30 protein-coding genes and 3 tRNA genes (2 of these 33 cut by a window edge) are annotated in these 57,671 nt (G+C 64.2%); 4 read left to right on the top strand and 29 right to left on the bottom strand.

The features are described 5' to 3' along the window. The 6 genes from AAEU42_RS03160 to AAEU42_RS03135 all read right to left on the bottom strand — a co-directional run. Nucleotides 1-28,535: the 5' end (the start) of an RCC1 domain-containing protein gene (locus tag AAEU42_RS03160; protein WP_342232078.1), read on the bottom strand. It extends 74,125 nt beyond the left edge of the window; only the first 28,535 of its 102,660 coding nucleotides appear in the window; its start codon is at nt 28,533-28,535; the stop codon falls past the left edge of the window. 196 nt (nt 28,536-28,731) lie between these two features. Beyond that, on the bottom strand, nt 28,732-28,869 hold the full coding sequence (locus AAEU42_RS03155; RefSeq protein WP_342232077.1) for a hypothetical protein: 138 nt from the start codon (nt 28,867-28,869) through the stop codon (nt 28,732-28,734). A 151-nt stretch (nt 28,870-29,020) separates the two neighbouring features. Then, on the bottom strand, nt 29,021-29,503 hold the full coding sequence (locus AAEU42_RS03150; protein ID WP_342232076.1) for a SprT-like domain-containing protein: 483 nt from the start codon (nt 29,501-29,503) through the stop codon (nt 29,021-29,023). Then, complete coding sequence (locus AAEU42_RS03145) at nt 29,490-29,738, bottom strand: putative Se/S carrier protein (protein WP_342232075.1); 249 nt, start codon at nt 29,736-29,738, stop codon at nt 29,490-29,492. The genes AAEU42_RS03150 and AAEU42_RS03145 overlap by 14 nt, the downstream gene beginning before the upstream one ends. Then, entirely contained in the window at nt 29,738-30,340 is a 603-nt protein-coding gene (gene yedF, locus AAEU42_RS03140; protein ID WP_342232074.1) for a sulfurtransferase-like selenium metabolism protein YedF, read from the bottom strand. Before yedF ends, AAEU42_RS03145 begins: the two co-directional genes overlap by 1 nt. Before the next feature lie 3 nt (nt 30,341-30,343). Further along, a complete protein-coding gene (locus tag AAEU42_RS03135; RefSeq protein ID WP_342232073.1) occupies nt 30,344-32,119 on the bottom strand; it encodes an ABC-F family ATP-binding cassette domain-containing protein in 1,776 nt (591 codons plus the stop codon). A gap of 256 nt (nt 32,120-32,375) precedes the next feature. On the opposite strand from AAEU42_RS03135, the gene AAEU42_RS03130 reads away from it, so the two are divergent. Both AAEU42_RS03130 and AAEU42_RS03125 read left to right on the top strand, forming a co-directional pair. Further along, nucleotides 32,376-32,588, top strand: a complete 213-nt coding sequence (locus AAEU42_RS03130; protein WP_342232072.1) for a cold-shock protein — start codon at nt 32,376-32,378, stop codon at nt 32,586-32,588. A gap of 182 nt (nt 32,589-32,770) precedes the next feature. After that, entirely contained in the window at nt 32,771-33,409 is a 639-nt protein-coding gene (locus AAEU42_RS03125; protein ID WP_342232071.1) for a CatB-related O-acetyltransferase, read from the top strand. Nucleotides 33,410-33,450: 41 nt separating this feature from the next. Here the strand turns inward: AAEU42_RS03125 and AAEU42_RS03120 are convergent, their stop codons facing one another. The 6 genes from AAEU42_RS03120 to AAEU42_RS03095 form a co-directional block, all read right to left on the bottom strand. Next, a complete protein-coding gene (locus AAEU42_RS03120) occupies nt 33,451-34,614 on the bottom strand; it encodes a M20 family metallopeptidase (RefSeq protein WP_342232070.1) in 1,164 nt (387 codons plus the stop codon). A gap of 82 nt (nt 34,615-34,696) precedes the next feature. Then, nucleotides 34,697-35,221, bottom strand: coding sequence for a nucleoside recognition domain-containing protein (locus tag AAEU42_RS03115; protein ID WP_342232069.1), 525 nt, complete (start codon nt 35,219-35,221; stop codon nt 34,697-34,699). A 1-nt stretch (nt 35,222) separates the two neighbouring features. Continuing rightward, the gene (locus AAEU42_RS03110) at nt 35,223-35,873 is read right to left on the bottom strand and encodes a nucleoside recognition domain-containing protein (protein ID WP_342232068.1); all 651 of its coding nucleotides are present in this window, start codon (nt 35,871-35,873) and stop codon (nt 35,223-35,225) included. 40 nt (nt 35,874-35,913) lie between these two features. Then, the gene (locus AAEU42_RS03105; protein ID WP_342232067.1) at nt 35,914-37,074 is read right to left on the bottom strand and encodes a M20 family metallopeptidase; all 1,161 of its coding nucleotides are present in this window, start codon (nt 37,072-37,074) and stop codon (nt 35,914-35,916) included. A 49-nt stretch (nt 37,075-37,123) separates the two neighbouring features. Beyond that, nucleotides 37,124-38,290, bottom strand: coding sequence for a hypothetical protein (locus AAEU42_RS03100; RefSeq protein ID WP_342232066.1), 1,167 nt, complete (start codon nt 38,288-38,290; stop codon nt 37,124-37,126). Between the two features lie 283 nt (nt 38,291-38,573). Further along, nucleotides 38,574-39,488 carry a LysR family transcriptional regulator gene (locus AAEU42_RS03095; protein WP_342232065.1) on the bottom strand — a complete coding sequence of 305 codons (915 nt, stop codon included), beginning with the start codon at nt 39,486-39,488 and terminating at the stop codon, nt 38,574-38,576. A gap of 523 nt (nt 39,489-40,011) precedes the next feature. On the opposite strand from AAEU42_RS03095, the gene AAEU42_RS03090 reads away from it, so the two are divergent. Next, nucleotides 40,012-40,227, top strand: a complete 216-nt coding sequence (locus tag AAEU42_RS03090) for a cold-shock protein (RefSeq protein WP_342232064.1) — start codon at nt 40,012-40,014, stop codon at nt 40,225-40,227. 273 nt (nt 40,228-40,500) lie between these two features. Here the strand turns inward: AAEU42_RS03090 and AAEU42_RS03085 are convergent, their stop codons facing one another. The 5 genes from AAEU42_RS03085 to AAEU42_RS03065 form a co-directional block, all read right to left on the bottom strand. Next, complete coding sequence (locus tag AAEU42_RS03085) at nt 40,501-40,977, bottom strand: hypothetical protein (RefSeq protein WP_342232063.1); 477 nt, start codon at nt 40,975-40,977, stop codon at nt 40,501-40,503. Then, the gene (locus AAEU42_RS03080) at nt 40,967-41,434 is read right to left on the bottom strand and encodes a pyridoxamine 5'-phosphate oxidase family protein (RefSeq protein WP_342232062.1); all 468 of its coding nucleotides are present in this window, start codon (nt 41,432-41,434) and stop codon (nt 40,967-40,969) included. The genes AAEU42_RS03085 and AAEU42_RS03080 overlap by 11 nt, the downstream gene beginning before the upstream one ends. Before the next feature lie 13 nt (nt 41,435-41,447). After that, nucleotides 41,448-41,720 (bottom strand): DUF3781 domain-containing protein, encoded by a 273-nt coding sequence (locus tag AAEU42_RS03075; RefSeq protein ID WP_342232061.1) that lies wholly within the window; start codon nt 41,718-41,720, stop codon nt 41,448-41,450. Nucleotides 41,721-41,793: 73 nt separating this feature from the next. Beyond that, nucleotides 41,794-44,037 (bottom strand): ATP-binding cassette domain-containing protein, encoded by a 2,244-nt coding sequence (locus tag AAEU42_RS03070; RefSeq protein ID WP_342232060.1) that lies wholly within the window; start codon nt 44,035-44,037, stop codon nt 41,794-41,796. 103 nt (nt 44,038-44,140) lie between these two features. After that, nucleotides 44,141-45,523: an MATE family efflux transporter gene (locus AAEU42_RS03065; RefSeq protein WP_342232059.1), complete on the bottom strand. Its 1,383-nt coding sequence runs from the start codon at nt 45,521-45,523 to the stop codon at nt 44,141-44,143. Nucleotides 45,524-45,678: 155 nt separating this feature from the next. Here AAEU42_RS03065 and AAEU42_RS03060 point away from each other — a divergent pair, with 155 nt between their 5' ends. After that, the gene (locus AAEU42_RS03060; protein WP_342232058.1) at nt 45,679-46,557 is read left to right on the top strand and encodes an AraC family transcriptional regulator; all 879 of its coding nucleotides are present in this window, start codon (nt 45,679-45,681) and stop codon (nt 46,555-46,557) included. Between the two features lie 69 nt (nt 46,558-46,626). Here the strand turns inward: AAEU42_RS03060 and AAEU42_RS03055 are convergent, their stop codons facing one another. From AAEU42_RS03055 to secA, 12 genes are all read right to left on the bottom strand, one after another. Beyond that, complete coding sequence (locus tag AAEU42_RS03055; RefSeq protein WP_342232057.1) at nt 46,627-47,298, bottom strand: ABC transporter ATP-binding protein; 672 nt, start codon at nt 47,296-47,298, stop codon at nt 46,627-46,629. A 12-nt stretch (nt 47,299-47,310) separates the two neighbouring features. Next, entirely contained in the window at nt 47,311-48,795 is a 1,485-nt protein-coding gene (locus tag AAEU42_RS03050) for a hypothetical protein (protein WP_342232056.1), read from the bottom strand. A 4-nt stretch (nt 48,796-48,799) separates the two neighbouring features. After that, on the bottom strand, nt 48,800-49,561 hold the full coding sequence (locus tag AAEU42_RS03045) for a hypothetical protein (protein ID WP_342232055.1): 762 nt from the start codon (nt 49,559-49,561) through the stop codon (nt 48,800-48,802). Nucleotides 49,562-49,711: 150 nt separating this feature from the next. Further along, nucleotides 49,712-51,004: a sensor histidine kinase gene (locus AAEU42_RS03040; RefSeq protein ID WP_342232054.1), complete on the bottom strand. Its 1,293-nt coding sequence runs from the start codon at nt 51,002-51,004 to the stop codon at nt 49,712-49,714. After that, a complete protein-coding gene (locus AAEU42_RS03035; protein ID WP_342232053.1) occupies nt 51,001-51,726 on the bottom strand; it encodes a LytR/AlgR family response regulator transcription factor in 726 nt (241 codons plus the stop codon). Before AAEU42_RS03035 ends, AAEU42_RS03040 begins: the two co-directional genes overlap by 4 nt. 268 nt (nt 51,727-51,994) lie before the next feature. Further along, nucleotides 51,995-52,071 (bottom strand) — tRNA-Val (locus AAEU42_RS03030). A 19-nt stretch (nt 52,072-52,090) separates the two neighbouring features. After that, nucleotides 52,091-52,165, bottom strand: a tRNA-Glu gene (locus tag AAEU42_RS03025). Between the two features lie 70 nt (nt 52,166-52,235). After that, nucleotides 52,236-52,312: transfer RNA gene (locus AAEU42_RS03020), tRNA-Met, on the bottom strand. Nucleotides 52,313-52,400: 88 nt separating this feature from the next. Then, nucleotides 52,401-53,090, bottom strand: a complete 690-nt coding sequence (gene vanR / locus AAEU42_RS03015; protein ID WP_342232052.1) for a VanR-ABDEGLN family response regulator transcription factor — start codon at nt 53,088-53,090, stop codon at nt 52,401-52,403. A 92-nt stretch (nt 53,091-53,182) separates the two neighbouring features. Continuing rightward, nucleotides 53,183-54,718: an ABC transporter substrate-binding protein gene (locus AAEU42_RS03010; RefSeq protein WP_342232051.1), complete on the bottom strand. Its 1,536-nt coding sequence runs from the start codon at nt 54,716-54,718 to the stop codon at nt 53,183-53,185. A gap of 8 nt (nt 54,719-54,726) precedes the next feature. Further along, nucleotides 54,727-55,536, bottom strand: coding sequence for a peptidoglycan editing factor PgeF (gene pgeF, locus AAEU42_RS03005; RefSeq protein WP_342232050.1), 810 nt, complete (start codon nt 55,534-55,536; stop codon nt 54,727-54,729). 105 nt (nt 55,537-55,641) lie between these two features. Further along, on the bottom strand, nt 55,642-57,671 hold the 3' portion of the coding sequence (gene secA, locus AAEU42_RS03000) for a preprotein translocase subunit SecA (protein WP_342232049.1). The gene runs 733 nt beyond the window's last position; only the last 2,030 of its 2,763 coding nucleotides appear in the window; its start codon lies off the right edge, out of view — the gene reads right to left on this strand; the stop codon is at nt 55,642-55,644.

Raw genomic sequence — 57,671 nt, 5'->3', positions numbered from 1 at the left:
GGGACAGCCCGCTTGAGGGTGTCCTCCGCCGTGATCTGCTGGACCGTATGATAGGTGCTGGTGCTGGTGACGTTCACGTCGGCGCCGTGGGTGGTGTCGCCCAGGCCAAGCTGGTTGACGTCGTTGCGGCCCCAGACGTACATGGTGCCGTCGGAGCGCAGGGCCATGGAGAACTGGCTGCCCGCCTCAATGGCCACCACGTGGTCCAGATACTTGTAGCCGCTGGCGATGTCCACGGTGGAATAACTGTCGGCGGCCGCGTCGCCCCGGGTGACATGGGTGGGCAGGTCGTGGTAGCCGTAGCCCGTCACGTCGTCCAGGCCCAGTTGGCCGTAAGTGTCGGAGCCCCAGGCCCAGACCGTGCCGTTGGCGTCCAAAGCCAGGGCGTGATCCGCGCCGGCGGCCACCGCCACGATCTTGGGCATCACATAGCCCGCGCCCCGGTTCTCATCCAGGCTCAGGGAGAAGTCGATCTTGCGGGCGGTGAGGGCGGTGGTGCCGGGCACCACGTGCTCCTTGGTGCCCCAGGCCCAGACGTTTCCGGAGGCGTCCACGGCCAGGGTAAAGCCGTCGCCGGCGGACACGCCCACGATGTTCTCCAGGACGCCGCCCGTCGCCTGGCCCACGGCCACGGCGGCGCCGTTGGCGCCGGTGACGCTGTCCCGGTCAAAGACCTGGCCGCAGTTCGGGCACAGCAGGGCGTGGCCCACGCCGGGGGCCCCGTCGGTGCTCTCATGGCAGAGGGTGCCGCAGGCCGGGCAGACGTAGCCCATCTCATGGACCAGGGCCGGGAAGGTGGTGGAGGTCTGGTAGCCGGTGCCCAGCTGGCCGGAGGTGCCCAGGCCCCAGGCCCAGACGGTACCGTCCGCCTTGAGGGCCACGGCGTGCTGATAGCCGCTGTCCACCATGGGGGCGGTCTTGTCGGCGGGCCGCTGGCCTGCCGTGCCCAGGGCGGCGCTGGAGATCAGGCCCACATAGACCTGGAACATGAGAATGTAGCTCTTGCCGTCCAGCTCGGCCCGGACCATGATCTGGGTCCCCCCCGCCTGGGTGCCGGCGGAGACTGTGAGGCCGTTGGCGTTGATGGCGGCGGAGGCGATGCGCCCATCCCCCACCGTCACGCCGGTGAGGGTCAGCCCCGCGGCGGGCGCGTCGCCCGCGTTGCGGTCCACCAGGTCGAAGCCGCTGAGATAGCGGGCCTTCAGATCACCCATGGGGATGGTGATGGTCTCGTCGCTGGCGATCCGGATGATTTCGGTGCCCAGGGGATACTGGGCGCCGCCCACCAACATCTGGTCAGCCAGGACCAGAGTGGTCTCATCCTCGCCGGCGCGGACGGGATACATATAGGTATAGTTGGTGCCGTCGCCCTGCTGCCAGTTGCTACCGTAGCCGGAGGACCAAACGGTACCGTCGGCCTTGAGCATAACGGTGTGCTGGATCCCGGCGCCCACGCTGCGGATGGCGTTGAGGTAGCCGGTGTCGTCGGACAGGCCGGAGACCACGTACACGGGGGTGGTCCGGGGCTGCTCGGCGGGACGGGCGTCGGCGCTGTCGGCGGTGTAGGCCGTGACGCCCAGCTGGCCATACTCGTTCTCGCCCCAAGCGTAGAGCTTGCCGGAACCGGCCACGTCGCTGTCGTACTCGGTGACGGCGAAGCTCTGGTTCCCGCCGGCGGCGATGCCTACGATCACCTCGCCCCCGTCGGCGTTGCTGCCCAGCCAGCCGTTGGGATAGGCGGCGGTGCCGGAGGCGTCGGAATCGGCGGTGCCCCGCACCCGGAGGGGGGCGTAATTGGCCGGGGTGTTCACATTGGACCAGATGCCCAGCTGACCCTGGCTGTTGTCGCCGAAGGCGTAGACCTCGGTGCGGACGGCCAGGCCGGTCTCCTCCACCCGGACCAGGATCAGGGTATGCTTCGCACCGGCGGCGATGGACACCACGCTGCGGGTGTAATCGTCGTCGGACTGGCTCTCGCCCTTGAGGGTGAGGACGGGCAGGCCCCGGTCGGCGGTGGTGCCGTCGCCCAGCTGGCCGTAAGTGTTGCCGCCCCAGGCCAGCACCCGGCCGTCGGTCCGCAGGGCCACGGAGTGGTCCCCGCCGGCGCTGATGGCGGAAATGCTGCTGAGGTAGTCGGTATCGGAAGCGCTCTGGCCCTTCAGCACGTGCTGGGGCACGAAGGTGGAGGTCATCGGCGCGGCAGAGGCGCTCTCGCCCTGGGCGCTGGTGCCGGTGCCCAGCTGATAGGCGCTGTTGGAGCCCCAGGCGTAGACCTCGCCGCCGGTGTAGCCCGCGTTGCCGGCATCCGCGACCACCTCGGCGCCCTTGGTCAGGGCCAGGGTGTGGCCGGCGCCGGCGGCCACGGACACGAAGAACAGCTCGTCCAGGGCGGTGCCGTCATTGGCGGCGGTATCCACCTTGGCGGCAAAGGTATGATAGGTTGCCCCAGTGGTGCCCACGGTGTCGTAGCCCAGCTGGCCCAGGGCGTTGTCGCCGGTGGTCCAGATGTGGCCGTCCACGTCCAGCATGACCAGATGGCGGTCGCCGGCGGCGATGGAGACGATGTTGCCCAGATAGTGCTTCATGCCGTCGGCATAGCTGGTCATCACCTGGGTGGGGGTGGAGTGGGTGACGAGGGTGCCGTCGCCCAGCTGGCCATAGGTGTTGTCGCCCCAGGTCCAAACGGTGCCGTCGGAGCGCAGGGCGGCGGAGAAGCCCTTGCCCGCCACCACCATGGGGGAGGCGTTGGTCTGCTTCTGGGTCACGGTGATGTTGACGATGCCGGTATGGCCGGAGATGGTGTTGGTCACCCGGACGGGCACCAGGCCGTAGCTGCCGCCCACCGCTTCCACCTTGGCGCCGTTGGCGTCGGGGGTGACGGTGGCCACGGCGGTCTCGCCGGAGACCCAGTTGAGGGACTGCTGTCCGGCGGACAAGCTCTGCACCAGCACGGTGCGGCTGTTCACCAGCAGGTTGAAGCCGGAGAGATAGACCTCCAGCAGGTCGGTCCGCTCCACCCGGGCGTACTGCTCCTCGTTCATGACCACGTTCTTGGGGGCCACGGGCTCACCGGTGGTGGTATCCAGGGTGTACTGGTAGATCTTGACGTCGTTGCCGGAGGCGACGTCGTACACGGTGACCTTGCCGGGCACCAGAGTCTTGGCCTCCAGATCGCCCACCACGGCGGGCTCGGCGGTGATGAGGCCCGTATAGGCCCCGGAGCCGTTGTAGCCGGCGTAGATGCTGTGGGCGCCCAGTTTGTAATTGTTGTTGGAGCCGGAGGCGTAGACCTGGCCGTCAGCCCGGACCATCAGGGTATGGCCCATCCCGGCGTCCAGGGCGGTGATGCCCTGCATATAAGCCTCGGCGGCGGCGTTGAAGCTGTCGCCCTTGCGCATGAGCTGGGCGGTCTTTACGAACTCCACGCCGGTGGCGGTCATGCCGTCGGAGGTCTGGGCGGCGTTGCTGGGATCATACCCGGTGCCCAGCTGGCCGTTGGCCTGATAGCCCCAGGCGTAGACGTTGCCGTTGTCGGTGACGGCGAAGCCGCTGTCCTGGCCCAGGGAGACCTTGGCCCCCGTGGTCAGCTCCACCGTCTCCCCGCTGGCGGGGTCAACGACCTGGAGGCGGGTGGGCACGGTGATGTCGCCGGTGTCGGCGGACACGCCGCTTTGATATTTATCGTTGGCGCCCCAGACGTAGACGCTGCCGTCGCCGCCCACCGCGGCGGACTGGTAGGCCCCGGCGGCGATGTACTTCACCCCCGTCAGGACGGTGGAGCTGTCGCTGCCCAGGGAGAGCACGTCCTGATAGACACAGCTGTCCACCACGGTGACGGTGCCCTGGGTGGGATCGCTGGGATCCACAGGCTCTTCGTGGGTGCTGGCCACCAGCACCCGGACCGTGGCGCCCATCCCGTCGGAGACCTGCACGGGGGTGGGCAGGGCGCTGGAGGCGGCGGAGCCGCCGGAGAGCACGTACAAGGTCTGGCTGGTGTAAGCGCCCGCGTTATAAGTGGCCAGGGCGTTATAGGCGTCGTAGCCGGACGCGGCGGTATCCGCCACGTCGTAGACCTGGGGGTCGGCGGCAAAGGCGGTGCCCAGCTGGCCCCGGCTGTTGCCGCCCCAGGCGTAGACCGTGCCGTTTTTCAAGGCCAGATAGTGCTCCTGGCCGGCGGCCACCTGGCTCACGCCGTCAAAGTAGGCGCCGGGCGCGGTCTCAAGGTGGACCAGGTTGTCCAGGGTATCCCGGCTGCCGGTCCACACCTCGCCGTTGCTGTCCAGAACGATAATGTTCCCGCCCCAGACGGAGATCTGCTGGACAGTAGGCGCCAAAGTCACCTTGGTGGGCTCGTCCACCAGGGCGCCGTTGATCTGGCCCCAGGCCCACAGGCTGCCCGCGGTGTCCAGCGCCAGGGTGAAGCCGTCGCCCGCCTGGGCGTCCTTCACCAGCACGGGGTTACCCACGGCGTCGGTCCAGGTGACGAGGCGGGGGTACTCGAAGTGGGCGGTGCTGTCGCCGGGGACGGCCTGGCCCTTGTCGTTGAGGCCCCAGGCGTAGAGCTTGCCGTCGCCGGAGACCGCCACGGAGTGGTCCCGCCCGGCGGAGACCTGGGGATCCTGGAAGGCGGTCTTGTCGCTGTAAGTCACCGAGATCTGGCCGGTGACCACCTGGCCGTTGGCCAGGGTGACGGTGATGGTGACGATGGTGGTGCCCGCCTTGTTGCCGGGCGCGGTGAGCAGACCGTTGGCGTCAATGACGCCCACGGTGGTGTCGCTGGAGGTATAGCTCACGGTATAGCCGCCGGTGAGGGTGTTGCGGTAGCCGTCGGTGTAGAGGTTGAAGCCGTCGGAGTACACCAGGGCCAGGGCGGCGGTGTGGAGCTGGAGCTTCTGGGCGCTGGCGGGGGCGTTGACGCCCAGGGCCAGGGTCACCCGCTCGGGCACGTTGTTGCCCATGGAGTAGACATACTCCACGGCGGTGGTCCCGTCGGCGTTCAGCACCGTCATCTTGTCGGGCTTGATGGACAGATTGGAGGCCTCTCCCGCCCGAACGGGCAGGTAGCTGTCGGTGTAGGCGCCGTGGCCCAGCTGGCCCTCCGCGCCCCGGCCCATATCCCACACGGATCCGTCCTGCTGATAGAGGACGCTGTGGTCGGCGCCGGCAGAGACGGCGATGACGTTTTCGGCGTAGCTGGTCAGCGGCGCGTCGTAATTGTAGCCGGAGACCACCCGGGCGGCGTTGTACTCGTTGTCCACCACGTGGTTGTTGCTGTTCTGGGTGGCGGCGTAGCCGTTGCCCAGCTGGCCGGCGGTGTTCCGGCCGAAGGACCACACGGCGGTGTCGGCCCCGGCCAGGGTGCCGGCGGCCACCAGACCGTGACGGCTGCCCGCGGCCACGTCCTGGACGCCCTCCACCCGGTTCACGCCGAAGCCGTTTTCATCGGCGGTGACCAGGTAGGCGGGGTGGTACTCCGTCTCGGTGAGATAGCCGTCCCGGCTGGTGAGGGTGCCGAACCGGAGGGCGTGGTGCCCCTCGGTCTCCACCACGGTGAAGTCGTCGCCGGCGTCCAGATCCATCACGCCCCGGAGGGTGAGATGGGGGTCCGCGCCGCCGTTGCCGCTGTCGGTGTTGCCGCCCATGGTCACGGCCCGGGCGGTGGTGGCCAGAGCCAGGCCGTGGCCGTCCTTGGCCATGTCGCTGCCCAGCTGGGCCCCGTCGTTGCGGCCCCAGGCGTAGACGGTGCCGTTGCCCTTCAGGGCCACGGCGTGGTTTCCGCCGGCGGCGATGGCGAACACGTCCTGAAGGCGGCCGTTGATGTCGCCGGTGTTCTCAAAGGCGCCGGTGGCGCTGGCGCCGGAGAGGACGTACTGGGGCAGGCGGTTGCCCGCGTCGTTGGCGGAGCGGACGCCGCCGGTGCCCAGCTGGCCGTACGCGTTGCCGCCCCAGGCCAGCACATGGCCGTCGGCATCCAGGGCCAGGGCGAAGGAGCTGCCGGTGTTGTTGTCATAGGCGGAGCTGGCGCTGATGGCGATGATGCCGTGGAGATAGGCGTCGGCGGGGTCGGCCTCATCCTGGCCGCCCATCAGCACCGGCTGGGCGAAGGTGGAGGCGGCGTTGGTGCCGTTGCCCAGCTGGCCGCTCTGGTTGTCGCCCCAGGCCCACACGTGGCCGTCGGCGTCCAGGGCCAGGGCAAAGTAGGGGCCCGCGGCCACGCTGATGATATTGTTCAGGGGGGTGCCGTTGGCATCCTTGACCACCTGGACGGGCACGTTGCTGCCGCCGGTGGCGCCGTTGCCCAGCTGGCCGGAGCCGTTCTCGCCCCAAGTCCACACGGTGCCGTCGGAGCGCAGGGACACGGTGAAGTTCCGGCCCGCCGCGGTGGCGGGGGCGGCCAGCTTCACGGAGACGTCGGGGGTGGCGGCCTGGACCGCGTCGTTGTCCTGGAGGACGGTGACGTGGATGAGGCCGTACTCCGTCGTATTGGCGGTGTCGTAGCGCACCAGGATATTGGTCTCGCCGTAAGCGCCCGCCACGGGAGTGACCAGAATGCTGCCGCCGGACAGGGCGGCCACGGCGATGTTCTCGTTGCTGGAGTACACCGTCACGTAGGCGGGGTCCAGGCCGCTGAGCAGGGCCGTGCGGCTGCGCTCGTTGGCCGTCAGGGCGTTGGTGTCGTCCACGTCGGCCGCGTTCTCCAGCCGGAAGCCTGTGACCAGCTTCATGGTCACCGCGGTCAGGTCCACCGTGAGGGTCTGAGCCGCGTTCATGGTGACGTAGGAGGCCTGGCGGCCGATGGAGACGCTGGTGCGGGAATTGCCGCCGGCGGGCAGGCTGAGGGCGCCGTTGAGGTAGAGGGTATAGCTGTCCTCGCCGCCCACCCGGGTGGCGTGATAGCGGTTCATGGCGTTGCCGTTGTCGGCGGCGGAGGTGTGATAGCCGTCCAGGCCCCGGTCGTACCCGCTGCCGGCGGTGTCGGGCAGGTCCAGGTTGCCGTAGCCGCCCAGCTGGCCGTAGTTGTTGAGGCCCCAGGCGTAGACGGTGCCGTCGTCCCGGATGGCCACGGCGTGGGTGTCGCCCACGGTGACGGACATGACCTTGTCCAGCAGGCTGCTGTTCAGGTCGGTGTTGTAATAGTAGATGCCGTTATGGACGCCGGTGGTCTCTTTCTTCACGGAAACGGGCACGCCGGTGGAGGCGTCGGCGGCGCCGATACCCAGGAGGGAGTTCACCACGTCGGTGACGTTATTGCGGCCCATGGCGTACACGGTGCCCAGGTTGTCGGTGAAGAAGGTCTGTCCGGCGTGGGCCGTGACATGGGCCGCCCGGCCCGCGCCGTCGTCCAGCCAAGTGGCGGACACCTGTACCGGCAGGCTGGAGCGGGTGGTGCTCAGGCTGGCGGAGGGGGCCACCTGCTGGACGTCGTTGAGACCCCAGGCCCAGGCATTTCCCTCTCCGGTGGCCGCTACGGCATGCTCCGCGCCTGCGGCGGCGGTGATGGCGCCCCGCAGGTATTCGTCGTGGGTCAGGATCAGGCCGGAGGTCCCGTAGGGGGTGTCCTTGCCCATGGCGCCCCGGAGGATCAGGCCGGGCATGACCTGGACCCGGGTGGCGGCGGAGTCCACCGTCCCCTTGCCCATCTGGCCGTTGTTGTTGGCGCCCCAGACGGCCACGGAGCCGTCGGCGCGCAGGGCCAGGGAGTAATTGTACTCGGCGTCGATGGACACCACGGTGTCCAGCCAGGGCTGCTCGGTGACGCCGCCGGCCAGGCTCCGCACCCGGATGGGCAGGGTCACGTTGCTGCGGACGTTGCTGGCGTTGGTGTTGTTGCCCACGCCCAGCTGGCCCCAGGCGTTGCTGCCCCAGGCATAGACGCTGCCATCCTCGGTGAGGGCCAGGGAGTGGGCGGCGCCGGCGGCCAGTCGGACCACCGACTTGTTGTCAAAGGTGACGTTCAGCGGAGCGGCGGAGTTGCTGCTGACCAGGTTGCCGTTGCCCAGCTGGCCGTTGGCGTTGAGGCCCCAGGCGTAGACCCGGTTGACGCTGCCGCCGTCCGTGCCGGTCTCCACGGCCACGGCCAGGGCATGGCTCCCGCCCGCGGCTACGGCGATGACGTTCTCCAGGGCGTAGCCGTCCCAGCGGATCACCTGGACGGGAGAGTAGCTGTCCACGTTGGTACCGTTGCCCAGCTGGCCGCTGGCGTTCCGGCCCCAGGTCCACACGGTGCCGTCGGCGCGCAGGGCCACGGTGAAATCGTCGCCGCTGGCCGCCATGGGGGCGGTGAAAGAGGCCTCCACGCCCCCCTCGGCGGGCCGCTTGACGGTGATCACGATCTGGCCCATCAGTCCGCCGGTGAGGGTGTCGTACACGGCCAGGGTGGTCTCGCCATAGTGGCCCAGGCTGTTGGCCACGATGTTGATGCCCTCCATATGCACCAGCCGGTCGTCGGCGGGAACAAAGAGGAAGCGGCTGTCGGCGGGGCTGACCACCGGGGCGGCGTTGCCGTTGGCGTCGGTGCCGGTGCCGCTGGCGTCGGCCAGCACCACCCGCTCGGTGTGTTTGTAAAGGTTAAAGCCCTTCCCGGTGACCCGGACCAGCTCATCCACGCTGACGCTCTCGCCGCCGTTCAGGGTGAGGAAATAGTCCTGGATCATATCGCCGGTGCCGGTCCCCGTCTTGTCGTAGAACTGGCCGGTGGTCTTGTCCACCAGGGCAATGCGGTCGTAGCCCGCGTCGCCCACCCGGTGGGGACGGCCCGTGGTGGAGCTGACCTGGGTATTGGCGTCGTCATAGGCCGCGCCCATGGAGGACTGGTCGCCCCGCTGGCCGTAAGTATTGCCGCCCCAGGTCCAGACGGAGCCGTCGGCGCGCAGGGCCACGGCCCCCTCCGTGCCGAAGTCGGCGGAGCGGACCTGGATCATCTTGTTGTCCACGTTCTCCCAGCCGGACTCATTCCAGCCCGCCAGGACGCGGGTGGGCACCGTCACCACGTTGTCGGGGGTGGCGGCCAGGCTGACGCCGGTCTGGAGCGCGTTGTTTTGGCCGAAGGCGTACATGACGCCCGCCTCCACCAGATTGCCGTCCCCATCCCGGAGGGTGCCCAGCAGAGCGGAGGTGTAGTGGCCAGCGGCCAGGCCAGTGATGTGGAATTCACTGGCGTAGGTGTGGTAATCGGGCGCGGTCACCATGGCGGGGTCGGAGGCGTCAAAGACCTTGGCCAGGTTGGGGCTCTGGGTCCCGTTGCCTCGGGCCACGGCCCCCCGGACGGTGGCTCTGGGCGCGGCGTCCAGCAGGTCGTGGTAAGCGGCGGAGCCGAAGCCGTAGACGAAGCGGCTGTGGCTGTCCAGCAGCAGAGCGTGGTTGCCGCCCGCGGCGATGGTGACGATATTGCGCTGATAGTAGTCCTCGGAGAGGTTGTTCAGGGTGGCGCTGACCTCGCCGGTGTGGTTGGTGGACACGTCCGCCTGCTTGTCGATGCGCAGGGGGGCGATGGTATTTTCCCCGGCCAGATCGTCAAATCCGGTGTAAAAATCCTGAAGCTGGCTGCCTACAGGGTTGGTCCAAACGCCGTAGGACTGGCCCATAAAGTCTTTATAGTGCAGGTTGCTGCAGTTTTCACTGTAAATATACCAGCTCCGGCTCAACCCGGTTTGGTTGAAATCGCCCCAGTAAGCCACGGAACCGTCGGTCTTCAGCGCCAGAACGCCATGGTCACTTGCTACAAGGTCAATCACGTTGTGGAGATAGCCATAGTTATTGCTGTCCCGGTCCACGTCGCCGTTCTCAGAGCGGACCATGGCAGGCGTCATGACATAGGGGGAGTAACCAAAGACATTACAGCTGCCCCAACCATGGCTATGGGTCCAGGTTTTGTGAGAATTTCTATAATACTCCACACCTCTGGCAATACCCACTTCGCCCATGAAGTCACTGCCCCAGGCGAAAACATAGCCGTCCGCCGTCAGAGCGTAAGCGGTCTCGTAGCCCGCCGCGACCCGTACGATATTGTGGAGGTAAATGTCCTCCCCATCGCCAGTACCCGGTGCCTGTGCGCCCAGAGAGACCCGCTGGGCCACCGTGGAATACCGGCTGCTGTCGGCAATGCGGCCGTAGCCGTCCAACTGGGTGGAACTGTAACCCAGCTGGGCGTGCTGGTTGTCGCCCCAGGACCAGACGAAGCCGTCCTTATCCACGGCGTAAGTGCTGGTGCCTCCGGCGGCGATGTGGACGATCCCGGTCAGCAGGCTTCCGTCGGCCTTGACGACCTGGACGGGATAGTTCCGGCTGGCGCTGGCCACGCTGTTTCCGTCGATATTACCGTCATGGTTCAGACCGTTGCCCAGCATACCATAATAGTTAAACCCACTCGTGACAGGGATATAGTTGCTGCCCCAGGTCCACACCGTGCCGTCGGAGAGGAGGGCGGCGGTATGGTAGGCGCCGGAGGAGACCATGGGCACGGCGATGATCTTGCTGTCGGCGCCGTAGACCCAGTTCATGGACTGGTCGGTGGTCTCCTTGGAGGCGTAAGGCATCAGCCGTACGGTGAGCAATGTCTGGGTCTTATGCTCCCGGTCCCGGATGACCAGGCGCACCTCGCCGGTGGCGTCGTCCCGGACGGGCACCAGGGTAACAGTGCCGTCGCCGTTGTCCACCACCTGGAGCAGCTCGGGGGCCATGGAGGTGACCGTCACGTCGGAGGCCAGGGAGGGGGCGTCGTCCCGGCTGTCGGCGGGATTGCGCAGGCCGAAGTTTCGGGCGGTCCGGCGGAAGACCTTGCCCAGCTCGATGGTGAGGGTATAGTTTTGTCCCATGGTGATGTAGCTGCCAAGGGGGTTATAGGCCGGGAGCTCGTTCACCTGGAACTGGTTCTGGGCGGAGTAGGTCACGGCCACTCCGGCGGGCGTCTCGCCCACCCGGTCGCCGTAGGGGGCATAGCTCAGATAGGCGTCGTCCACCACCATGGCGCCGTCGTCGATCCGGCCCACCTGGACTGGGTAGAACTTGTTGGCGGTGGTGAAGTCGCCCAGGGTCCCGGCCACACTGCTGCCGCCGTTGGTGCCCCAGGCCCAGACGGAGCCCTCGTCCTGGACGGCCACGCTGGCGTACTCGCCCAGGGCCAGGTCGGTGGCCCGGTTGAAATACCCGTCGTAGTTGGCGTTGGTGTCGTAACGGGTGTCGTTGTGGGAGTTGCCCCGCACCACCCGGCTGGGCAGCGGCTTGTTGGCGCTGTCGGCGTTGCCCTGTCCCAGGGCTCCCGTGTTCCCGGCGCCCCAGACATAGAGGTACTGGAACTCATAGGAGTCGGTGGGGTCGTTGTAGTCGGCGTAGGCGTTGGCCCCCAGAGCGGCGGCCTCGGCGGGCATGACACGGGCGCCGGAGGCGTAGGCACCGGCGTAGACTGCCCGCACGCCGGTCATGCGGACCTCGGCGATGCCGTTGTCCACATCCGCGGTGGAGAGCAGGACATATTTGGGTGTACGGGCGTAGGCGGTGTCCGTGGGCGTGGTGGTGCCGTCGCCCACCTGTCCGGCGGAGTTGCGGCCCCAGGCCACGGCGGCATGGATGCCGTCGGTCTCCCGCACCTGGGCAACGGCGTGGTAGTAGCCGGCGTCCAGGGAGAGGACGTCGGTGAGGCGGCGGTAACCCAGGTCCGTATACCGCTGGCCGGCCGCCACCGGGTAGGGGTTGTACTCCCGGACTACGGCGGAATAGGCAGTGTTATTGTATCCGGTGCCCAGGGTGCCGGCGGTGTTCTCGCCCAGAGCAAAGACGCTGCCGTCCTGGCGGAGCATGCGCAGGCTGTCGTACCCGGCCTCCACGGCCACGATGTTGGTAAGGTACTCGGCGCTCTTCAAATTGTGGAAGCCGTCGCCCAGCACGCCCAGGTGGCTGCCGGACATACCGGCCCACATCTTCTGGGGCACGAGGAAGGAGCTGATCAGGCTGCCGGCGGTGGAGCTGGTGGGCGCCATATCCCGAATCTCGCTGAACTTGTTGAGGCCCCAGAACCACACGGAGCCGTCGGTCTTGTCCAGGGCCACGGAGAAGTAGCCCCCCGCGGTCACGGCGCCCACGTTGCTCAGCGGCGTGGCGGCGTCCATCATCACCATTCTGGCATAGAGCTGGTTGCCGTTGGCGTTGACCGCGCCGTTGGTGGCGTCGCCCCAGGCCCAGACATGGCCGTTCTGGTCCAGCGCCAGGGAGTGGCGGTAACCGGCGGCCACGGCCACGATGCCGGTCAGCGGGGCGTTGGCCCCCGTCATGACCTGGACCGGGTAAGAGCGGGTGGTGGTGGTGCCGTCGCCCAGCTGGCCGTAATTGTTGGCGCCCCAGGCGTACACGGTGCCGTCCGCCTTCAGGGAGACCGTGTGGGCCAGGCCGGTGTCCACCATGGGCACGGCGAGGGCGGAGGAAACGGCATAGGAGACCTCCGTCACCGTGATCTGCAGAAGCATGACCCCATGAGGGACATCGTCGATAATATAGGTAATATAGATGGAGGCCCGGCCCACGTTGTGGCCGGTGATGACCACGTTTCCGCCCACCAGGGCGGCGGTGGCCACGCTGGGATCGCTGCTGTCGAAAATGAGGGCGGCGGGGTCCATCAAGGCATAACGCTTTACAGTGGTCAGCAGATTGAAGGCGGCATAGCTGTCCACATAGAGCTCGCTGACAGGGATGCTCATGGTCTGGTTGGCCCCGGCGTCCAGGGCCGCGTCGCCGCTGATATTGGCGCTCAGCGTATAGAAGTTGTCCTGCTTGACGCCGATCCCGTTGGCGTCGGCCCCGGCGATCCACACGATCTGATCGTAAGCCTCGCTGCCGTAGCGGCCGGGGCTGCGGATATCCGTAGTCACGGTGGGGTCGGAGGAGGCGGCATTATACTTGCCCCAGCCCTGGCTGCCCATCATATACACCGCGCCGGACTTGTCCATCAGCACGGAGTGGGTGTAGCCGCCGGCCAGGGAGACCAGGTCGTGGAACAGCCCGCCGTCCAGCACCACGGCGGTGGGATAGGTGGCGTTGACGTTGGTGCCGATGCCCAGCTGGCCGGAGGTGTTCTGGCCCCAGGCCACCACCAGGTCGCCGGTGCCGTCCTTCAGGCGCATCAGGGTATGGTTGTCCCCGGCGGCGATCTGGCTGGCTGCCTTGCCGCTCACCACGGAAGAGGTGCACTGCACGGGCGCGCCCTGGTTCTGGGTGCTGCCGTTGCCCAGCTGGCCGTCGCCATTATAACCCCAGGCATAGACCTGGCCGTTCTTCTTCAGGGCCACGCCGTGGTTGGTCCCGGCGGCGATCCTGGTGACCTGGTCGATATAGTAGCCGTTGGGGTCGGAGGCGCCGGCGGCCACCTGGACGGGCACCAGGCTCCGGTTCCCGGCCTCGGGGTTGCCCAGCTGGCCGGAGGCGTTGGAGCCCCAGGAATAGACGGTGCCGTCGGCCCGGAGTGCAAGGGCAAAGTTCGCCCCCGCGGCCACCGAGCTGATGTTGGTGAGGGTCCCGATGTCCTCCAGGCTGTGGACCGCCTGAGGCACGGGATAGTAGAGGGTGTCGGGCTGGAGGACCAGGGCGGGGCTCACGGTGGTGGCGGTGCCGCCCAGGTTTTCCGTGACGTAGGTGGCCTTGGGGGCCACGCCAATCCCGATCTGACCGCCGTAAGCGGCGTTGGTGTCGCTGACGCCCACCGCCTTGTTGGTGCCGAAGGACCACACCTGGTTGTTCTCCCGGGTGACCACCAGGGAGAAGCCGGTCCCGGCGGCGATGCTCCGGGCGGTGCCAAGAGCCTGGTCCCCGGTGCCGAAGTAGGGAGACTTCCGGGCCACCAGGGAGTCCGTGCTGGTCTGACGCACGTAGTAATACTTCCAGGTGGTGCCGTTGTTGTTGGTCCCGGAGCTTCCCAGGTAGGCCTCAAAGCTGTTCCAGGTGCCCAGGCCCAGCTGGCCGTAGTCGTTGGAGCCCCAGCCGTAGAGGTTGCCCTTGTTGTCCAGGGCCAGGAAGTGGTGGTCGCCGGCGGCCACCTCGATGATGTAATCCCCGGCGGCCAGGCCGTCGAAGGTCACCTGGGTGGGATACTCATAGGTGACGGTGTAATAGGCGGAGCTGTAATTGGTGGTGTTGTTCTGGGCCACGGTGGCCTGGTCCCGCAGCAGACGGAACTGGCCCCACATCCACACGGTGCCGTCGCCCCGGAGGGCCACCGTGGAGTTGATCCCGGCGGTGACCATGGGGGATACGATGGCGCCCTGGGGCACGATCATGATTTCGTAGGTCCCCTTGTAGTTGTTGTTGGGGTTGGTGATGGTAATGGTGATGCGGCCGTAGAGGTCCCCGGTGGGAACCAGATACCACCTGCCGTCGGACAGCTGCTCAAACTTGGCGATCTGCTCGTCGGAGGACTCGTAGATCAGGCTGGGCACGTCGGCGGCGGAAATGGGGCTGTCAAGGGTCGTGTCGATGAGGTTGAAGCCGCTGGAGTAAGACTCGATCAGATCGTTGGGATCGATCCAGAGCATCTGATCCACCGTAATAGCGGAGGGGTTGGGCATCTTGGGGCCCAGCTCCTTCTCCACGGTGCTGCCGTAGCGGTCATAGACCTTGGCGTCGCCGATGACGATGGCATAGTAGTTGCCCAGACCGGCCTGCACCAGCAGGCTGCGGTTCTCGGTGGTGAAGTCGCCCAGCTGGCCGTTGACGTTGAGGCCGGTGCCCCACACGGAGCCCTCCTCCCGAGCCACCAGGGAATTGCGGTAGCCCGCGGAGATGGTCATCAGCTCCCGGGCGTAGACCGCGTCCAGGGCGGAGGTGCTGGAGCCCTTGCCCATCCGGGTGGGGACGGAGGTGCTGGCGGCATAGCTGCCGTCGGCACTGGGATTGATGCCCAGCTGGCCGTAAGTGTTGTCGCCGAAGGCCCAGATGGCGGCGTCATCCTTGCCGCTGACATAGTCATAGGTCATGACCAGAGAGTGGGCTTCACCCGCGGAGATCTGGCGGGCCTGGGTCAGATTCACCTTCTGGGGAATGCTTGTAAAGGTATTTCCATTGCCAAGGCTGACGCCGAGCTGGCCCTTGCTGTTGTCGCCCCAGCTGTACACGCTCCCGTTGGCCAGGAGAGCTAGGGTGTGCCGTCCGCCGGCGGCCAGGTCGATCACATTGGCCAGGTAGTCGCCGGATCCGCCGACGTAGTTCTCCACCTGGATGGGGGCCATGGCGGGCTCCACGGTAGGGGCGCCCAGCTGGCCATAGGTGTTGTCGCCCCAGGCGAAGGCGGAGCCGTCGGCCCGCACGGCCACGGAGTGGCTGGCGCCGCCGTCCACCCGGACGATGTCGTCCAGGTAGAGGTCCGCGCTGTCGGACGCGCCCTTGAGCACCTTCTCCGGCTCATAGCCGTGGGCTTCGGCGTCCCCGGTGCCCAGCTGGCCCTTGTCGTTGCGGCCGAAGGACCAAACGTTGCCGTTCACGTCCACCAGCAGGCTGTGATAGTCGCCGGCGGCGATGTACTTGATGTCGGGGAGGAACACCGCGGCCCCGGAGCTGGCGATCAGCTTGTCCCGCACGTTCTGGGGCAGGGTGTAGTTCTCGGAGCGGACGGGGACAAAGATATCCTTCCAAAGGGGCTGATGGAATACGTCGGTATCGTAGACAATGGTCTTTTGATACTGGTCGTTCATCTCAAAGACGCCCAGCTGGCCGTAGCTGTTGTCGCCCCAGCTGTACACCAGCCCGTCCTTGGTCAGGGCCAGGAAGTGGTGGGCGCCGGCGGCCACCATGACCACGCCGGACATCTGCACGCTGTGCTCGGCGTCCATGTACACCGGCATGGGGACCTTGTACATGGGAGACTCGGCGATGGTGCCGTCGGGCTGGAGGACCCCGTCCGGCTGCAGGGTGCCCCACATCCAGACCAAGCCCTGGGCGTCCACGGCCACGCTGGCGCTCTCCCCCGCCGCCACCATGGGGACGGTGAACCGGTCGGAGGTGACGCCGTTCTCGTCGGTTTTGCTGCCCAGCACGCCCACCCGGACACTGGCCAGCATACGGCCGGAGGCGTCCAGGATGGAGATGGTGGCGGTGCCGGTCTTCTGATAGCCGGAGTTGGAGACCTTTCCGGTGGTGATGAGCCCGCTGGCGTCCACGCTGGCCACGCTGGGATCGCTGCTGACGAACTGCAGCCCGCTGAACTGACCCACGGAGGAGCTCTTCATCCCCCGGCACCACAGGTCGAAGCCATAGTACTCCTGATAGACGCTGCCCATGGTCCCGGCAACGTCGATGTTCACGCTCACCCCGTAACGCAGGGTATAGTAGTTGAAGCCCACGGGGGAGGCCGTGTTCTGAACAAACTTCACCGCGATGAGGCTGCCCCGGTGGCTGCTGACATAGTGGGCGGTCCCCTCATGGTCCCGCTGGTGGGCGGCTTCCTCGCCGTTGGCCACGATGCCCAGCTGGCCCACCCGGTTGTCGCCCGCCGCCAGCACGCGGCCATCGGCGGAAACCACCAGGGTGACATCGCCGCCGGCGTGGACCTGGTTGGCCCCGCTCAGAAAGACCCCCGCCGCCTGCTCGCTCTGACCGGCGGCCATGGCCACCAGCCCGGCGGAGCCCGCGGGGTAGGCCGTGGTGCCCAGCTGGCCCCAGGCGTTGGAGCCCACCGTGTAGGCGGTATAGCTCCCGTTGTCCTTGGCCACCACGGCGATGTGGGACCGGCCCACGGACACGCTGGTGATTCCGGACACGACAAATCCCCCGTTGTCCTTCAGGACCACGGGCACGCTGGTCTGGACCGGAGCGGCGCCGTCCGCCACGGGCATGCCGCCCCAGGCGTAGGCCCGGGTGGTCCAGGCGGAATTCACATCATCATAGACAAAGGCAATGGCGGCGGCGGTGCGGCCAAAGGCGGAGATGGAGGCCACCCGGCTGAGGACATGCTCCGTGGCCACGCTTTCCATGGGGAAGTCCGGGCCGTCCTTGACCTGGACGGGAGTGTTGGAGCCGTTCACAGCCAGGGTATCGGCGTCAGTGCCCATGGCGTATCCGGCGCCCAGCTGGCCAAACTCATTGCTGCCCCAAGCCCAGACAGTCCCGTCGCCCAGCTGGGCCAGGGAGAAGTCGGCGCCCGCGGCCAAATGGGTGGCGTTTTTGAAGTCGCCCTTGCCGTTCAGGCCCTTGACCACCACGGCGCCCACCTTTTCCAGCCGGTCGTTCTGGCCCAGCTGGCCCAGGGCGTTGCTGCCCGCGGCCCAGATGATCCGCTCGCCCTCGGCATTGACGCCCAGAGCCAGGGCATGGGAACCGCCGGCGGCCACTTCGGTGACGCCGGTGATCTCAACATTGGTAGTGTGGGTCTCCCCGTCCACCACTTCCGCCGCCTGGCGGGTGAGCAGGGCCACGGCGGGGACAGGAGCGGTCACCGTTGTGGCGGGATAGGGGACCTCGACAATATTTCCGCAAGTGCTGTTCTGGCACTTGTAGATCTTATACTCCGGATTGGCGGCGTTGCGGTCGGCGGACCACTTGACGGCCTCCTCATAGCCGGTCCCGGCCCAGACGTTGGTCTTGTCGTCGTAGATCAGCTCAAAAGCGTTCTTGCCGCAGACCGTGCAGTAAGGCACGTCGTTCTTGGGGCTCCAGGTCAGAGTACAGTTGGAGCAGAACCAGTCCTCGGTGGGCACCGCGATCTGAGTATCGGTCCAGGTCACAAGGACACAGCGGAAGCTGTCGGTCTCAGGATTGTGATAAAGGGCATAGTACTGCGTCCCCTCATCGCTCTCCAGCTCGCCGCCGGTGGCGGCGTCCCGGAACTGGGAGGGGATATAGCGCACTTCATTGCTGCCCTCTTCCGGTGTAAAGGACATATCCTTGTAATACGCGATCAGGGCGCCGGAGGCGCTGGCAAAATCGCTGTATTCATAATAAGTAACGCCGTTCTCGTCCTGATGGGCCGTCAGGGTTCCGGGGGCGGGAGCCGCCTCCTCCGTGGCCTGCTTGACGTGCTCGGTCTTGCTGGCCCGGCTGATGTTGTCGCTGCCGCAGCGGGGGCACGTAACGGGGTCGTGGTACTCCTCCTCGGAGCCGCCGCCCTCCTCTTCCTCATGGAACTTGGTCACGTTCTCCAGCTCGCCCAGGACCCACACCTTACCGCTGGAGACCACCAGAGTAAAGGTGTCACCGGCGGCCACGGCGGTGGCGGCTGTAAAGGGATTCCCCTGGTCATCAAGCACCTGGACGGGGAAGGCCCGCTCCACGAAGGTGCCGTCGCCCAGCTGGCCGTGGCGGTTGTCGCCCCAGGCCCAAACGGAGCCGTCGGATTTCAGCGCCACGGTGTGGCTGGCCCCCACGGAGACCTGGGGCTCCACAAACGCGCCCCCGGCGGGCTGCACCAGGACGCGGAGCATCGCCGTCACGCCCGTGGGCTTGTGGCGGATCATGAGATAGGTCTCCCCGTATTTGATGTTGTCGGGATCCAGCCGGTTGGGCGCGGCAAAGGCGCTGAACGCGGCGGGGGTGGTGGTGCCCGCGGGATCGGGAGCCAGGATGCTCTCGTCCATGGAGACCACTTCAAAATCACCGGCGTTGTTGGCGGTGACCGTTTCCAGGTTCAGCAGGTTCAGGCCGAAGGTGTTCTCCACCGACAGCTTGGTCAGGTCGATCATCAGGTAATCGTTCTCGCCCTCGATCGTCTGCTCTAGGCCCAGGGAGACGGAGGTGCCGCCATAGCCGGGGACAGCGTACTGCCCCACGTAGCCCCAGGCCTCGATGGTGCGGTAGGTGCGCTCTCCCACCAGTACGGGAATGACGCGCGCCTCCTCTGTGAAGTCGCCGATCTGGCCCCGGTCATTCTGACCGGCGCCGTAGACGAGGCCGGTATCCCGGCTCACCAAAATATGTTGTTCGCCAACGGCGAACACGTCCACCTGCTGCATGTAGTCCGCCTCTTGGGCGCCTGCGGCATGGTTGACGGTATTGTCTTTGTCAAAGGGGACGCCCGCCACGGCGGCGGTCCCGGGACGGTTCACGCCCAGGTTGTCCCCGCTGTTGTCGCCGTAAGCCAGCAGCACCCGGTCTCCGCTGCGCTCGGTGAGGGCCAAAGTGCCCCGATAGCCCGCGGCGATCTGGCGCACGCTGTCGGCGGTGGCGCTCATGCGGCTGGCCCGGCCGATGGTGCCCTGGGCGGTGCTGTCATCCAGGCTCACCTGCTTGAAGGCGTTGCTGCCCCAGCCGTAGAGGACCCCGGCGCCGTTTGCGCCCAGGCCGGCGCTGGTATCAAAGCGCAGTGCGGCGGCGTGGCCGCTGCCGGCGGCCAGATCAATGACCTGGTCTATGTGCTCGGCGTTCAGATTGTCCGTGGTGCCGGCCAGCTGCACGGGGGCGATACGGTACTGGGCGGTGCTGTCGTCGCCCAGCTGCTTCTCCCGGTCGTCGCCCCAGGCGAAGGCGGTGCCGTTGTAGCGCACGGCATAGGAGCTGTCCCCGCCCGCCGCGATACGGATGATGTTGTCCATCCGGGCGCTGGCGCTGGGGCTGCCGCCCTTGGTCACCGGGTGGGCCACCGTCAGATAGAGGTTGGAGAGATCGGCCCCCTCCACAGAGGGATCGATCCCGGTGGCGTCCCGGTTGATGCCGGCCTGGCCCCGGCTGTTGTCGCCCCAGGCGTACACAAAGCCGCTCTGGGTCAGCGCCAGGGCGTGGTTGGCCCCCGCGGCGATGGCGGTCACGGGGTCCGTTTCATTATAATATTGGTATGTGCCTGTGGTTTCGTCAAAGTACTTTTTGCTGAGAAGGTTGGTGCCCAGAGGGGTTCCATCCTCCAGGACCACCAAAGCCCACTCGGGGGAATAGTCGTAAGTCACGGTCTCCGTGACCATGGTCGTGCCCTCCGGGGTGGTGACCTCGTGGGTCACTTCCACCTCGAAGGAGCGGGCATTGCGGCCCAGCTGGCCATGACTGGCCAGACCGGTGGCCCACACCCGTCCAAAATTATCCAGCGCAAGGGTAAAGTAATCGCCGGCGGCGATAGCCGTAAAGCTGATTTCCTTGTCGCCATTCATGATGCCGTTCAGGGTGCGCACAGGGGTGTTTTGATACGCGCTCAAAGGATCCGCGGACGAGAAGCCCAGCTGTCCGAAGCTGTTGTCGCCCCAGACATAGACTTCGCCCCTGGCGGTCAGGGCAACCGAGTGCTTCTTGCCCGCCGCCAGCATGGGTGAGGCCGAAATGGCATCATCTTCTCCTGTACTGTAATCCTGCTGATAGCGCACAAAGACGGGTATGGCGACAAAGTTCTGCCTCTGGCTCCCGTCGGAGAGGGTTTCCGAAGAGGCGATCACCACCGTGGCGGCCCCCAGTTTCCCGGTGGGCGCGAAGGTAGCCAGATGGGGATTGCCCACCGTGCCGTCCCCGGAGAGATAGGGGGCGGTCAAAATGGCGGGATCGGAGCTGTACGCTTTGAGGTTCACGCTGTCCACCTGGCTCTGGGTACCGTCGGTGAGAAGGTTGAACCCGGCCAGGTATTGATAGTAAATGTTGTCCAGGTCGAATACCAGCACCTCTCCCCGGTCCATGATCACCTGAGAGGGGTTCTCCTCGCCCATGGGCTTGCTCTGCGTAAAGTGCTCTTGGTTTACACCATCCGTCAGCCAATAGTCGCCGCTGACCAGGACCTTGGACTCCCGGTCGCCGGCCATAACGGGGGCATAGGCGTCCACCACGGAGCTGTTGCCCAGCTGGCCGCCGGCGTTGCCGCCCCAGTTCCACACGTAGCCGTCGCCCCGGATCACGCCCATGTGGGAAGAGCCCGCGGCCAGATAGATCACGTTGGAGAGGGAAGGCTCGCTGGCGCTGGCGTTGGAGCTGTCGCCCTTCGCCACCAGCGCGGGGATGTCCGTCCAGGCGGTAACGGCGTTGGCCTCGTCCCGGCCCAGCTCACCATGGAGGTTGGAGCCCCAGGAGTAGACCTGCCGGCCGCTCACGGCGGCGGAGCTGTTTCCGCCGGCGGCCACGGCAGTGGCCCCGGTCACGTTGGACTTCACCGGCGCTGTAAAGGTAGTTTCGTTGCCAGGAGTGGGACGATCCTCCTCCGGGGTACCGGCGGGATAGACCGCGCTCACACCGGCGGAGTTGCCGCCCTGGCCATAGGTGCCGTCGCCCCAGGAGTAGACCAGGCCGGTGGGCAGCAGAGCCATAGAGTGGCTGCCGCCCGCGCTGATGGCCAGCACGTTGTTCAGCCGTCCGTCGTCCAGCCCGCCCTGGCCGTCGGCGCTCACATCGTAAGCGCCCTTCTTCACCTGGACGGCCACCCGGTAATTGAGGACATTCCCGGTACCCAGCTGGCCCTTGCGGTTATCGCCCCAGCCGAACACGGCGCCGTCGGAGCGGAGGGCCAGGGTATGGCCGTCCCCGGCGGAGATGGCGATGATGTGATTCAGATAGACGCCCTTGGCCGCGTCGTCGCCCTGGCGCACCTGGGTGGGGAGGGTCACGTCACAGTTATAGATAGGCTGGGTGAGGGTGGCCTCGCTGGGGAGCATCTCGCCGGCGGCGATCTTGTCCTGCTCCTCCTCATAGGCGGCCAGCTCGGCCAGATACATATCGTAATCGTAGAACTCCATCAGAGTGGGGATGTGCTTGTTGTCCTTCACATCATTAAAGAGGTACACATAGGGGAGCGCGCCGGTCAGGGCGCTGTCCGCGCCGAACTGATAGCGGCGGACCAGGCCGGTGTAGCCCACGCCTAGCTGGCCCTTGTCATTGTAGCCGAAGCTCCAGACAGTCCCCTTGGAAGTGAGCAGCACACTATAACCCTTTCCGGCGGCGGCCTTGATGACGCCGTCTGGCAAGGATTGTACCTTTACAGCTTTACTTTCTCTGGTCACATCCAGGGTGCCCAGCCCCAGCTGGCCGTGCTCGTTGGAGCCCCAGGACCAAACCGTGCCGTCGGCGGCCACGGCCAAAGCATGGTCGCCGCCCGCGGCGATGGCCACGATCCCGGTGAGCACCTGCTCACTGCCGTCGGCGGCGTTGAGGTAAACCACGTTCACCGGAGTGTCGCTGTACTCCTGTGTCAGGTTGGCGCCCAGCTGGCCATGCTTGTTGGAGCCCCAGGTCCACACGGTTCCGTCGGACTTGAGGGCCACGCTGAAGTCGCCGCCCAGGGAGAGGGCGGGAGTGGTCTGGATCTGGGTGCCGGCGGCCCCGCCGGTCTTGACCGTGTCCACCTTCACCACGAACATGGCGGAGAGCTTGTTGCTCCCGGTGGCGGAATCGGTGTTGTAGAGACGGATGGTCGCCTCGCCGGAGCCCACCGCGTTGAGCAGGATGCTGCCGGAATTGGCGGTGACCGTCACGACGGAGGGGTCGGAGGTCTGGACCTGGAACACGCCGCTGCTCACGGAATAGGTCTTGGGGTCCTGGGTGTACTTCATGGCCCGGAAGTTGCTGAAGTAGTGCTCCACCGTGCCGCTGATGTCCACCTGGTCGCCGGGGCGCAGCTCCACCAAATTGCCCAGCTCACTGCTGGCGGAACCGGCGGCATAGCTGCTGGCCACCGTGTAGGAGGAAGCGGCGATCCGCCCGCTGGCCCGCCCGGTGGTGGAGGCGTAACTATTATTATAGGTAGCGATGCTGGGGACCTCCGCCAGAGAGTCGGCATCGTCCTCCGCGGAAACAGTGCTCTCGGAGATCTCCGCAGGCGCGGCGTTCTCCTCTTCCTGAGGGGCCGTCTCCTCCTGAGCCGCCGCAGGAGTCTCCTCCGCGGAAGCGTCGGCCATGGCCGCGGTTCCCCCATCGGCGGGAGCCTCGTTCTCATCCAGGAGAGCAGTGGAGGCCGCGGCGGGGACGAATTCCACAGTGACGTTCATAGCCCCGTTCAGGCTGGCCACTTGGAACACGGCATTCACCGTATTGTCGTACCACTTCGCCGTATCCCCGGGATCGGCGGGAGAAGCCGTAAAGGTAATCGCCTTGCCAGCAGGAAGGATCACGCTGCCGCTGGTGAGGCCGGTCCCGATCACACCGGAAACCAGGGCGATCTCCAGGGTGCCGCTGCCGGCGGTGACGGAGTAATCCACAGTATAGTAGAGGGCGCTGCCGGTGGTGGGCTGGGTATCGTCGGTGCTGACCACCAAGGCCTGCTCCTTCACGACGCCGGAGAGGCTGTCGTACAGAGTCCAGCTGCCCACGGGCAGAGTGATCTGGCAGACGCCGTCAGAATCGTCGTCCGCCACAGGATAGTAGTTGCCCACCGTCACGCCGTCCATCCCCAGGGAGAAGGTCCGCCCGTCGGCCTGCGTATCGGTCCAGAGCGCAGCCCCACTGTCTAGGTTCAGTTCCAGCGTGCAGTCCCGGTAGAGAAGGTCCAGACTATTGTCCAGGCCGTTCCCAACCGTAATGCTGTTTACCTTTACACCATTGTCGCAGATATCGTAGGTACCGGCCGCCGCGCTGCCGGTATAGACGCCGGTGTTCCCGGCGGCATCGGTGAGGGTGGCGGCGGTGACACCCGTGTCGGTGACCAGCGTGATCACGTGACCCAGGGCGGAAGCGTCGGTCCAGGGGGTGGCGGCGCTGTTGTGCTTGAGGTTCACCGTCACCTCGTAGGTGTCGTCATAGCCCACGACCTTGCCGTTGACCGTGGCGATCCAGGCCTCGCTGTTGCCGGAGTCCGCCACATCGTTGTCCCGCTGGCCCAGAGAGAACTCGCCCAGCTGGCCCCAGTCGTTGGCGCCCCAAGCATACACGTTGCCCGCTTCATCCAAAGCCCCGGAGAACCCGTCGCCGGCGGACACCCGGTTGACGGCCCGGCCCTCCAGCGCGGTGATCCTGCCGATCTCCCAATCGCTGCGGTTGCCGGTCACGAGAGAGCTATCCTGGCCCAGCTGGCCCCGGCCGTTGTCGCCGAAGCCATAGACACTGCTGGAGGCCAGGGTGCCGTCCTCATTATAATGTCCCCGGACGATAATGGTGTGGTTCTTGCCGGCGGCAATGGCCACGCCGTTGGTGATGACGTTGGTCCCCTCTTTCAGGTCCATGGCCGCGCTGTACTTCAGCACGCTGGGATCGTTGACCGGGCCCAGCTGGCCGTAAGTATTGTCGCCGAAGGCACGGATGCCGTAGGTGGTGGCCCCGTCGTTGGGCCGGATCATCACGAGGGTGTGGTAGTAGCCTGCGGCCACATCCACCACGCCGCCCATGACCGTGTTGCCCGCGATGGTGGCCAGGCCCAGGCTGGGCATATACTCGTCGCCGGTGGTGACGCCCAACTGGCCCCGGGTATTGTCGCCCCAGGTCATCAGGGCGGAGACATAGCTGCCGTAGCTGCCGTTGCTGCCCAGCGCCATGGAGTGCCAGCCGCCGGCAAAGACCTTTTGGGCCCCTTCCAGGTAGCCGCTGTCGGAGTTGGTCTTATCCACCACCTGGGCGGGATAGTTCCTGCACCGGTCCACCATCTCCACGCCGGCGCCGAAGTCCTCGCCCTGGCCCAGCTGGCCACGCTGGCCATCGCCCCAGGAATAGACGAACTGGTCCGCCTTGCCCAGATAGGCCAGAGAGTGGAACCCGCCGGCGGCGATGCTGGTGGCGCCCACCAGGTAAGTGCCGCCCAGGGTCAGGTTGCCCGCGTGGACCTGGGCGGGAGCGGAGCGGTCGTTGAAATCCTCCAGGCCCAGCTGGCCACGGTCGTTCCGGCCCCAGGCGTACACCGTGCCGTCACTGGTCCGGGCCAGCACATGGTAGAAGCCCACAGAGATCTCTTCGATCAGGTTCAGCTTGTCGGTCTGGCCGTCCACACCCTTCACCTGAACGGGGTAAGTGGTAAAGGGGATTTCCTTGCCAGGTGCACCCATGCCCAGCTGGCCATAAGTGTTGTCACCCCAGGCCCACACCGAGCCGTCGGTCTTCAGGGCCACGGTAAAGCCCTCGCCGCTCCGGATGCAGGCGTCGGTGAAGTTATCGGAGTCCTTGACCTCCACGGCGAACCCGCCGGAGTAGATAAAGGCGTCGGGATCGGCCAGCACCTCGGTCACCGTGATGTCGCTGGTGCCGAAGCGGCTGTCGCCCTCGCCGGGGGTGGGGGTCAGCTTCCCGTTGTAGGGCGCCGTGTCCCCAGCCATCTGGCTGGCGGTGATAATAATGGGGTCGCTGGAATCGTAGGTGAACTCATCCGGTTCCCCCACGTTGTAAGGTACGGCACGATCCCGTTCCCACAGGTTGAAACCAACGCTGTAATAACGGGTGATGCCCTCTTTGAAGATAGTGATATGCTGACGGTCCGTGATGGACAGGCTGGCCAAAAGCTGGGTCTCGGGAATGGCCAGGGCATTGGGATCGGTCTCCTGATAGACGCCCAGCTGATTGGCGTAGCGGGCGGAAAGGGTGGTGGAGAGCACCGCGCCGGTATCCTCGTCCACGTCGTCGGTGTAGACCCACACCTTATTGAAAATGAGATAGCGGTCGATATCGTCGCCGACCCGGTTGATGATACCCACGTTGTTCTGATTATCAAATGCCTTGCCCAGGCCCAGCTGCTTGCTGGCGTTGTGTCCCGTGGCGTTGACCACGCCGCCTTCAAATACGATGACGGAGAAGTCGGCGCCGGTGGAAACCTCGTAGACACCGGGCTCGTGATCCTTGTCCAGATACCCGTTTACCGTCAGGTCGGAGTTTTCCGCAGCCCACACCAGCTCAGGCACCGCCTGGCTGGGGGTGCCGCCGGCGCCGGAGGTCATGGCGGTGGTGCCGAAGCCCAGCTGGCCGTTGGAGTCGGCGCCCCAGGCAAAGAGGGCGCCCTTGTCGGTGCGGCCCAGGGTAAACTCATAGCCGGCGGAGACCCCCACCATGCGGCCCTCCAGCAGGGCGGAGGATTTCCAGCTCACCTGGGTGGGGGAGGGCTTGTTCACCTGGTCGTTGCAGCCCACCTCGCCGTGGCTGTTGGTGCCCCAGCCCCAGGTCACGGGGGTGGCGAACTCCTCGCTGCTGCCGTTTTTGAAGTTGACGCTCAGCGCGGCGCCGTGGCCGTAAGAGGCCTGGCCCCACTTGCCCACGCCGCCGTTGACGTCCAGGTCCACCACGCCGCTCAGGCCGCTGAGAACCGTGGCGGCCAAAACGGGCTTGTTGGCGTTGGTATCGCCCAGGCCCAGCTGGCCGCTGCGGTTGTCGCCCCAGCTGTACACGTTGCCGTTCCAGTCCAGGGCGCTGGCAAAGTCCGCGCCCAGAGAGACGGAGATGATGTTTTTCAGGTTCGTCAGGTTCCCGCTGGCATCCTCGGTCTGCACCAGGACGGGCAGACCCGCCATCCGGTCAGAGGCGCTGCCGCTGGTCCAGGGATCGGCGGGGTCCTCCCCCTGTCCCAGCTGGCCCATGCTGTCGTCGCCCCAGGCATAGACCCGGCCGTCAGCCGTGACCGCCATGGAAACATAGCCCCCGGCGGCGATGGAGACGATATTGGTCAGGTACCCCTCGCTGTTGGTGTCCAGGCCGTTTTCCGGGCCCCGGACCTTAACAGGATAGTTGGCGTTGGTGATGTTGTTCTGGCCCAGCTGGCCCCGGCTGTTGTCGCCCCAGACCCAGACGGTGCCGTCGGCGGAAAGAGCCATGGAGTGCTGATAGCCCGCGGCCACCGACACGATATTGCTCAGCGGGGTCAGCGCGCCGCCGGCTTTGGTGCGGTTGATGGTCATGGGAGTATTGATATCGGAGGTGGCGCTGCCGCTGATGGTGATGCTGGTCAGCTGTTTGCGGCTGTTCCAGCCCCAGCCCTGGACCGTGCCGTCGGAGAGGAGAGCCAGAGTGTGGGCGTGGCCGGAGGCCACCATGGACACCGCGTATTTGGCGTCGGGGTTGCTGGGGTCGGCGCTGCTCTCGGTATATCTCCCCCGGACCTCCAGCTCCATGACGCCGAAGGAGGGCATACCACCGATGTAGCTGCGGGCGTAAACTCTGGTCCGCCCCTCGCCCACGGCCCGGATCTTCGTGGTGCCGTCCACCACCTGGGCCACCCGCCGGTCCAGCACCACGATGTTGCCGCTGTTGGGCGCGGCGCCGATGAGGGCCCCCAGATAGCTGCCCACGTCCAACTCCTGGCCCGCCACCATGCGCAGGTACCCCTGCACCGGATTCGATGCAGGGTTGTTCAGGGTGGGGCCGTTGAAGGCGGTCTCGATGTCGATGTTGGTCACGGCGGAGCTGCCGGAACTGCCGGAGAAGGTGCTGGGCGTTTCCGGCGCGGCGGTGTTCCCGTCGTTTTCATTCGTGCCGGCCTCGTTTTCCCCCTCCGGAGAGTTCTCGTCCCCGGGGGCGGGGTCACCGTTCTCAGTGGTATTGGCCCCCGTCTGGGCCTCCCCCACTCCGGGGAGATAGACGGCGGAGCCATATGTAGTGATGCTCTCGTTGGATTTCAGAGAGACGCGGAACATGGCCTCCAGGAACTCCGGCCCTCCGGCCGTGCCTGTCCCGGCGGTTTCCTCACTGCTGGGGGAAGGCTCCGCGCTGGCGGTGGGTGTCTCGCCCTCTTCGGCCTCCGGCTGGGGGGCCATGGGGACCTCGCCCTCTTCAACCTCCACCTCTCCGCTTTCGGCGGGAGGCGCGCTGACCGCGGCAGTCTCCTCAGGGGCAGAACTGACCGCGGGGGCCGCAGACTCGGCGGCCTCCGGCGCGGCGGAAGGGGCAGCCCCCTCTTCCTGGCCCAGCAGGTTGAAGCTGCCGGCCTCGGTGGAGGGAGACGGGGAGGCGGGGGTGGCAGAGCTCTGGGGCTCCTCCCCGCCAAAGACGGACAGGTCGTAATCAGAGTTCTCCTGGGTCAGGCCCTCGCTGTACAGCTGGCGGAGGAACTCCTGGATCTCAGGGGACTCGTCGTAAATGCTCTTGGAACCGGTGGTGTCCTCCGTGTTGGCCCCGTTGAGAAGTTGCTGGGCCAGATCCGCATCGGAGAGGGCCCCGGCGCTGGGCGCCTGGGTGGGCTTCTCCCCGGTCCAGGTCACCTTAACCCGGCAGGAGATCATGGGGGCGGTGGTCTCGCTGGCGTCGTAAATGGTCCAGCTCACCGGCTCAAAGGAGAGCTCGTCGCTGTAATCCTCCTCGCCGAACATGGCCTCCCACACGAACTGCTCCTTCAGCTTGAGCTTGGCCTCCGCCTGGGCGCGCAGGCTCAGGCGCCTGGGCTCGTCCAGGGTCGCCATATACTTGCGCTGGTCCCGGCTGAGATACTCCACCCGCTCCAGATTCAGGGAGGCGGGGAAAAAGGCGGCATACTCCTCTATGCTCAACAGCCCAAGATACTGGATGTCGGTCATGTAGGCGGTGACTTCCGTCTCCTCATAGCCCTGGGTAAAGCCGATGCTGGTTTTATCCAGCACCAGGGGCATAGGAATCTCAGCCCCCTCCAGATCGGTCTTGGAGGCGGCTGTCTCTACGTCTGCCTGATTCCGGGTCTTAGCCTGCTGGGCGGCCTCTATCACGGCCGCCGCGCCAGGCCCGCTGATCCCCGTCAGCAGGGAGAGCGTCATGGATGCAGTTAAGATTCCCGACACGATGCGCGTCGGCAAGTGATCCAGCATCAAATCCACTCACTTTTCTACGAAAAATACACACGAATTGTCCATAGGGGCAGTCTGCCCCTATGCCATTCATGCCCATAATTATGTCACTAGTTGACGTAAAAATCAAGTGTTAATCGTCATTTTCTGATCTTTTCTTCTCTATATCATTTTTATTTTATGTCTTTTGTCAAATTTATAAGAACTATTTTTTCTTAGAAACACTTCTTTCCACATCGTTTACACATCTTTTTCCACAATTTATTCTATTTTTATTTTTTTGTTCTCCGCCAAGGGTTTGCATCGGTATTCCTCCCCTTTTTCCCGTTTCCGTGATAAACATATTCTGTCAACCTGTTTTAGTGGGTTTCGTACGGAAAGCCCCATTATCTTGTGTCTTGTCACCATTTTGTTACCTTTTTGTTTCTTTTTTGTTGTATCAGTGTCACCAAAAGTTTACATAAAAACGCCCACAGGTTTCCCTGTGGGCGTTTTTACAGGATCCGTTCCAGCCTCCCGCCGCACCGGCATCGGTACCGCTCCGGGTGCCGGGTCAGCGGGGAGGCTCTCAGCCGTTTGAACTGGGCGCCGCAGGCGGTACAGCGCAGGATGTATTTGGGCGGCCGCTGTTCGGCCAGTCCCAGCTCCTCGTTGGTGGACGTGCGGGTGATATGGTACCCATAGGCGGCGTTCATCCGTCCGGCGTACTCCTTCCACCGCCTGCCGTGGTCCCGGCAGCCGGGGCAGGTGTGGAGCACCTCGTGGGCCAGGGTCTCCCGGCAGCTCTCCTCCAGCCCCTCCGCCACCCGCTGGGCCACCTCGATCCAATGCCGCCCGCCCCGGAGCTTGCAGCAGCCGAACCGGGTGGCCGCCCGGCGGTTCACCGCCACGTGGGGGTCGATCTCGGGGGAAATGGGGATCCCCAGGGCCTCCGCCTGGGCCATGACGGTCCGGAGCAGGGCGTCACAGTCGTTCACAGCGCAGCGCCTCCCCAGTGCCGGAGACGGCGTAATATCCCGCGTCGATCCCCGCGGCCTCCAGCGCCCCCCGGGCGCCCTCCCAGTCCTCCGGCGCCAGCCGGAGGGCGATGCCGCACCCGGCGCTCACCTGCCGGAGCACGGGCATGACCACCGCCGGGCAGACCTGCCTCAGCACCCGCTGGGCGGCAATGGCTCCGCTGGAGGAGGCAAAGGTCACATGGCACCAGTCCATCACAGGCTGATGACCTTTCCATAACGGCCCATCTCGGTGACGATGTCGTACATGTTGCTGACAAGCCCGGTTTTCAGCTGGTCTGTCAGGCCGTAGAAGTTCAGGCAGGTGCCGCACACCAGCACCCTCGTCCCCCGCTCCTGGAGGCTCCGCAAATGGTCCGCCACCTGTTCGTCCCGCGCGGGCAGCTTCACCCCGTCATTCATGAAGAGGACGGCGGCGGGGATGTCCTCCCCCTGGGCCAGGGTGTAAAAGTACATCCGCATCAGGTTGCCCCCCAGCTCCTGGTCCCCGGCGCCGATGATGTCCCGGCCCACGAACACCGCCCAGTCCCCCGCTTTTCCGGTCTCCCGGGCGGGGCTCTCCGGGGTGAGCGCCGCCGGGGCGGGGCCGTCTTTGGCGGTGAGGTCAAGGGTAAAGTCCCCCTCCCCGCCGGCCACGGCGGCGGTATAGCCCTGGCTGTCCGCCAGCCGCTTCAGGTTCTCTACGGCGGCGGCGTTGTCCACCCGGACGGAAAGGGCCTTCTCCCCCGCCTGCATGGCCTTTTTGGTCAGGATCACCGGCTGGGGACAGGCAAGGCCTCTGGCGTCGATCTCCTTCATCCTCTATTCCTCCTTCTGCGCCTCAATGCGCTCGTTCAGGTCGGTGAGGTACACCCACCGCTCCATCTTCTCCTCCAGCTCTCCCTGGGCCCGGGCCTCCTCGGCCTGGAGCCGTCCCAAGGCCACATAGTCGCTGGCCTGGGCCGCCTGCTGGGCCTGGAGCGCGGCGATCTTCTTCTCCAGGGCGGCAATGTCCCCCTCGATGGTCTCGAACTCCCGCTGTTCCTTGTAGCTGAATTTCAGCTTTTGGCTCCCCCTGGGCTTTTCCTTCCGCTCGGCGGCGGGGGCCTTGGGGGCCTTCTCCTTCCGGCTCTCCAGCCAGTCCGAGTAGCCGCCGGGGGTCTCGGTGACCTCCCCCTCCCCGTCCACCAGGAAGGTGCGGCGGCACATCTTATCCAGGAAATACCGGTCGTGGGACACCGCCGCCACCGCCCCGGGAAAGCCCTCCAAATAGTCCTCCAGCACCGTCAGCGTGTCGATGTCCAGATCGTTGGTGGGCTCGTCCAGCAGCAGCACGTTGGGGGCGGCGGCCAGGATGGACAGGAGAAAGAGCCGCCGCTTTTCCCCGCCGGAGAGCTTCCCGATGGGGGAATACTGCTGGTCGCCGGAGAACAGGAACTGCTCCAGCAGTTGTCCGGCGGTGAGGGTGCCCGAGGCCGTCTCGATGTAATTGCCCACGTCCTTCACATAATCGATGACCCGCTGCTCCGGGTCCATGGGCGGGTTTTCCTGAGAAAAGTAGCCGATCCTCACCGTCTCTCCCAGTTCCACCGCCCCGCTGTCCGGCCGCAGCCGCCCGGCCATCAGGTTCAGCAGGGTGGATTTTCCGCTGCCGTTGGAGCCGATGACCCCCACCCGGTCGTCCCGGAGGAGCATACAGGAGAAATCCCGAATCACCGTCCGCCCGGCGAAAGCCTTGGACACGTGGGAGAGCTCCACCGTCTTCTTCCCCAGGCGGCTGGAAAGGGCGGTGAGCTCCACCCGCCCCCTGGCCTCGGGGCCCTCCTGGTCCCGCAGGCTCTCGAAGCGTTCCAGCCGCTCCCGGCTCTTGGTGCCCCGGGCCTTGGCCCCCTGCATCACCCACTGGTACTCCCGGCGGAGGATGGACTGGCGCTTGCGCTCGCTGGCCTGGGCCATCTCCATGAGCTCCGCCTTCCGCTCCAGATAGGCGGCGTAATTGCCGGTATAAAAGGTGAGGCGGGCGTTTTCCACCTCCACCATCCGGTCCACCACCCGCTCCAGGAAATAGCGGTCGTGGGTGACCATTACAAGGGCCCCCTTCCAGCGCTTGAGGAAGTCCTCCAGCCACCCCACCATCTCCGCGTCCAGGTGGTTGGTGGGCTCATCCAGCAGCAGCACGTCGGCCGGCCGCACCAGCACGCTGGCCAGGGCCACCCGGCGCCGCTCCCCGCCGGAGAGGGTGCCCATCTTCCGCTCAAAATCGCTGAGGCCCAGCCGGGTGAGGACGGTCTTGGCCTCATGCCCCGCCACCTCCCGGGCGGCGGCGTCCAGCCCGGCGAAAACCTGTTCCAGCAAGGTGTTCTCCTCCCCGTAGGCCGGGGATTGGGGCAAATATTCCAGCCGCACGTTGGGATCGGGACGGACGGCGCCCCCCTCGGGCTCCTCCGCTCCCGCCAGGATCTTCAGCAGGGTGGACTTTCCCGCCCCGTTGGCGCCGATGACCCCCAGCTTCTCCCCCCGGTCCAGATAGAGGCTCACATCCTCCAAAAGCACCCGGGCCCCCAGGCTCCGGGTGATATGTTCCGCCGATAACAGCATGTTCCCTCTCTCCATCCATCGCAGTTTCCAGTTTCGTTCTATTATACACAAAATCCCCGCCGGAGAAAAGCCCATGGAGGAAATGCCGCCGGAGGCAAAAATTCCTCTTGACATTTGCCGCCCCCTTGGGCTATACTATCAGCGTATCTAAAATGTAAAAATTGATTGCCGCCTGTGTACGTCAGTTTCCATTTTGACATACGTAGGCGGCATTTATTTTTTGCTGCAGGATAACATCAAAAAGGAGGTACTGTATATGAATCACGGTACTGTCAAATGGTTTAACGACGAGAAGGGCTTTGGCTTCATCACCAACGACGACGGCAGCGGCGACGTGTTCGTCCACTTCTCCGCCATCCAGGGCACTGGCTTCAAGTCCCTGGCCGAGGGTCAGAAGGTGACCTACGACACCGAGCCCGATCCCAAGGACTCCAACAAGCTGCGCGCCATCAACGTGGTGGCCGACTGAGTCTGTCCGACCAACTGAACGCCCCGCCTGCTTTGCAGGCGGGGCGTTTTTGCTTTTTTATCCGCCGTATGCTATATTGGTCCTGCGGCCTCCGCCGCGGAAAAGAGGGGTGAGATATGAAACGCTGCATTGTGCTGTCTGGAGTCGTCCCGGAAAAATGACAGCTTGAAAAGGAGATCATTATGACGATTCCAAATCCAGACCTCATCTATCCCAGGACCGGCGACCCCCAGATCGTCTATCTGAAAAACGTGGTGGACGATCCTGGCATCGACGTCGGCGAATTTACGATATACAACGATTTTGTCCACGACCCCAGGGACTTTCCGCGCGGCAACGTCCTCTACCACTACCCCATCAACCACGACCGGCTGGTCATCGGCAAATTCTGCTCCATCGCCTGCGGCGCGAAGTTCCTGTTCAACAGCGCCAACCACACCCTGCGCTCCCTGTCCACCTATACCTTCCCCCTCTTCTACGAAGCGTGGGGCCAGACGCCCGACCCGGCCAGGGCTTGGGACAACAAGGGCGATATCATCATCGGAAACGACGTGTGGATCGGCTACGAGGCCGCGATCCTGGCGGGCGTCACCATCGGGGACGGGGCCGTCATCGGCACCCGGGCCCTGGTCACCCGGGACGTGCCGCCCTATACCATCGTGGGCGGCGTTCCCGCCCGGCCCATCCGAAAGCGCTTCTCCGAGGCGGATATCGAGGCCCTTCTCGCCCTCAAATGGTGGGACTGGCCCCCGGAGAAGCTCCGTCCGGCCCTGGAGGCCATCCAGTCCGGCGATCTGCCGGCGCTTTTGTCCATGGCATGACAGAGAAGGGCCGCAATCATTTGATTGCGGCCCTTTTTTGTTCAAACCTCCGCGATGCAGGCGGCGGCCAGCACCGTGCGCTGAAAAAGGGACTCCACTACGGCGTACTCCCGCTCGGTGTGGTTGAACTCCCCCCGGGCGCCCATGGCGCAGACGGTGGGCACCCCGGCGTTCACCGTGATGGCCGAGTCGGAGCCGCCCCCCACCTGGAAGGGGTGGACCTCCCCATAGCCGATCTCCCGGGCGGTGCGCTCCACCAGTTCATAGAGCCTCTGCCCCGCCCCGGTGTGCTCCATGGGGTCCAGCACGGCGTCCACCCGCATGGTCACGGAGGTGTCTGGAACAGCGGAGGGGGCGGCCACCACCCGGCGGCACTCCTCCAGCAGCTCCTCCTTGATGGCCATAGTGGGAAAACGGAGGGTGGCGTTGACCGTGCAGCTCCCCGGCACGGCGTTGGAGCTCTCTCCGCCGGAGATCAGGCCGCAGTTCACCAGCTTGCCCCGGCTCAGGTCGGTGAGCCCCTCCAGGGCAATGACCCGGTGGGCCATCTCCACAATGGCGGAGCGCCCCTTTTCCGGGGCGTTGCCCGAGTGGGCGGAGACTCCCTCCACCCGGAAGGTGACCATGGCCGCCCCCTTCCGGCCCACCACCAGGCCGTCGTCCAGATAGCCGGTCTCAAAGTTGAAGGCCGCGGCGCAGCCCTTTGCCTCCCCGGCCATGACGGCGGCGGCGTCCGACTTCCTGTGGGCGGTCTCCTCGTCCCCGGCGAAGAGGAACCGCACCGGCCGCCTGGCCCAGCCGGCGGCCTGGAGGGCCCTCACGGCGTAGAGGGCGATGACAAGTCCCGCTTTCATGTCCAGCACCCCGGGGCCGTGGGCGGTGCCGTCCGGGTCGATGCGGAAGGGGTTTTCCCGGACGGTCCCCGGGTGGAACACGGTGTCCATGTGGCCCAGGAGGAGGACGGGGGCCTCCCCGCTCCCATTGTCCCAGTCGGCCGCCAGGACGGCGGAGCCGTCCTCCATGGGCATGGGGCGGGTTCGAATCCCGGCGGCCTCCAGCTCGGCGCACAGGCGGCGGCAGACCGCCCCCACGCCCTCGGGCTGGTCAGGGCCGCTCTCGGTGTTCACCAGGTCCCGCCAGAGGTCCAGCATCTCCTGGCGGCGGCCCTCCACATAGGCCCGGACGGCCTCGATCTGTTTCAGCATAACGATCATCCTTTCCATTCAGACGGATATGGGGAACCCCCGGCGGCTTTTAGGGCCGCCGGGGGAGAGAGAGGTGGCAGACTTAGAAAATACCCATGACGGCCAGGATGCCCCGGGTGATGAGCATGGCGATGGCGGCGTCCACCAGGGGGATGGCCAGGAGCAGGGGGTGCCATTTCTTGTTGGAACCGGTGACCAGCACGATGCGGGCGTAGTGGCCGATGAGGGTGCCCATCAGGATACAGGCGGGCAGCAAAATGGTGGCCTGGGCCAGGGTCAGGGTGCCCTCGGCGTACATCATGGCGGCGGTGCCGCAGCCGGAGGCCTTGGCGAAGAAGGCGGAGATCAGCACGGCCACCGCCTCGCCGGGCAGGCCGAAGATGGCCATGACGGGGGTGAATACCGTGCCCAGGATGTCCATGAGGCCGGTGGCCTGGAGGACGTAAACCAGCACGTAGCCCAGGATCATGGCGGGGGCGATCTGCTTGATGCCGATGTCAAAGCCCTTGCCGCAGCCCTGAAGGAAACACTCGATAATGGACTTCTTGGGCTTGGCGGCGGGGGTATTCTGGGCGGCGGGCGCCGCGTTCATAGTGGTTTCAGCCATGTTATTTCCCCTCCTTGTGCTTTTTGCCGCTGACCTTCAATACGACGCGCACGATGTTGGCGCCGATGACCTTGCAGACGAACTGGATGACGATGATGGGCCCCAAAGCGATGGGCGAGATGGCCAGCAGGGGGGCGCCGCCGGTGATGGTGTTGTTGATGACGGCGCTGCCCGCGTACTGGTAGCTGGTAAAGATGGTCCGCTCCTCGTCGGTCATCTCCCCGTTGTCCACCAGCTCACGGGTCATGACGGCGGCCACGTCGGAGCCGGTGAAGGAGCTGATGAAGGCCACCCCGGCGGTGCCGGGGATCCCCATGAGGGGCTTGAGGATGGGGTTAAAGACGATGCTGGCGGCCTCAAAGGCGCCCAACTCCTGAAACACGTTCAAAAGCCCGCAGAAGAACATGACGGCGGGGATCAGGTTCAGCCCGGCCATAAAGCCGTCCTTGGCGCCGGAGCCCCCCTTGCCGATGAAGTTGGCCCCGGTATCCCCGATGACGCCGAACTTGCCGGAGAGGTTGGTGAAATCCAACACCTGAAGGGGACCTGTGCTGCGCTGGAAGATCCCGGAGAGGATGACCACCAGGAAGATGAGGGCGATCCAGTTTTTCACCGTCACCCTCGGTTTGGTCAGCAGAGTGTTTTCAGGCATGATGTACTTCCTCCTTTTTCATTTTCCTTCTCATTTACAGTCAAATCCTGGCCATGGCCGAGGCGGCCAGCTTGGCCCGGCTGAACAGGCTTTCCACGATGGCGTATTCCTTCTCAGTGTGGTTGAACTCCCCCTTGACCCCCATGCCGCAGACGGTGGGCACCCCCGCCACCACGGCGATGGAGGAATCGGACACGCCCCCCACCTCGAAGGGGTGGACGGGGCCGTAGCCGATGTCCCGGGCGGTCTCCTCCACCAGCTCGTAAAGCTTCTGGACCCCCTCGGTGTGCTCCATGGGATCCATGACCATTTCGATCTTCATGGTGGTCTTGGTGCCCTCCACGTACACGGTGTCGGCCACCGCCCGGCATCCCGCCATCAGCTCCTCCTTGATCTCCATGGTGGGGAACCGCAGCCCGCAGCGCAGGCTGCAGGCCCCGGCGATGGTGTTCTCCCCGATGCCCCCGGAGACCATGCCGCAGTTGATGAGCTTGCCTCTGGGGATGTCGTTCATGGCCTGGAGGGAGATGATCTTGTGGGCGGCCTCCTCCACGGCGGAGCGGCCCTTTTCCGGGGCGATGCCCGAGTGGGCGGCCACCCCCTCGACGGCAAAGGAAACGATGCTCCCCCCCTTGCGGCCCACCACGATCCCGTCATCGGGATAGCCGGTCTCGAAGTTGAATGCGGCGGCGCCCCCCCGGACCTCATCGGCCATGACCTGCTGGGCGTTGGAGCTCTGGTGGAGGGTCTCCTCGTCCCCGGCCAGGACAAATTTTACCGGCCGTTTGCAATAGCCGACGGCCTGGAGGGCCTTCACGGCGTAGAGGGCGATGACCACGCCCCCCTTCATGTCCAGCACCCCGGGGCCGTGGGCATTGCCGTTTTCATCCACCCGGAAGGGGTTCTCCTCCACCGCGCCGGGCTTGAAGACGGTGTCCATGTGGCCGATGAGGAGGACAGGGGCCTCCTTGCTGCCGTTGTCCCAGTCTGCCACCAGCACATCCCCCACTTTTTCCATGGGGATGACCCTGGTGGACATTCCGGCGGCCTCCATCTCCCGGCGCAGGAGGGCGTTCACCGCGTCCACGCCCTCCTTCTGGGCCGGGCCGCTCTCAGTGTTTACCAGGTCCCGCCACAGATCCAGCATCTCCTGGCGGTGGGCGTCCACGTAGTCCCGGACGATCTGATCCAGTTCTTTCATAAATTCCTCCAATTATGTATTATGTAAATTATATTGCATTATGGTAAACTTACAGCAGGTTCACCACCACCCCTGCCAGCAGGACCGACGAGATGGTGACCGTGACGAACCCGGCGGTGAGCATCTTGGGCAGCAGGTAGTTGGTCAGGGCGGTCTTTTCCTCCGGGGTGGTGCCGAAGGCCTCGGCCACCTCCTGGGGGATGAGCATGGTGGTGGGGAAGCCGAAGGTGCAGCTGATGCCCATGGACACCGCCAGCCCCAGGCCGATGTGCAACGCCTTGCTGCACGCCAGCCCCGCCAGGAACACGCCCACGGTCCCCAGGGCGGCGGTGAGCAGCAGGGGGACCAGCACGGCGGCCACGTCCGCGGGGGTGGTGTCCGCCAGGTTGGAGAAGATGACAATGGTGGAGATGAACGTGATAAGGGAGGACGCCTGGGATTTTTTCAAAATGTCCTTTTCCAGAAAGCCCAGGCCGCAGAAGAGGATGCCCATCAGCAGGGCCATGACGAAGAAGTGGACATAGTCATGGGTGAGCTTGGAGGCGAAGTAGGCGATCACCGCCACCACAGCCAGCTTGGCCAGGTACACCGAGGGCCGGGCGAAGGCGGCGGGCAGCTCCAGGGGCCGGCGGCGGACGCTCCCGGCGGGGAGCTCAGGCGCGTCGGCGTAAAGCGCCAGGTTATCCGGATCCTTGAGGAAGCTCTTAGCCTCCCGGCGCAGGAGGAGAGAGGCGATGGGGATGCCGATGAATTTCTGGGTCACGTAGAGGGCGATGCAGAAGGTGCTCAGGCTCTCCAGCCCCCGCTCCTTCAGCGCGGTGGTCATGATGAGGGTGGCCGCCGAGCCCCCGGCGAAGATGGGGGAGCCCGCCACCGCCAGCTCACGGCCCATAAGGGGCCCGCCCACCAGGATGATGAGGGCCACCGCCGCCGCCACGCACACGAAGCCGGTGACCACCACCTTCCACTGCCGCTTGAGTTCGGCAAAGTCGATGGTGGTGCCCAGGGAGACGATGAGCATCACGGCGATGATGTTGCCGATCTGGCTTACCCCGGCGTCCTTGAAGATGGTGGAGGGCAGGCCGGACCAGAAGGCGGCCAAGAGGACGACGGCCATTACCAGGGTGGTGGACAGCACGGCCTTGGTCTTTTGGGCGCACATCTCGCCCAGCGCGTAGGTGGCCAGCAGGATGGCCATAGCGACCACGGGTATCATAAGCAGGCCCCTTTCTCTTTGTTTTGTATCTTTAGCTTAGCAAACAATTTTGGTTTTGCCTAAGTTCAAAATTTCATATCACAGTTATAGCCTGGCCGAATAATGGAAAGCGCATAAAAAAAGCCCCTTTGTTTTGTGGGTTCCGCACAAAACAAAGGGGCCGGAGCCAGGGCCGAACAAGGGTCCGTCACGCCTCAGCCCCAAGGACATAGCCTTGTTTTCATCCTTTTTTAGAAAGCCGCGCAAAAGGAAAGGGACCGGCCTTCAGCCGGTCCCCTTCCTCCTAATCCAATGCTTTTTGGCACAGGTCGGTAAAAATATCGATGAACTCCACCGCCCCTGGAGAGAGAAGCTCCTTCTTCCGCCGGATCCAGCCGATGGAGATCTCCACGCCGCAGTTGCGGATGGGAATGGTCCGGATCCCCCGCAGGTCGTAGTCCCTGCGGCTGACGCCGGGGGTGAAGCGGAACACGTCGGTGGCCTGGATCATGTTGACGATGGCGGCGGAGTCGTTTGCGTGGACCACTTTCTTAAAGGACGTCAGTTTCACTCCGTCGATCTCCAGATAGAAGGTCAGATTGGAAAAATAGTCATCGTCCCGCCGGATGACCGGGTAGTCCAAAAGCTCCTCCATGGTCACCTCGGTCTGACCATAAAGGGGGCTCTTCGGCCCCACGTTCACGTACCAGGTGTCCTGGGCGATGGGGTTGAACTCCAGGTTTTTATAGCCGATGGTGTGCCGGAACTCCTTGAACTGGGCGTTGTTGACCAGTACGATGCCGATCTCGGCGGCGGAGTTGGCCACCGAGTCCACCACCTCCCCCAGCCGGGCCTCGGTGAGCCGCAGTGCGATCCCCGTCCCCTGCCGCCGGCGGTAGAACTCCGCCAGGGCCCTGGATACGGTGAGCACGGGGTAGGAGCACACCGACAGCACCTTGGGGGCGTCGGCGGAGGAGATCCCCTCGATGAGTTCCATCTGGTTGAGGATGGTGCGGACATATTGATAGAGGGCCTTCCCGTCCTCCGTGAGGGAGACCCCCTTGTTGTTCCGGTCGAAGATCCGGATGTTCAGCTCGCTCTCCAGGTTGATGATGGCCTTGCTCAAACTGGGCTGGGACACGAACAGGGCCTCGGCGGCCTTATTGATGCTCCCCCGCTCGGCCACCTCCGCAAAGTAGAAAAGCTGCTGCAGCTGCATGGCGCACACCTCTTTTTTCTTACGGTATCACGTCCCGCGCCACTCTGTCAAGGCTTTCCGCCCCGCCGGGAGCGCTGTCGAAAGCCGAACCCTGATTTTCAGAAACAGAAAAATGGACCCGCCCGAAGGCAGGTCCATTTTTCTTGAGAGAGATGAAAAAAGAGAAAAGGAAATGAGAAAGAGAAAGGTTGGAAGCAGCTCCGGAGTGTCCCTTCTCCGTTGCTGTGACTATAAGATACCACCGGACCGGCGGGAATGGTTGGACAGACTTTGAATGATCTGTGAAGGATTTGTGAATTGGGAAAAATCCCTGCCCGGTATGCCTCAATCGCCATTGATCCCACAATATTTTTTCCATCTCAAAAATAAAGCTTGCTATTTTCAGAAATCTCGGGTATACTAAGTAAGTATTCTAAATGCTCGAATTGATTGTCACTGGATGTAAGTCAATTTCCATTTTGACTTATCGCCGGTGGCTTTTTTATTTGCACTTTGAATAACAATTTTTAGGAGGTACTTGTTTATGCATAACGGTACTGTCAAATGGTTCAACGAGGAAAAGGGCTTTGGGTTCATCTCCAACAACGACGGCAGCGGCGACGTGTTCGTCCACTTCTCCGCCATCCAGTCCGACGGGTTCCGCACCCTGGCCGAGGGCCAGGCGGTTTCCTACGACACCGAGGCCGATCCCAAGGACCGCAACAAGCAGCGGGCCATCAACGTCCGCGTCGCCGCCTGAGGCTGACCTTTCAAGAAAGCCGCCCCTTCACCGGGGCGGCTTTCTTTTTGCCCAAGTCCCATCTGCCGGCCGGCCGCCCATGGCCCTGAGCCGCATCCTGCCAAATCATAAACTCCGATATCACAAAATCTGTTCCCCGCCAATATGATTTCCCCGAAAATCCCGGATACCCGCCCAACGGGCGGCCGGCAAATGATATTCTTTTATTCTCTGGGGCTCCACGCCACGGATTTCATATCCCCATACGGAATTCCCGCCGTAGCTGCGCGCGTCTTAAACAGCCGCCTCAGCCTCATGTAACAGCAGCGATTTTATAAACGGCCTGCTTTCCTCATCGAGCAAAAACAGGAACGCATTGTTGCGGCATCTCTGCAGCCGTTCGCCCTTCAAAATGAAGTCATAGCCCATGGAGCACTTCTGATTGCAGGCGGCCGGATCCACCAGGCGCTTGCAGACCGGCGCTTCCTGGACGGAGCGCGCCATCCCATCGGGCATCTCCTCCAAAAGCTCCATATACTGTGCGATATGGCCCGCGTAGATCCGGGCGAGAAGCCCCTTTTTGCGGAACACATAATTGGCGATCGTCTTTTTGTTCAGGATGTAGGACACCACATAGCCGCTCTTGGCGGGCTTCACTTCCGTCTTACAGCCCAGCTTCGTCAGCTCGTCATGCAGATCGCTCACAAACTCCCGGTTCTCCCCATCGACGCACGCCAAAAAATCCTGGAACGTATCTTTTTCACGCATCATTTTTGTTCTCCCTGACAGATTCGGTTCGTCCGTCCCCGCCCACTTCAAAGGATTCGGAATGGAAATTCGCGTAATAGCGGCCGCTCTCCGCGACAAATTTGAGGACGCAGTAATCCGGGTCGGTGACCCCGCCGGGATAATACATGGTGTCGCCCTCCCGCCAGATCATCTCCTTGCTGGCGGCATCCTCCAGCACTTCCATACGGCCGACCAGCATCACGCCCCGGAAGAACCGCCTGTCGCAAAAGTAAATGCTGGCGTTTGGATTTTTCCTGTATTGCGCCACCCGCATGGAAGAGGTATTCGTGGTAAAATAAAATTCCCGTATCCCCACCCGCTTGCGGGGCGGCAGCATGGCTTTCATGTTGGGAAAGCCATCTTCTGAAATAGACGCGACAAAGGAGACTCCTTGCTTGTCGATCAAATTCCCAATCGTTTTTTCAGCGTCGCGCATCATGTACTCATCCTCCTTATCTTGGCATGTCGGCTTTCTTTTGTTTCTTTTCCCTGTGAGCTGTAATAATGGTAAAGCTCTGCGCGTTGACTGTTATGATACAGCCCTCCGTTGTAACATACCAGTTTTTCCCGTCTTTTCTGATTGCGGCATCGGGAGATTTCATTTTCATTCTGCACCAACCCACCACATCATCGGTATCCAAAGCGAAATTTCTTTTTATTCGCAAGGCGCCTAATTCAGTTGTGTGAAGTTGGTCCAGATGCATCCGCAATTCATCGTTTCCCAATAGCCTTAACCCCTCTTCCTTTCCACAGAATCATCTTTGCCCTTAATATGTATCAACAAGATATATCAACCTTTTACCCCGAACAGGCCGCCCGCAGACTGTCCGCCGTCAGTGTTTTCGCGCTTCTCAGCATCTCCATCGGCGTGCCGGTGAACACTACCTCGCCGCCCTTGTCTCCGCCGTCGGGGCCGATGTCGATGATCCAGTCCGCCTGCTTCATGACCTCCAGGTTGTGCTCGATCACCACCAGTGTGTTCCCCCGGGACACGATGAAGTCGAACAGCTTGAGCAGATTTTGAATGTCGGACAGGTGCAGACCGGTGGTGGGCTCGTCCATCACGATGATGCCGCCCTTTTTCCCCAGGTTCTTCGCCAGCTTGACGCGCTGGCGCTCGCCGCCGGAGAGGGTGCCGAGGGGCTCTCCCAGCGTCAGATAGCCCAGGCCCACCTGCTCCATCCCCTTCAGGCGCTTGCGGATCTTGGCGTCCTCGAACACCTCCAGCGCTTGGGAAGCGGTCAGGCTCAGCAGTTCCACAATATTTTTACCCTTGTAAGTGCAGGCAAGGGCCTCCCTATTATACCGCACGCCGCCGCAGGCCTCGCACTCGGTCACGATGGGGTCCATGAAGGCAAGCTCCGTAACGATGACGCCCTTGCCGCCGCACACCGGGCAGGCCCCGGCGGAGTTGAAGCTGAACAGGCCTTCCGGCTTGCCGCTCTCCCGCGCCAGGAGCTTGCGCATCTCATCAAAAAAGCCCAAGTAGGAAGCGGGGGTGGAGCGGTTGGTGGCCGTAATGGGGCCCTGGTCAATTATCACGACGTCGCTTTCATACTGTTTGGCAAACACCTGGGAAATCAGGGTACTCTTGCCCGAGCCGGCCACGCCGGTCACCACGGTCATGATACCAAGGGGAATGTCCACATCCACGTGCTTCAGGTTGTGGAGGCAGGCGTCCCGAACCGGCAGGCTGCCCGCCGCCCGGCGGACCGCCTCTTTGATGGGCAAAACCTGCCGCATGGCCCACCCCGTCAGGGTGTCGGCCTCAAGCAGCTCCGGGTAGCTGCCCGCAAACACGATTTCCCCGCCGTTCTGCCCGGCCCCCGGCCCCACGTCGATCACGTGGTCGGCGATGGAGATGACGTCCTTGTCGTGCTCCACCACCAGGACGGTATTGCCCTTGTCCCGAAGCTGGCGAAGCAAATCGTTCATGCGGTAGACGTCCCGGGGGTGCATCCCGGCGCTGGGCTCGTCGAAGATATAGGTCATGCCGGTCAGGCTGCTGCCCATGTACCGCACCAGCTTGAGCCGCTGTGCCTCCCCGCCGGAGAGGGAGGGCGTCTCCCGGTTCAGATGCAGATAGGGCAGGCCGATCTCGATCATTCGGTCCAAGCTCTCAATCAGAGTATACACCAAAACGTCCACCGTTGGATTGTATATTTGCGACAAGACCTCCCGGAGCCGGGTCAATTCCATGCCGCACAGGTCCGCGATGGAATAGCCGTTTATCTTACAGCTGAGGGCGGCCTCGTTCAGCCGCTTCCCGTGGCAGTCGGTGCACTCCATCTCGGCAACCAGGCTTTGGGACTTCTCCTGGGTGTGTCTGCTTTTTTGGCTGATGTCCCGGTTCAAAAGCGTCTTGGTGTACTTGTGGTACAGCCCGGTCACCTTCGGGTGCTCCGGCTCGCCCTTGCCGTCCCGGGAGCCGTAGAGCAGAAGGTTGTATTCCTCTTCGGAATACGCCCGGATGGGCTTGTCCAGGTCGAACAGGCCGGACTGGGCGTACTGCTTCCAGTACCAGGACCCGGGCCGGTAGAGGGAATCCTTGACGCAGCCCTCGTTCCAGGATTTATCCAGGTCCAGAATCGCCTCCACGTCAACTTTGGTGATCTTCCCCAGGCCGGAGCAGGTCTTGCACATGCCGTTGGGGTCGTTGAAGGAAAAGTAGGAGGCCGTGCCCACATAGGGCTTCCCGACGCGGGAAAACAGGAGCCGCAGGCTGGCGTACAGCCCGCTGATGGTCCCCACGGTTGAGCGGGCGTTCCCGCCCAGAGGGGACTGGTCCACTACCACGGAGGCCGTCAGGTTGTCGATGCGCTCCACCGCCGGCTTGGGGTACTTGGGCAGTCTGGAGCGCACGTAGGCCGGGTAGGTGGCGTTCATCTGCCGCTGGGACTCGGCGGCGATGGTGTCAAAGACGATGCTGGACTTCCCGGAGCCGGACACGCCGGTAAACACCGTGATTTTTTCCTTTGGGACCCGGAACGTGACGTGCTTCAAATTGTTCTGGGTCAGCCCATGCACAAGAATATCCGCCATCTGGTTACACCTCTTCATATTTTATTAGTATATCCTGGCGCAACACCCCAGGTCTTGTATGATATTTTGCCGTTTCCCCCACTCGGGAAGTCGCGCGCCGCAGTCAGCATTTCCCAAATGCCCTGCGCCTATCGCGCCACAGCAGCACCGCCACGACCAGCGCGGTCAGATAATCCGCCGTGGGGCTCGCGTACAAAATGCCGTCCATGCCCCAAACCCGGGAGAACATATGGATGAGGGGAATCATCAGCAGAAGCGGGCGGAGGACGGAGAGCAGCAGGGCCTTGACCGCCTGCCCCGTCGCCAGATAATACTGAGCGGTCACGACCTGAAACCCCGCCACGGGCATCCCCAGCAGGAAGACCCGCATACACCGGACCCCAAATTCCAGATACGCCGGGCTATCCACCCCAAACAGCCCCAGAATCCGCGCTGGGAACAGGACACAGCCCAGCCACCCAAGGACGGAAACGGCGGAGGCCGCGCCCAGCGCTCTCCGAACGGTCTCCTTTACCCGGTGGTCCAAGCCGGCCCCCTGGTTGAATCCGATGATGGGCTGGATGCCGACCCCAATCCCCACGCAGATAGAGACGACGATGGTGCTGATTCGGAGCACGATGCCAACCGCGCTAAGCGCCGCCTCTCCGCTGACCGCCCCGGCCCCAAAACGCACCACCGCCTTGTTCAGCTCGATTTGCAGGATCGCCGCCGCGATTTGGATCATACAGGCCGGAAGGCCGAACATGACCACCTGCCCGCAGACCGGGAGGGCGGGGCGGAGATATTTCCTCCTTAAGCGGATGCGCCCCTTTTTCAGGAAATAAACCAGCAGAATCCCGGCGGACAAGACCTGCGAGGTCACGGTGGCGATGGCCGCGCCCTTAACGCCCCAGCCCAAAACGAAGAGATAGATGGGGTCGAGGATGAGGTTCAAAATCGCCCCCGCCAGAAAACAGCCCATGGCCAGCACGGGGCTGCCGTCCGCTCTGGCGATGCTGGACAGCGCGACCGCGGCAATGCTGAAGGGGGCGCCCAGCAAAATGATGGGGGCATAGTCCAGCACATAGGGCAGGGAACCCCCCGCGCCCTCCGTCGCCCCAAAGGCCAGCGCCAACGGCCTCAAAAAGGCAAGGCAGACCACGGTGAACAAAATCCCTACGACCACGGACAGCGTAAACACGGCCCCCAGGGTCTTTTCCGCCTCCTCCCGCCTGCCCGCGCCCATGCTCATGGCGGTATAGACGCTGCCGCCGATTCCCAGCAGGGTGGCGACGGACAACAGGATGGTGACGAAGGGAAACGTCACCGTGGTGGCGGCGATGCCCAGGTAACCGACCCCCTGCCCGATAAAGATTTGGTCCACCACGTTATACAGGGCGTCCACCAGCATGGACAGGACGGACGGCACTGCGAATTGCACCAGCAGCCTGCCGACCGGCGCGGCCGCAAGCGGGTTTAGCCCCTCCGCTTTGATTGGTTCTTCCATTTCTCTTCTCTCCTTAGCTGTTTCGGTTTTCGTCATTCCGTCTCCAGCCTATCAAAGGGAAGAATTTTAATCCTGATGCTTTTTGCGGCATTTTTTAGCTCTGGCGGGCGGTCATGCGGTATGGTATCATAAAAGAGGTGGAGGGAGGTGCCGTTTTGAACCAAATATCCCCTTTGGAACGGGCCATCGAATATATCGAGCATCACCTGAATGAAAACATCGGCTTGAGCGACGTGTCGAGGGAGACCGGCTATTCCTACTACCACATGACGCGGCTGTTTTCCTCCGTTTTGGGGGAATCCGTCGGCCGCTACATCAACCGGCGCAGGCTGTACAATGCCTCGGAAAAGCTCATCCACTCCAACCAGCGGGTCATCGACATCGCCCTCGACTGCGGGTTTCAATCGCCGGAGGCGTTCAGCCGGGCGTTCAAGGCCGCCTTTGGCAGCAGCCCGGTGGAATACCGAAGGGCGGGGCTCGACCTGGTGGTGAACGCCAAGAGGGAGCTGCTGCCCGAAGACGTGGCCCATATCGCGGCCAACATCTCCCGCTCGCCCGAGTTTGTCACGCGGGAGGAGACGAGGATAGCCGGCCTCCGGGGCACGACCTCCCTTTCCGATAACCGGCTCCCCGCACTGTGGGAGGAATTCCTGCGTCTCCATAAAGGCCTGAAAGACCTGTTTCCGCCCCCCGGCGCGGGATACGGTATCTGTGAAACACAGCAGACCACCTATACCAAAGACGGCGACATACTCTTCGCCGTCATGGTGGGCAGCCCCGTGGACGATTTCGACCATCTCCCGCCCGCCTTGTCCTTGGAGCAAAAAGTCCTGCGGGCGGGAAGGTACGCGGTTTTCACCCACCGGGGGACCTTCGCGAACCTGGTCAAAACCTATCAATACATTTTCGGCACGTGGCTGCCAACCGCGGGCGTGGAGCTGGACGACCGCGAGGACTTTGAAGTCTATGAGCGAGAGGTGCTCTCCTTCGACGACCCAAGCAACGAGGTCAAGATTTTTATCCCAATCAAATAAGGACGGGACCCCGCTGGCGGGGTCCCGTCCTTTTTCAATCCCGCGGTCCCGGAGCGGCACAGCCGCCGCTCACCCCCGGAACCGCTTCTTCATTTCCTCCCCGGACAGAACCCCCAGCTCACCCTCTTCTATGGCATAGATGTGGGTGCACAGCGTTTCCAAATCGTCATAGTTGTGGGACGTCATGAGAATCGTCCGCCCCTCCGCCTGGAGGACGCGGATGATCTCCTTTGTATCGTTGTAGGTCTTGTAGTCCAGGGCGTTGAACGGCTCGTCCAGAATCAGGATATCCTGGTGCTCCATGATGGCCTGCGCGATGCCCAGCTTCTGCTTCATCCCCAGGGAGTAATGCTCCACCTTGGTCTTGTCCTCCGGGTCAAGCCCCACCTTCTGCATGGCGGCACGGATTTCCTTCTCCCCGACCACGCCGCGGATCCCGGCCAGGTACCGCAAATTCTGCAGGCCCGTATTGAGCCCGATAAAGCCGGGGGCGTTGATCAGCACCCCCACGTTCTCGGGAAAATCCCGGCCCTTGCCCAGGGCATGCCCCCTCACACAGACCTCCCCGCTGTCCGGGACCAGAAAGCCGCAGATGAGGTTGAACAGGACCGATTTTCCGCTCCCGTTGGTTCCGACGATGCCCACGGTGCTCCCCTTTTCAATGTCCAGGGAAACATTGGCCAGAACGCGCCGCCCGGAAAAGCTCTTACTGACGTTACGCAATGAAATGATGGGTTCCATAGGTGTTCCTCCTTAATGATTGAACAGCCGCCTGACGCCCCGGCGGTAAAGCCAGAGAACCAGAAGCAGGGACAGGGCCGCCAGCAGCGCGGCGGCGGACGCGGCCGGCACGGTTCCGCCCGTCTGGGGAAGGTCCAGCCGCGCCAGGCTGGAAAGTCCCACCGGGAGCCACGGGATGGGCAGCACGCAAAGAAAATGCAGCAGCAGGGCGGCCGCAAATCCAGCCGTCGCCTGCCCCGTCACGCAGAGGGCGGACAGGATCAGCAGAAATTGAAACGCGGCATCCAAAAGTTTCAGCCCCACCGCCGCCGCGGCCAAGCCCCAATCCAGGGACAGGTCCAGCAGCAGGGGCGGCACGACGGCCGCGAGCGCCAGCAGGCCGCCGTACAGCAGGAGCCAGAGAAGCCCGGTATAAAGGAGCGCCCCCAGCAGCTCTGTCCGCCGCCGCAGACGGACCGTCAGAAAAACGGAGCGTTCCCCGGCCGCCTGGGTGCAGAATCCCCCCAGCGGCCACAGGGGGAGCAGCTCGATGGTCAGCAGGGTCAGCAGACCCATGGGGTAGAAATACCCGGTGCCGTGTCCCGCGAACAGGCGGACCAGCCAGTCCGTGCCATCCTCCGGCGGGCCTCCGGCAATCCAGGTCCATGCCGTCACAAGGGCAATCAAGCCAATCAGTACCAGACCGTTTTTCCCGGTAAACAGGACCCGGCGGTAATAGGACGCCAGCCCATGCCTGCCCCGCCCGGAAACATTGGGCCGCCACCGCCATCTCCGGGTGACGAGCCACACCATCCCGGCCGCCAGCACCGCCGTGGTCACGGCGGTCAGCGGCAGGCGCCAGGGCTGCGCCAGATTGTGGAGCAGAACGACCCAGTGGTTGATTCCGGTCAAAAACACAAGGGGCGGACGGGACATGACCGGCAGCTGGAGCCAGAGCACCGCGAACAAATAGAGCCCCACAAGCAGCTTGACTGCCAGGGACCGGCCGCAGAAGTGGCCCAGGCAGAGGGCCGTCAGAGCAATCAGCCAGTACCCCAGCAGCACTTGCCCGGCACAGCAGAGGATGGCGGCCCAGAGGGATGGGAAGTATCCCCGCAGCAGCGTGAATACCTCCCCCCACAGGCCGCCCGGCGCCTCCGGCCAGCCTCCTGCGATGGGAAGCCCCAGGCCGGAGAGCAGGACCGCCGCCATCTGCCCCAGCCAGAACAGGGCCGCGATGCCGGACAGCGCCCGCCATTTGTGGAAAAAGTACCGGCCATAGGTTCCATACCGCGTCAGCACCAAAAGCGTGTCGTCCTCCATCACGCCGGCGCAGAGAAACAGGAACACAGGCAGCACACCGAAAGTGAAATAATACTGGTCGTTCAGGACCGCCAGCAAATGAAGGGGAAGGGAGCCCTGCCCGTTCACCCGTTCCGTCAGTCCAAACAGAAGGGACAGCCCAAACAGCAGGAAGAACTTCCCCAGGCCGACCTTCTCCCACACGCGGCGCGCCATGGGTTCACACCTGGTAAATGGAGCGCTTCTTCCCTTTTTGAAAGAAGAAGGCCGCCAACCCCATCACAACACACATCAGCGCCGGCCCCGCGATAAATGACCCGGCGTGGACCGCCTCCGCGCTCATGCTGGTGGGCTCAAAGGCCGTCACAAACCGCAGGCCCGGCATCCCGAGGATGGCCCAAAAGAAGTTCTCCAGAATGACATAGATGAACGGCCCCGTCAGGATGACGAATATATTGCCGCCGTAAAGGGCCAGGACAAAGCCGAAGGTCATGGTCAGGACCCCCAGCAGCCCCTTCCACGCGGAGAGCGCCAGCGCGTAGAGGACCGGCGCTTTGGCGTACAAATCCAGGAAAACGTGGGAGTAGCCCACGGGGAGCGGCCAAAGCGCCTGCGGTGCCCTGACATACAGGGCAAACAGGGCGGAGACAAAATAAGGCACCATCATTATGAGAAAGGCGGATACCGCGCAGGCGCACCACTTTGTCACCAGATAGCGGCCCTTGCCGATTCGGGGCAGGGTGTAGGTCAGGAAACGGTCCCGCCGCTCGTAGTAAAGCTGCCAGCAAATCGGAATGGTGACAAACAGGGGGAACAAAAGGCTCAAAAACTCCGTGCCGATCTCCCAGGGGTCAAGCTCAAAGTGGAGGGTATACTCCCGATACAGGGTACAGGAGAGGATACAGGTCAGCAGCGTGAGGAGAACCGTCGTGACCAGCACCGGCTTGGCTATTTTCTTTCCTTCCAATATGAAGTTTCGCATGTCTGTTCTTCCTTTCGATGGGAATGAATCCGTCAACGTCTTCATATTAGCATCCCCCGCCGGAAAGACAAGGCAACGGGAACAAACAGGGGTTTTATGGGAACGAAACCCCTCGTCCCATAAAACCCCCGCTGTGTTGCGCTTCTATTTTCAGGGAACCAATACCCCGATGGTGATATAGGGGATACCATTCAACTGATCGTTGCCGGTCACGATTTTTCCCCCGTGCCGTTCCACGATCTGGCGGACATTGTACAGGCCGTAGCCATGGCCGGCCTCCCCCTTCGTGGACCAGCCCCGCCGGAACATCTGGATAAACTCCACATTGGACAACGGCCCGTGGGGGTTCCAAACGGAAAACCGCAGGCCCTCCCCTTCCTCCACCGCCCTGGCGTACACCACGTCCCCGGGGGAAGCGGCCTCCACGGCGTTGTCCAGCAAAATGGCGATCACCTCCACCCAGTCGGCCTCCGACAAGGCGCGGCGGAGAAACCCGCCCGCGACCGTCACCTCCACACGGACCCGCTTCAATTCCGCCTGCTTCACTTTTCCAAACAGCAGCCCGCCGATCACCTTGCTGTCGCACTTCAGCAATTCCTTGTCCGGGCCGTCCAGCCTGACATGCCGGAGCAGCGCCGTCACCGCCTCCTGGGCCTCCCGCAAATCGTGCGCGGTGGTAACCGCCGCCTCTACCGCCATCATCTGGTTGTTGAAGTCGTGCTGGCGCGCCCGCACCTGCTCGATCAGCTCTTCCACCAGAGGAAGATACTGCTCCAGCATCGCCGCTCTCCGCCGGTCCTGGAGGCGGTGCTGCCGCAGAAGCATGACGACGGCGTCGCAGACCGCCAGCAGTCCCACCGCCCCCACCGTCACCGGCAGCCGGTGGACCATGGCGGAGAGATCAAACCGAAACAGGAGGAGCAGCAGCAAAAGCACCAGCGCCGTATTGCCGCACACCATGCAAACGACAGTGTCCCCCTCCGTCAGCTTGTCCCGCAGCCACCGCAGCGCCCCCGTACCCCAGAGCGCCAGCCACAGGCCCAGGGACAGCGCCCGGCCCACATAGAGGTACCACACGGGCTCCCCCAGGCCGCACAGGGCCAGGAACAGCAGGCACAGCTCCCGCAGCAGGAGATACAGCGCGAAGGCGGCGGCCGTGCCGAAGAGGGTATGCCCCTCGCCCTTTCGAAACCACAGGCTGTTTAATAACAGCACGCCCAGAAAGAGGAACAGGACCCCGACGATATGGTCCACCGGCAGCACGGCATACGCCATTTCAGCGTCTTGGTCCCCCAGCCCCAGGCGGGCAAACAGGCAGACCCCGGCAAACAGCAGTGGGAGCAGCCCGTCCAGCTTCCCCCTTGCCCCGCCCAGCAATCCCAGGCAGGAGAGGGACAGGAGCAGCCCGTCCAGCACGCTCTGCAAAAAAACAGAAATCGTCATGGCCGTTCCCGCTCAAACACTGCTTTTTGATATTTCTCCCCAATCGGGATGGCCGTTTCGCACCCCTTCAGGTAAAGCAGGCGGTTTGCCTTGTCTATTTTACTGATGTGAGCCGGATTGACCAGAAAGCTCTTATGGCATTGCAGCAGACGGTTTTGCGGCGCCATGTCCAGCAGCTTTGCCAGGCTGTACCCGGAGATCTGGTCGGCCACCATCCTCCCGCCGTTTTGCGCCGTGTGGATCACGATCCTTTTCCCAAAAGACTCCATATAGAGAATCGTTCCAATCTCGTATTCAAACAAAAACTGCTTCTGCTCGATCCGCAGGATCTCCGGCGCCGCCAGCATCTGCTCCCCCATTGCAAGGGCCGCTCGAAAGGCCTTGTGAAATTCAGCCTCCGTGAACGGCTTCACCAAAAAATCGTAGCATTTGATTTCCCGGTAGGCGGACAGCTCCTCCCCGGCCAGCTCGGTGGTAAAAAGGATGGGGGTGAACCGGTATTCCGGCATGGCGCGCAGCTGCCTGGCCAGCTCGGTCCCCCGGTAATCCAAAAGCTGTATGTCCAAAATGATCAGGTCCACCTTGTGCTCCACCGCGTAGGAGAGCGCCTCGGCCGCCTTTGGAAACGCCGCGAACGTGTGATCCGGCGAGCTGTTTTCCACGTACCGGCGCATCAGCGCGACCGCGCCCGGCTCGTCCTCCACCAGTAAAATCAGTCCCATAAGTGGCCTTCCCTCCCATCTTTTTTTCATTATAAGATAAATCACCTTGGGACGCCAGACATAAATTACGGCACCTTTCCCCGCGCGAAAGATGCGGGCCGTCCGCCCCTCGCCGGGAGTCCGGCGTGAATCTCGGAGCGCAGCGGAGAGTTCCCGCAGGGAGGCTTCGCCGACCGAGGATGTAAAATTTAAAAGGGTGGCGCGCCGCAAGCGGCGCGGAAGCCAAATAAAAGGACAGAAAAGATAAAATCTTTTCTGTCCTTTTATTTGGTGGAGACTACTGGACTCGAACCAGTGACCTCCTGCGTGTGAAGCAGGCGCTCTAACCAGCTGAGCTAAGCCTCCAAATTGTCGCTGGGAAAAATGGTGACGCGTATGGGAATCGAACCCATGTTACCGCCGTGAAAGGGCGGTGTCTTAACCTCTTGACCAACGCGCCATAGGTCGCTCGGCGCATCCACATCGCCTAAAGAGCTCCCCAGGGGACGCCCCTGGCGCCCCGTGGGGATTGGTAGCGGCACCTGGATTTGAACCGGGGACACCACGGGTATGAACCGTGTGCTCTAGCCAACTGAGCTATGCCGCCATTTGTACCGCTGCTGAACAGGGCAGGATTTAGTATACCCGATTCCAGAAAAATTGTCAACTGGATTTTTGCCCTTTTTCCGAATTTTTCACTCGATTTTGTACCCCACGCCCCAAACCGTCTTAATGAACCGGGGATTGCGGCTGGGCTCCCCCAGCTTCTCCCGCAGGCGGCGGATGTGGACCATCACCGTATTGTTCCGGTCCAGATACTTCTCCCCCCACACTGTCTCGAACAGCTCCTCGGCGGAGATGACCTTCCCCCGGTTGACGCACAGCAGCCACAGGATGTCAAACTCGATGGGGGTCAGGTTCAGCAGCTCGTCGTAGAGCCAGCACTGGTGGGTGGTCTTGTTGATGGTCAGACCGTTGACGGACAGGGTGTCCTCCGCCTCCTTCTCCCCGCCGTTGTAACTGGTGTAGCGCCGCAGCTGGGCCTTCACCCGGGCTACCAGCTCCAGGGGGCTGAAGGGCTTGGTCATATAGTCGTCGGCCCCCACGGTGAGGCCGGTGATCTTGTCGGTGTCCTCGGTCTTGGCGGTGAGCATCAAAATGGGGAACTGGCGGCTGCGGCGGATCTCGGCGCACAGGGTCATGCCGGAGATGTCGGGGAGCATCACGTCCAGCACCGCCAGATCCAGCTTCTCCCGGCCCACCACCTCCAGCGCCTCGGTACCCGTGCCGCAGGTAAAGACCTGGAACCCCTCTCCCCGCAGGTATACCGATACCAGATCGGCGATCTCGGGCTCGTCGTCCACCACCAGGATATTGGCCTCCATGGTCCGTTCCCCTCTCTTTCGCAGCTACTAACGCCATGATAACAGGGGCGTCCCCGGCCGTCAAGGCTAGGGACGCCCTTGTCAGAAAAAGTTCAGAATTGCTTGATATTCCAGCTCTCCAGCCCGGCAAACACGTCCCGCTGGGTGGGGGCTGCCCCGCTCACCTGCCCCCATTGGGTCAGGAGGGAGCCGTTTTTGAAGCACAGCGGGGCAATGGGCGCCATTTCCGCCACCCGGGCGCAGAGAGCGGCGGCCGCCCCGGCCCGCTCCGGCTCCTCAGCCGCCCGGCAGGCGTCCATGAGGGCGTTGGTCTGGCTGTCGATATACCCGCCGTAATTGAGGCCCCCAGAGGAGCCCAGCAGGGCCCCCAGGTCGAAATCCGCCGTCAGGGTGGTCTCCCCCAGGTAGAGGTCGAAGCTGCGCTTGGAGAGGGCGGAGAGGTAGTTCTCCCAGGGCAGCTTCTCCACCGTCACCGTGCAGCCAAGGCCCGTCAGGGCCTCTCCCAGGGCTTCCGCCACCGTCACCTTATAGGTGTTCTCCTGGTTCACCACCAGCCGCAGGGTGAGGGCGGAACGGCCCTTGTGGAGCTTGCCGTCCTCCCCCAGCTTCCACCCCGCCTCCTCCAGCAGGGCCCAGGCCCCCGCCTGGTCATAGGACAGGGCGGCGGCCAGCCCGGCGTCGTACCAGGCCGACTCCGGGTGGACGGGCAGGGCGGCGGCCACGGCGTGGCCCGCCAGCAGCTTGCCCGCCACGCTCCGCCGGTCGAAGGCCAGGGAGAGGGCCCGGCGGACCTCACTGTCCCGGCAGGCGCCGCTCTGGGCGTTGAAGCCCACGTACAGGAGGGTGGTGGTGGGGTAGTCGGTGGCCTCAAACCGCCCGGAGTAGCCCAGGGCGTTGGTCCCTGTGAGGTCTGTGTCCACCAGGGAGATCTCCCGGGCGTCGAAGGCGTACACCAGGTCGTCGCTGGCCCCGATGGATCGCAGGGGGATGGCCGCCAGGGGCACCGCCGCCCCCGTCCGGGCGGTGAGCTCCAGCTCCTCCCCCTCCCCCGTCAGATAATAGGGCCCCGTGCCCAGGGGCCGGGCCGAGTCCCCCGTCTCCTTGACGATGGGCACGTCCAGCAGCGCCGGAAGGGCCCCGTTGGGCCGGGAGAGGGTCACGGTCACCTCACCCTCCCCCGCCGTCACCCGGCTGATCCCGGCCAGCCGGCCGCCGTAGCGCTCGCTCTGCCGGGCCAGGTTCAGGGAGGCGGCGGCCTCCACCCCCGTCAGCGGGGTGTTGTCGGAAAAGGTTGCGGCGGCCAGCCGAAAGGTCCAGGTGAGGCCGTCCTCACTGACGGTGTAGCCGGCGCACAGGTCGTTTCGGGGCTGAAAGGTCCTGTCCAGGGCAAACAGCCCCCGGTACATCAGCGGCGAGAGGGTCAGGTTGGTGCGGTTGCCCCCGGTAATGGGGTGAAAGCCCCCGCCGGGGTAACAGGGCAGCACAAAATCCAGCCCCTCGGCCTCCACCGCCGGCGCCGTGGCCGTAGGGGTGGGGACCGGGGTCTCCACCGCCGGCGCGGGCCCCCGGCAGGCACTCAGGACCAGGGCCAGCGCCAGGGCCGTCCAGGCCCACTTCGTCCTCCTCATGGCCGTCCTCACCCCAGGGCGATCAGGGCGGCCTGGCTCCCCCGCCTGCCCTGGGTCCGGCGGTGGGACCAGTATTTTTCGGGCAGGCACATGGTGCAGTCCGGGGAGATGTCCACGTGCCCGGCCAGCAGCCCGGCCCGCTCCAGCCGCAGGGCGTTGAGCCCCTTCAGGTCCACGTGGAACTTGCCCCCCTCCCCTCCGGTGATGAAGGGCAGGGCGGCCGCACCCAGGGCGGCGGTCATGGCGTTGGGCACGTCCTCGTCGGTCTCAAAGCAGCATTTGGAGATGCCGGGGCCCACGGCGGCCAGGATGTCCGCCGGGTCGCTGCCGTAGTGGCCGGTCATCTGCTCCACAGCCCGCTCCACGATCCCCAGGGCCGTCCCCCGCCAACCGGCGTGGACGGCGGCCACCACCCGGCGCACCGGGTCGCAGAGCAGGACGGTGAGGCAGTCCGCCCCGAACACCACCAGGGGCAGGCCGGGGATGTCGGTGATGAGGCCGTCGGCCTCGTAGTCCACCGGCCGGTCCAGCCCCTTCCCCAGGTCGGCGGAGGTGACGCAGCGCACCCGGTCGGCGTGGACCTGGCAGGAGAAAACCAGCTTGTCCATCTCCACCCCCAAGGCCCCGCACACCCGGCGGTAGTTCTCCCGCACGTTTTCCGGCCTGTCCTCCCGGTTGACGGCCAGGTTCAGGGAGGAGAAGATGTCCCCGGATACACCCCCCGTCCGGGTGGTGAATCCGTGGGCGATCCCCGCCCGTTCCATCTGGGGCGAGACCTGGAAGGTCAGGCCGTCGACGGTCTTATCCAGCAGTTCCATGGCAGCTCCTTTCTTATGGGGAAACGTCCCAAGTCCCTTCGGGACCCCGCGGAAAAACGGAGCCCTCATCGCCCTTTCCGGCGGTGAGGGCTCCGTCCTCTTTGCTTACATATCCTCTTCGGAGTGGTATTCCTTGCAGTCGCACTTCTTCCACTTCTTGCCGCTACCGCAGGGGCAGGGGTCGTTGCGGCCGATCTTCACGCCCTTGCGGACCACCGGCTGCTTCTTCACGGTCTGGTCGCCGCCGCCGGACTCGCCGGTGACCTTGGCCACCCGCTCCCGCTGGACCTGGCCGCCCACCTGGACCCGGGCCAGGAACAGACGGCGCACCGTCTCCTCCTGGATGGCCCCGATCATCTCCTCGAACATGTCGTAGCCCTCGCGCTTATATTCGATGATGGGGTCGTTCTGGCCGTAGGCCCGCAGGCCGATGCCCTGGCGCAGCTCCTGCATGGCGTCGATATGGTCCATCCAGTACTCGTCCACCACCCGGAGCATCACCACCCGCTCCAGCTCCCGCATCAGGGGGGAGCCCAGCTCCTGCTCCTTGGCCGCGTAAATGGCGCTGGCCTTCTCCTGGAGCTTTTCGCACAGCGCGTCGGCGGACAAGCCGGCCAGCTCCTCGTCGGTGTACTTCAGGTCGTCGGGGTGGAGGAACACGTTCCGGAAGGGCTCGGTGGCGGAGCGCCACTCCTCGGCGGTGAGATGCTCGCTCTCCCCCATATGGCCGTGGACGGCGTTTTCGATGACCATGGTGATCATCTTCTGGATGTTGTCCTGGAGGTCCTCCCCATCCAACACCTGGCGGCGCTGCTTGTAGATGACCTCACGCTGGGTGTTCATCACGTCGTCGTATTCCAGGGTGCTCTTCCGGATCTGGAAGTTCCGGGACTCCACCTGCTTCTGGGCGTTCTCGATAGCGCTGGTGAGCATCTTCTGCTCGATGGGGGTGTCCTCGTCCACACCCAGCTTCTCCATCATGCCCATGACCCGCTCGGAGCCGAAGAGGCGCATGATGTCGTCCTCCAGGGAGAGGAAGAACCGGGTCTCGCCGGGGTCGCCCTGACGGCCGGCACGGCCCCGGAGCTGGTTGTCGATCCGGCGGGACTCGTGGCGCTCGGTGCCCACGATGAAGAGCCCGCCGGCCTCCCGGACCTTGTCGGCCTCGGGCTTGATGGCCTCTTTATACTTGGCCTCGGCGGCCTGGAAGGCCTTCCGGGCGTCGATGATCTCCTGGTCGTCGGTGTCGGCGAAGCCGGTGGCCTCGGCGATGAGCTCGTCGCTCATGCCCGCCTTCCGCAGGTCGGCCTTGGCCAGCAGCTCGGCGTTGCCGCCCAGCATGATATCGGTACCACGGCCGGCCATGTTGGTGGCCACGGTGACGGCGCCGAACTTGCCCGCCTGGGCCACGATCTCGGCTTCCTTCTCGTGGTTCTTGGCGTTCAGCACGTTGTGCTGGATGCCCTCTTTTTTCAGCATCTCGGACAAGAGCTCCGACTTCTCGATGGAGATGGTGCCCACCAGCACGGGCTGGCCCTTTTCGTGGCACTCCTCGATCTGGCGGATGACCGCCCGAAACTTGCCCATCTCGGACTTATAGACCACGTCGTCGTGGTCCTCCCGGGCCACGGGCCGGTTGGTGGGGATCTCCACCACGTCCAGGGAGTAGGTGCCGTTGAACTCCTCCTCCTCGGTCATGGCGGTACCGGTCATGCCGGAGAGCTTGCCGTAGAGGCGGAAGTAATTCTGAAAGGTGATGGTGGCCAGGGTCTTGGACTCCCGCTGGACCTGGACCCCCTCCTTGGCCTCGATGGCCTGGTGAAGGCCCTCGGAGTACCGGCGGCCGAACATGAGCCGACCGGTGAACTCGTCCACGATGATGATCTCGTTGTCCTTCACCACGTAGTCGATGTCCCGCTTCATGAGGCCCCTGGCCCGGATGGCCTGGTTGATGTGGTGGGAGAGGGTGGCGTTCTCCGGGTCGGCCAGGTTCGCCACGTTGAAGGCCTTCTCCGCCTTGGCCACGCCCCGGGCGGTGAGGGTGACCGTCTTGGCCTTCTCGTCCACCACGTAGTCGGCGTCCAGGTCGGGGTCCTCCTCCTCCTTGCTGTCGGTCTTGGCGTACACCTTGACCT

Source organism: Pseudoflavonifractor phocaeensis, from assembly GCF_038439875.1.
GTDB lineage: Bacteria > Bacillota > Clostridia > Oscillospirales > Oscillospiraceae > Vermiculatibacterium.
Note: the sequence above shows the minus strand (reverse complement) of the source record. Positions and strands in the feature narration are given on the sequence as shown.

What these genes read in the sequence shown, in the direction of transcription:
- AAEU42_RS03105 (WP_342232067.1), bottom strand. Translation starts at nt 37,074, where the DNA reads ATGAAAGAACTGGATCAGATCGTCCGGGACTACGTGGACGCCCACCGC.
- AAEU42_RS03145 (WP_342232075.1), bottom strand. Translation starts at nt 29,738, where the DNA reads ATGGACTGGTGCCATGTGACCTTTGCCTCCTCCAGCGGAGCCATTGCC.
- AAEU42_RS03120 (WP_342232070.1), bottom strand. Translation starts at nt 34,614, where the DNA reads ATGCTGAAACAGATCGAGGCCGTCCGGGCCTATGTGGAGGGCCGCCGC.
- AAEU42_RS03055 (WP_342232057.1), bottom strand. Translation starts at nt 47,298, where the DNA reads ATGGAACCCATCATTTCATTGCGTAACGTCAGTAAGAGCTTTTCCGGG.
- AAEU42_RS03045 (WP_342232055.1), bottom strand. Translation starts at nt 49,561, where the DNA reads ATGCGAAACTTCATATTGGAAGGAAAGAAAATAGCCAAGCCGGTGCTG.
- AAEU42_RS03070 (WP_342232060.1), bottom strand. Translation starts at nt 44,037, where the DNA reads ATGGCGGATATTCTTGTGCATGGGCTGACCCAGAACAATTTGAAGCAC.
- AAEU42_RS03115 (WP_342232069.1), bottom strand. Translation starts at nt 35,221, where the DNA reads ATGGCTGAAACCACTATGAACGCGGCGCCCGCCGCCCAGAATACCCCC.
- AAEU42_RS03090 (WP_342232064.1), top strand. Translation starts at nt 40,012, where the DNA reads ATGCATAACGGTACTGTCAAATGGTTCAACGAGGAAAAGGGCTTTGGG.
- AAEU42_RS03125 (WP_342232071.1), top strand. Translation starts at nt 32,771, where the DNA reads ATGACGATTCCAAATCCAGACCTCATCTATCCCAGGACCGGCGACCCC.
- AAEU42_RS03080 (WP_342232062.1), bottom strand. Translation starts at nt 41,434, where the DNA reads ATGATGCGCGACGCTGAAAAAACGATTGGGAATTTGATCGACAAGCAA.
- AAEU42_RS03035 (WP_342232053.1), bottom strand. Translation starts at nt 51,726, where the DNA reads ATGGGACTGATTTTACTGGTGGAGGACGAGCCGGGCGCGGTCGCGCTG.
- AAEU42_RS03110 (WP_342232068.1), bottom strand. Translation starts at nt 35,873, where the DNA reads ATGCCTGAAAACACTCTGCTGACCAAACCGAGGGTGACGGTGAAAAAC.
- yedF (WP_342232074.1), bottom strand. Translation starts at nt 30,340, where the DNA reads ATGAAGGAGATCGACGCCAGAGGCCTTGCCTGTCCCCAGCCGGTGATC.
- AAEU42_RS03130 (WP_342232072.1), top strand. Translation starts at nt 32,376, where the DNA reads ATGAATCACGGTACTGTCAAATGGTTTAACGACGAGAAGGGCTTTGGC.
- AAEU42_RS03155 (WP_342232077.1), bottom strand. Translation starts at nt 28,869, where the DNA reads ATGTTTATCACGGAAACGGGAAAAAGGGGAGGAATACCGATGCAAACC.
- AAEU42_RS03050 (WP_342232056.1), bottom strand. Translation starts at nt 48,795, where the DNA reads ATGGCGCGCCGCGTGTGGGAGAAGGTCGGCCTGGGGAAGTTCTTCCTG.
- AAEU42_RS03100 (WP_342232066.1), bottom strand. Translation starts at nt 38,290, where the DNA reads ATGATACCCGTGGTCGCTATGGCCATCCTGCTGGCCACCTACGCGCTG.
- AAEU42_RS03010 (WP_342232051.1), bottom strand. Translation starts at nt 54,718, where the DNA reads ATGAGGAGGACGAAGTGGGCCTGGACGGCCCTGGCGCTGGCCCTGGTC.
- pgeF (WP_342232050.1), bottom strand. Translation starts at nt 55,536, where the DNA reads ATGGAACTGCTGGATAAGACCGTCGACGGCCTGACCTTCCAGGTCTCG.
- AAEU42_RS03065 (WP_342232059.1), bottom strand. Translation starts at nt 45,523, where the DNA reads ATGGAAGAACCAATCAAAGCGGAGGGGCTAAACCCGCTTGCGGCCGCG.
- AAEU42_RS03085 (WP_342232063.1), bottom strand. Translation starts at nt 40,977, where the DNA reads ATGATGCGTGAAAAAGATACGTTCCAGGATTTTTTGGCGTGCGTCGAT.
- AAEU42_RS03095 (WP_342232065.1), bottom strand. Translation starts at nt 39,488, where the DNA reads ATGCAGCTGCAGCAGCTTTTCTACTTTGCGGAGGTGGCCGAGCGGGGG.
- AAEU42_RS03040 (WP_342232054.1), bottom strand. Translation starts at nt 51,004, where the DNA reads ATGACGATTTCTGTTTTTTTGCAGAGCGTGCTGGACGGGCTGCTCCTG.
- AAEU42_RS03135 (WP_342232073.1), bottom strand. Translation starts at nt 32,119, where the DNA reads ATGCTGTTATCGGCGGAACATATCACCCGGAGCCTGGGGGCCCGGGTG.
- vanR (WP_342232052.1), bottom strand. Translation starts at nt 53,090, where the DNA reads ATGGAGGCCAATATCCTGGTGGTGGACGACGAGCCCGAGATCGCCGAT.